Here is a 57,240-nt window from a genome sequence, read left to right on the forward strand (position 1 = left end):
CCGACGTACTTCGTCTGCAGGAAGGTCTCGAAGGCCTCCGCCGCGTTCAGGCGGCGCAGGATGCGCAGCTGTTCCTCGCGCTCCGGCTTGGAGTGCGGGCGCTCGATGCGGTCCTGGATCCACTTGCGCTGCTTGGGGTCCTGGATGTGCATGAACTCGATGCCGGTGGTGCGGCAGTACGAGTCGCGCAGCACGCCGAGGATGTCGCGCAGCTTCATGAGGGACTTGCCGGAGAAGCCGCCGACGGCGAACTCGCGCTCCAGGTCCCACAGGGTGAGGCCGTGCTCGGTGATGTCCAGGTCGGGGTGCTTGCGCTGGCGGTACTCCAGCGGGTCGGTGTCGGCCATGACGTGGCCGCGGACCCGGTAGGAGTGGATCAGCTCGAAGACGCGCGCGGCCTTGGTGACGTCGTCGTCGTGCGAGGCGTCGATGTCCTTGAGCCAGCGGACCGGCTCGTAGGGGATGCGCAGGGCCTCGAAGATCTCGTCGTAGAAGCCGTTCTCGCCGAGGAGGTAGTTCGCGACGACGCGCAGGAACTCGCCGGAGGCGGCGCCCTGGATGACCCGGTGGTCGTAGGTCGACGTGAGCGTCATGACCTTCGCGATGCCGAGCTTGTTCAGGGTGTCCTGGGAGGTGCCCTGGAACTCCGCCGGGTAGTCCATGGAGCCGACGCCCATGATGACCGACTGACCGGGCATCAGACGCGGGACCGAGTGGACGGTGCCGAGGCCGCCGGGGTTGGTCAGGGAGACCGTGACACCGGTGAAGTCGTCCATCGTCAGCTTGCCGTCGCGGGCGCGGCGGACGATGTCCTCGTAGGCCTGCCAGAACTCGAAGAAGTTCAGCGTCTCGGCCTTCTTGATGCCGGCGACGACTAGCTGGCGGTCGCCGTTGGGCTTCACCAGGTCGATGGCCAGGCCGAAGTTGACGTGCTGCGGCTTGACGAGGGTGGGCTTCCCGTCCTTCTCCGCGTAGTGCCAGTTCATCGACGGCATGGCCTTGATGGCCTGCACCATCGCGTAGCCGATCAGGTGCGTGAAGGAGATCTTCCCGCCCCGGGCACGCTTCAGGTGGTTGTTGATGACGATGCGGTTGTCGAACAGCAGCTTCACCGGGACCGCGCGCACGGACGTGGCCGTGGGCAGTTCCAGCGAGGCGTTCATGTTCTTCGCGACGGCGGCGGCGGGGCCGCGCAGCGTGACCAGCTCCGGGCCGTCGGGGGCCGCGGCCGCGGGCGCGGCCTTGGCCGCAGCAGGCTTGGCCGCGGCGGGCTTCGCCGGAGCCGGAGCAGGGGCCGCGGCGGCCGGCTTCGCGGGAGCGGGCGCCGGAGCGGCGGCCGCGGGCTTCGCGGCGGCCGGGGCGGGCGCGGGAACCGCGGGGGCGGCCGGAGCCTGCGCAGCCGGGGCGGGTGCCGGGGTGGTGGTCTCTGCGGCCCCCGCGGCCGCAGTACCCGCCGGAGCCGGGGCGGCGGCCGCCCCGGGCTTGTAGTCGGCGAAGAAGTCCCACCAGGCTCGGTCTACCGAATTCGGGTCCTGGAGGTACTGCTGATAGATCTCGTCGACGAGCCACTCGTTGGGGCCGAACGCCGCAGCGGGGTTCTTGCCCGCTTGGTCTGCGTCGGTCGAAATGCTCGAGTTACTGGGGGACTGTGGCGACACGGCGGCAACCGCCCTCTTCCGCTTCACAAGGTGATGGACAGCGGAAATAAAGGCTACGCCCCCGAGACCCCGAAGGTCAGGCCGGGCCGGTTCATCGTCGTGTAAGTCACACCGGAAAGTGTGTTTCGGGCCTGGAAATGGCGGGAAACAAACGCGGTTTCGCTACAGATCAGAGGTGCTGGGAAACGCAGACGCAGGCCCTGTACGCGCGGCGTACGGGCATCGGCCTGATCACACGTGTCCGGCAGCGCGGACGTCGGTGGATCTTGAGGCTCCGGTTCGGACTTTACGTCAACTTGGAACGGATGTCTCTCCCGGGAGAGTGACGAGGATCCGGCAGCCACGCTCGGATTCGGCCACTCCGATCCCGCCTCCGTGGAGGTCGACGGCCCAGCGGGCGATCGCGAGCCCGAGGCCCGTACCGCCGTCGCCGCCCTGCCCGTTGGACGCGCCCGCGCCACCCCGGTTGAAGCGCTCGAAGACCCGGTGCCACTCCGAGCGCGGAATGCCGGGGCCCTCGTCCAGCACCTCCAGCTCCAGCGACTCCGACTGCAGCCCGCGCCGCGCCTTCACGGTCACGCGCCCGTGCGGCGGACTGTGCTTGACCGCGTTGTCGATGAGGTTCGCCACCACCTGGTGGATGCGCTCGGGGTCCGCGTGCGCGGTCAGCTCCGGCGGGGACACGTCGAGGTGCAGATGGACGTCCGTACGGGTGTGGCTGCCGGAGCCCGAGGCGATGCCCGCGCGCGCGGGCACGGCCATGTTGGCCTCCTTCAGCACGCCCGACAGATACGGCCAGACCTCGAAACGCCGCTGGCGCAGCGGTACGACGCCGTTGTCCAGCCGGGACAGGTCCAGCAGCGTCTCCACCAGCCGGCCGAGGCGCTCCGTCTGCTTCAGGGCCGTACGCATGGTCTCGGGGTCGGCGGTGGTGACGCCGTCGACGATGTTCTCCAGCACCGCCCGCAAGCCCGCGATGGGGGTGCGCAGCTCGTGCGAGACGTTCGCGACGAGCTCCTTGCGCTGCCGTTCCTGGGCCTCCAGGTCGTCGGCCATGCGGTTGATCGTCTGTGCGAGGTCGCCGAGTTCGTCGCGGCGGTTCTCGCGCACCCTGCGGGTGTAGTCGCCGTGCGAGATGGCGCCGGCGACCGCGTTCATGTCGTCCAGGGGCGCGGTGAGCGAATGGGCCACGAACTGCGTGATCAGCAGTGTGGCGACCATCGAGAAGACCGTGATGAAGCGCAGCTCCGTCGCCGTGCGCATCGCGATCATCATCAGCCCGGTGGTGATGAGGACGGCGATGACGACCAGTGCGCCCAGCTTGGTCTTGATCGAGAACGGGCGGACGCCGCCCCAGGGCTCCTCCCCGGGGCTTCTCCGTGCGGGCGGCCCGCCACTCATGGCGTCGGGGTCTCCAGTGCGTAGCCCACGCCGTGCACCGTGCGGATCCGCTCGGCGCCGATCTTCCGGCGCAGCGCCTTGATGTGGCTGTCGACGGTCCGGGTGCCGGACGCGTCGGCCCAGTCCCACACCTCGGCCAGCAGCTGCTCACGGGAGAGCACCGCGCGCGGGGTGTTCGCCAGGCAGACCAGGAGGTCGAACTCGGTGGGCGTGAGATGCACGTCCTCCGAGTGCACGCGCACCCGTCGCTGGGCGTGGTCGATCTCCAGCTCGCCGAGCCGGAGGATGCCGCTTCTGGGCGTCGCGGCGGCCAGCGCGGCACGCTCCACCCGGCGCAGCAGCACGTGCACGCGGGCGGCCAGCTCGCGCATGGAGAACGGCTTGGTCATGTAGTCGTCGGCGCCGACGCCGAGCCCGACCAGCATGTCGGTCTCGTCGTCGCGCGCGGTGAGCATCATCACCGGCACCGGGCGCTGGGCCTGCACGCGGCGGCAGACCTCCAGGCCGTCGAAGCCGGGCAGCATGATGTCGAGGATCAGCAGGTCGGGCTGCCAGGCCTCGGCGGTGTCGACGGCCGCCGGGCCGTCACCCGCGGTCTGCACGAGGAATCCCTCTGCGCGCAGGCGGGCCGCGATGGCATCGACGATGGTCGCGTCGTCCTCGACCACCAGGACCCGGCGCTGCGCGCCCGGGGTCGCCGTCGTGCCGTTGTGGGATGTGTGGGTCTGCTCCATCGCCCGCCCCTGAGTTGCTTTCCGGAATCTGTGGGGTGATCCGTATTTACTGGCACAGGCATGCGCATGCCTGTGCACGCTTGCGATTGACGCTTGAATGATCTGCGCCAGGCAAGCAGGGTACGGGGAGTCACCGCGCTGCGGCTATCCAGGTCGGACGGCGATGTGCACGACGTCGGGAACGCCCCGGGCAACCGGGATCTCTTCGGTACGCACCTGTTGGAACCCGGCATTCCACAAGGTTTCTTCGAATTCCGGAGAGGGCTGGGCGGACCATACCGCCAGTACCCCGCCCGGCTTCAACACCCTTGTGCAGCTTGTCAGTCCGTCCGGCGAGTAGAGATCGTCGTTGCCCTCGGTGACCGTCCAGCCGGGGCCGTTGTCGATGTCCAGGCAGAGGGCGTCGTACGTGTCGGATGTCTCATTGACGTAAGTGATCAGGTCCGCCTCGACGATCTCCGTGCGCGGGTCGGCGACGGCCTGCGCCGAGAGGGCGGCGAGGGGGCCGTCGCGATGCCAGTCGATGATGGCGCGCTCGCGCTCCACGACGGTGATCGCGCCCCAGTACGGGTCGGCCGCCGCGTGCGCGAGGGAGAACCCCACACCCAGGCCTCCGATCAGTACGTCCGGTTCCGTGCGCCGGCCCAGGGCGTCGCGTGCGACGTCCACGAGCCGCCGCTCCGAACGGCCGTCGGAGGTGTCCATCAGGAAGCAGCCGTTGGCGATGATCTGCAGCAACGCGCCGTGCCGGCGCAGCACGACCTCGCCGTACGGGCCCTCGCGCCGGTCCAGGACTAAAGGGGTGTCGCAGCTGGCGGTCATGGCCCCATCCTGCATGAGCTGCGGGGCGCGCCGCGGGCCTCACGCCGCGAGTGCCGTGAGAAAGAGGAGCGCGGGCGAGCCGTGGGGTGGCGGCCGCAGGGCTCCGGCAGGGGCGTGGTGCGAGACGGTGGGAGGACGAGCGGAGCGGCAGGTAGTGCTGCAGTGAACCGATGCGCGCGGGCCTCCGCGACGACGCCATCAGCGACGCCTCCGTCCACCGCACCGGCGACCGGGACCCGGCGACCCGGGCGGCGCACGCCGGCACGGCCGATGGCGAGGAACTGCCCCCGGACGCGTAAGAAGCCTGAGAGGTTGCTGTGAATCGCCTCTCGCGTGGCGTCGGTCACAGACAGGGACCCCTGCGGTTGTCGAGGGTGGAGCGCAACAGAAGGAGCGCCTCACCGTGGAACACACCGCGACGGCCGAGAACGAGCCCTCGGTCGCGCCCCCGCCCGGCGTGTCCGGGCTCCTGGACGGCATGCCCCGCCAGCGCGGCCCGGCGAGCATCGTGGCGCCCAGCCTGCCGGTGCCCGTCCGCACGGCCCGCGCCCTCCGCCCCTGGCGCCTCCTGCCGACCCCCACCGGCACCCCGTTCACCTTCGCCTACGCGGCAGTCCTGGTCCTCACCTCACTGATCACCGCGTACGCCTCCCCCTCTCTCGTCTACACCCTCTACCAGGCGTCCAGCACCGACGTGGCGCACCTCGTGCAGACGCCCGTCCTGGTGCTGCTCGCCAGCGCCCTGTGGGTGGCGGGCGGGATCGCCTCGCCGTACATGTTCGCGTTCCTGCTCGTCATGACCGCGCTGGAGCGGCGGATGGGCGGGGGGCGGGCGGCCGTCGTCTTCCTGCTCGGGCACGTCCTGGCCACCCTCGCGACCGAGGGCACGGTGGGTCTCGCGGTCCTGGTGGGCCATCTCCCCGACAGTTCCCTGCACCGCCTGGACTACGGCATCAGCTTCGGCGTGGCGGCGGGCGTCGGCGCCCTGGCCGGACTGCTCACGCCGTGGCTGCGCTGGCCGTTGCTGGCGCTGTTCGGCGGAATGCTGGTCCAGGACCTGATCGAGTTCACGGACCCGATGACCAACTGGGGGCACCTGATCTCGCTGGCGATAGGCATCGCGACCTGGCCGATGATCAGGCGCTGGCACCGGGCGGGGCCGCCCGGCGCGGCCCGCTAGCGGCCCTGGTAGTCCCGCGGTTCCTGGGAGTCCTGGGGTTCCTGGGAGCCCTCGGGCTTTTGGGGGTCGCAGCCTGTGAACGGGTTCGGGAAGCTGCAACGCCGTTCCTGTGAACGGCGTTGCAGGTTCTTGGCGTTGGCCCTGCAAGCCCGAGGCCGACATGCCCCGCTCAGGGCCGGCCCGCCGGGCCCACGAACTTCGCGCTCGTCAGCGGGGCCACAGTGCGCCAGCCCAGCGCCTCGTACAGCGCCCGCCCCGCCGGAGTCCCCGCCAGCACGCCCGTCTCGGCGCCCTGCTCGGCCGCCGTGCGCTGCAAGGTCCGCATGACCACGCTCCCGAGCCCCCGTCGCCGATGTGCCGGCGCGGTCTCGATCCGGTCGGCGACCGCCGTCGCGCCGTTCGTCGCGATCTGGCCGCGGGCCGCGAGTGACCCGTCCGGCGCCGCGACCAGCACCGTGGTGACACCGCCCCGCGTCCAGGACCGCAACCGGTGGCCGTACGGAACCTCCGTCTCCTCGGCTCCCGTCAGCGGAATCGTCATCAGATACCCCGGTTCCGGATCCACCCACCAGCCCGCGCCCACCCACTCCCGCGCCACCGACGGATCCCGGAACACCTTCAGCCAGACACCGGCCCCGGTCACCGCACCGGCCACCTTCCGCACGGTGTCCTCGTCGACGTCGTCGTTCGTCGCGCCGAAGACATGGCGCGAGACCTGGTCCACCAGCCCCACGTCGACCGTCCAGCCCCATGGTTCCTCCATCGGGGGACCGGCCCGGCGCGAGACGACCCACCCGTGCACCCATGCCCGTACGACCTCGTCCACGACACCCCTCCTGTAATGACTGAGTTCCACCTTCGTCTATTACTGAACCGAAGATATGTGCAGCTCACGCTCCATCGACAGAGGTGATCGCTCACGGCGAACACGACCTCGGGAACATTCATGGCGTCCCGTGCATTGAGTCGGCATAACTCAACTTGACTGCCGGAGGGTAGATCATGGCTTCGACGTCCACACCGCTCACCCTGCCCGTGCTGCCACTCGACGACGAGGTCGTGCTGCCCGGCATGGTGGTGCCGCTGGACCTGAACGACCCCGATGTACGCGCCGCGGTGGAGGCCGCCCAGGCCGCCGCCCGGTCCGAACCGGGGAAGCCGAAGGTCCTGCTGGTGCCACGTGTCGACGGCGCATACCCGGGCACCGGCGTGCTCGGCACCGTCGAGCAGGTCGGCCGGCTGGCCGACGGCGACCCGGGCGCCCTGATCCGCGGCCGCGGCCGAGTGAAGATCGGCGCCGGCACCACCGGCCCGGGCGCCGCGCTGTGGGTCGAGGGGACGAGGATCGACGAGAGCGTGCCGGAGCCGCTGCCCGGCCACGTCACCGAACTGGTCAAGGAGTACAAGGCCCTCGCCACCGCCTGGCTGCGCAAGCGCGCCGCCTGGCAGGTCGTGGACCGCGTCCAGGCCATCGACGACGTGTCCCAGCTCGCCGACAACTCCGGATACTCGCCCTTCCTGACCACCGACCAGAAGATCGAACTGCTGGAGACCGCCGACCCGATCGCCCGTCTCAAGCTCGCCACCCAGCAGCTGCGCGACCACCTCGCCGAGCAGGACGTCGCCGAGACCATCGCCAAGGACGTCCAGGAAGGCGTCGACAAGCAGCAGCGGGAGTTCCTGCTCCGGCGCCAGCTGGAAGCCGTCCGCAAGGAACTGCGCGAGCTGAACGGCGAACAGGACGGCGAGGAGTCCGACGACTACCGCGCCCGCGTGGAGGCCGCCGACCTCCCGGAGCACGTGCGGGAAGCGGCGCTGAAGGAGGTCGACAAGCTGGAGCGGTCCAGCGACCAGTCCCCCGAGGGCTCCTGGATCCGCACCTGGCTGGACACCGTCCTGGAACTCCCGTGGACCACGCGGACCGAGGACGCGTACGACATCCAGGGCGCCAAGGCGATCCTCGACGCCGAGCACGCGGGCCTGGAGGACGTGAAGGAGCGGATCACCGAGTACCTGGCGGTGCGCAAGCGTCGCAGCGACCGCGGCCTCGGCGTCATCGGCGGCCGGCGCGGCGGTGCCGTCCTGGCCCTCGTCGGCCCGCCCGGCGTCGGCAAGACGTCTCTCGGCGAGTCGGTGGCACACGCCATGGGCCGGAAGTTCGTCCGCGTCGCCCTCGGCGGAGTGCGCGACGAGGCCGAGATCCGCGGCCACCGCCGTACCTACGTCGGTGCCCTGCCCGGCCGGGTCGTCCGCGCCATCAAGGAAGCCGGTTCGATGAACCCGGTCGTCCTGCTCGACGAGATCGACAAGGTCGGCTCGGACTTCCGCGGCGACCCCGCGGCGGCACTGCTGGAGGTCCTGGACCCGGCGCAGAACCACACGTTCCGCGACCACTACCTGGAGGTCGAACTCGACCTCAGCGACGTCGTCTTCCTCGCCACGGCGAACGTCCTGGAGGCCATCCCGGAGGCCCTGCTCGACCGTATGGAGCTGGTCCGCCTGGACGGCTACACCGAGGACGAGAAGGTCGTCATCGCCCGCGACCACCTGCTCCCGCGCCAGCTGGAGCGGGCGGGCCTGGACACGGACGAGGTGACTCTCGACGAGAGCGCCCTGCGCAAGCTCGCCGGCGAGTACACGCGCGAGGCGGGCGTCCGCACCCTGGAGCGGTCCATCGCCAGGCTGCTGCGCAAGGTCGCGGCCGAGCACGAACTGGGCGGGCGCGAGCTGCCGTTCACCATCACGGACGGTGACCTGCGTGCCCTGATCGGACGCCCGCACCATGTCCCGGAGTCCGCCCAGGACCCGGCGGAGCGCCGTACCGCGGTCCCCGGTGTCGCCACCGGCCTGGCGGTCACCGGCGCGGGCGGAGACGTCCTGTTCGTGGAGGCGTCCCTGGCCGACCCGGAGACGGGCGCCGCGGGCCTGACCCTCACCGGCCAGCTCGGTGACGTGATGAAGGAGTCGGCGCAGATCGCGCTGAGCTTCCTGCGCAGTCACGGCGCCGAACTCGAACTGCCGGTGGCCGACCTGAAGGACCGGGGTGCCCACATCCACTTCCCGGCGGGCGCGGTCCCGAAGGACGGCCCGAGCGCGGGCGTCACGATGACGACGGCGCTGGCGTCCCTCCTGTCCGGCCGCCTGGTCCGCACGGACGTGGCGATGACGGGAGAGGTCTCACTGACCGGCCGGGTCCTGCCGATCGGCGGCGTGAAGCAGAAGCTGCTCGCGGCGCACCGCGCGGGCGTCACCACCGTCATCATCCCCAAGCGCAACGAGGCCGACCTGGACGACGTCCCCGCGGAGGTGCTGGAAAAGCTCGACGTCCACACCGTCACGGACGTCCGCCAGGTCCTGGAACTGGCACTCGCGCCCGCCACGAGCGACGCGACGCCGAAGGTTCCCGTGGCGGCGTGACGGACGCCGCGGGATGAGGGAAGGCCCGGGCCCCGTGAGGGTGGCCCGGGCCTTCGCCATGTGCGTGCGGAGGGATCAGCCGTTGGCGAGGGCGACGACCCGGTCCAACGCCCCGTTGAACTTGTCGTGGTCGCCGACGGTCGGCCCGGACGAGGTGTACTGCCACATCGTGTAGACACTCCAGCCGGCCGGCAGCGTTCCCGGATCGGAGGCGTACCGCGCGATCCACAGCGGGTTGGCCGACGCGAAGCCCGCGTGGTTGCCCGTGCAGTCGGTCCACCAGCTGGTGGCCGTGTAGATGACGGCGTCCCGGCCCGTGCGTGCCCTGTACGTGTTCAGGAAGTCGGCGATCCAGCCGACCATCGCGCTCGCCGACTTGCCGTAGCACTCGGCGCCGTAGGGGTTCCACTCGATGTCGAGGGCCCCGGGGAGGGTCCTGCCGTCCTTGGACCAGCCGCCGCCGTGGTCGACGAAGTAGTTGGCCTGGGTCGCGCCGCTGGTGGTGTCGGGGGTGGCGAAGTGGTAGGCGCCGCGGATCATGCCGACGTTGTAGGAGCCGTTGTACTGCTGGGCGAAATAGGGGTTCGTGTAGTACGTCCCCTCGGTCGCCTTCGTGTACGCCCATCTGACCCCGCTGCTCCACAGGGTCGACCAGGCGACGTTGCCCTGGTGGCCGGAGACGTCCACGCCCTCGGTCTGGGCGGCGCCGACGGCGTACGGGGTGCCGTCGTGTCCGTCGTGGGCTAGGACGCCCATGCCCATGTGGGCCGAACCGCGGGCCGGGGTGTCCGCCGCGGAGGACGGCGGGGCGCTGAGGGCGAGGGAGAGGGCGGCGAGCAGCAGTCCGGCGAGGAAGAGGCGCCGGGGGCGGGGCGGTCCAGGTCTGTGCGCAGGCATGGCGTGCCTCCGAGGGCTCGGTGATGCTCGGTGGGGAAGCGCTGAGGTGCCGATGTGCTGCTGGCGTGGGCATGCCAGACATTGCCTGCTGAAGAAGCTACGCACGTAGAGGAGAGGGTGGGAAGAGGGGCCGGATGCTGCCGTTGGTCTAGCCCTGCGAAATACTTGGAGAGCTGCGGCAACGACGGGGTCTGGCGGAAACTTTCAGGATCGGGAAACCGAGGCAGGGGCTGACGTGCACGAAGGCGATAACGGGGACGAGCGCCGCCTCCCGGCGCAGGCGTCACCGAGTGGCGCAGACCATGAGTACCTGTCGCTGGAGCGTGAACTCACGGTCCTCTTCCGGCGCGCCCGCGCCAATCAGGGAGAGATGGCGCGCGAGGTCCACCCCGACCTGGAGACGGCGGCGTACGGGCTGCTCATCCGGCTGGACGAGTGCGGCCGGCAGCGTGCGACGGAACTCGCGGCCTACATCGGCGTCGGCAAGGCGACCATGTCCCGTCAGCTGCGCGCCCTGGAGGACCTCGGGCTGGTCGCCCGCGAACCCGACCCCGCCGACGGTCGCGCCTGGCTCGTCCACCTCACGGACGAGGGCCACCAGCGGGTGAGCAAGGTCCGCGACGCCCGACGGGCGCGGTACGTCAGCCAGCTGTCCCACTGGGATCGGCGCGAGGTGGCCGAACTGGCGCGGCTGCTCGGGCAGTTGAACCGGGGAATGGAGAGGTAGGGGCGGGGGAGCGGAGGGGGCCCGCGCCCGTCGCGGGGAGCGTCACAGCTCCACGTGGACCACCGTCGCGTCGTCGTGCGTCTTGCTCCGCCGCAGGAACACCCGTTCCGTGTCCGCGGTTTCGAGCGTCCGCACCCGCTCGACCAGCGCCCCCGCTCCCTCCTTCCGTACGAACCGGAGGCAGTCCGCCCAGTCGCCCTCGCGGAACTTCTCCACCCACCGCGTCGCCCCGTCGGTCAGCGCGGCCAGCGCACGTACCTCCCCGCGGGGGAGGGCCCCCGTCACGGCCCGCTCCGCAACCGACGGATCCGCGGCCGCCGTGAAGAAGCCGCCCTCCTTGTTCCGGATGGTGGAGTCCACCAGTGCGTCCGTCGCCAGGGCCGTGCGCGGCAGCCGGGACAGGCGGTCGTCCAGTACGGCCGTCACCGAGCCCTCCGACGACTCCAGAAGCAGGGCGGAGTCGGACAGGACCAGGTACTCGACGGTCTCAAGGCCCCAGCGCGCCACGACGACCGTTGCCTGTGGGGTGCGTGGGTGAGAAAGGTCACAGGTGTCCGCATGCGCCTCGGCCGTGCGGGCGATGGCCCGGGAAAGGGTCTGGGGCAGCGGAACATCCGGGAGGGAAACAGTCAGTTCGGTCAGGGCGCCGCCGAGGCGGGCGACGTACCAGGGGACCGAATGCAGACAGCCCGTCTCGTCACGCGGAGGCGTCACTCCGTCCAGGACGACGAGGGCGCCGCCCTGGCCGGAAGCGGGCAGGGCCACCGCGGCGAAGTCCTCGTTGGGGCGGGTGGAATCCCCGGGCTCCGAGACAAGTTCCGTACGCATTCAGCGAGTCTGCACGACGTCTTCACGGGGTTCGCCGAAAGGTGTCACTGGTTACCCAATCCACGCACTCGCGCAGGTCAGGCGCCTGGTTTGGGGTGGAATCCGTTGTTCCGGGAACGCGTGTCGGCGAATACTGCCACCGCCGGGCGCAGACGTCCAACCGGCCTGCCGTGCAAGGCCGCTGCACCCCTCCGAGGAACTTGCTCGCCAACTCCCCTCCGATGTTCACTCCTTCGGGTGGCGGGTCAGGTGATGCTCGGCCACTGCCCACCGGCACTGGGAGGGTCGGGGACCGTACCGGCGGTACGCACGGTCGGCATCAGTTGACGGAGCGTCACCCGGGCCCATGAGTATCACGAGTCAGGAATGCGAGCACCGGTGCAGAAGACGCGGCCTCGTCGCACAGGCAAGCAGACGGACCCCGCAGCGGGCGCGGAGCGCACGCCCGGCAGCACCGGCACCACCACCGGCAAGGGCCGGCCCACCCACGTACGCAACCGGCTCGTCGTCGCCGTGGCCGTCGTGGCCGCCGCCATCGCCGGCGCCGGTGCCCCCTCCGTCCTCGCCGCCTCCGGGCAACTCAAGGACTCCCAGGACCTGGTGACGCTCGCCGGGCAGACCCAGGACGCCCTCAATCTCGCCCACTCGCTCGCCGACGAGCGCGACGAGGTGACGTCCTACATCGCCGTCGGCCGGGCCAAGTCCAAGGCGCCCACCGAGCAGGCGAGCGCCCGTGTCGACCGGCAGGTCGAGGACCTGCGGGAGAACACCGACACGTCCGCCTCCCTGCGCGGCGACCTCGACGACATCGCAGCCCTGCGCCGCTCCGCGCTCACCGGCAAGAGCAGCGCCCTTGAGGCGCACGACGCCTACTCCGCCGCCATCACCGAACTGCACGGCCTCGCCGAGCAGCTGGCCCAGCAGATGCCGCCCCGGGCCGGTTCGGGCGCGTACGCTCTCGCCGAGCTGGACTCCGCCGTGCAGCAGTCCGCCGCCGCCCGCGGGCTGCTCCTCGCGGCGCTGAGCGTGCCGACGTCCCAGCAGTCGGTCATCAGCCCCACCACCGGCCTGCCGACCACGACCACCACCTCCTCGGCCGCCGACACCAAACAGCGCAATGCGCTGACCGCCGCCGCCCAGCAGGCCCGGCTGCGCTCCGACGCGGCCCTCGCCGACTTCCACGACACCGCGCCCAAGGCCGCCCGGACGTCGTACGACTCGACGGTCACCGGTGCCGAGGTCAACTCCGCCGAGCAGTACCTCGCCGCCCTCACCGACCAGCCGACGCTCTCCCCGTCCGAACTCGGCACCAGGGCCACGAAGGTCGACGCCGCGCTCTCCGCCCGGATCGACGCCATGCGCGGCGCGGAGTCCGCCCTCTACGACCGCCGCACCAAGGACCTCGCCCAGCTGCGCGACGACGACGTCAGCACGCTGGAGATCCGCATCGCCGTCCTCGGCGCCCTCATGCTGCTCGCGGTCGGTGTCGCCACGGCGATGGCCCGCAGCCTCACGCGCCCGCTCTCCGTCCTGCGCCGCGGCTCGGCCCGGCTCGCCGAGGCGGAGGACCCGGCCGCCCAGGAACCGGTCACCTTCACCGGCCGCAACGACGAGTTCGCCCAGGTCGTCCGCTCCGTCAACACCCTGCACGCGCATGCCGCCGCCCTGCACGAGCGCATCGCCACCCTGGAGGCCGACCGCAAGCACCTGGTCGGCCAGCGGCAGAAGATGGCCGACGCCCGCGAGGAGCTGCGCACCGATCTCGCCGACTCCGCAGCCCAGTTGGAGCGTCTGCGCGAGAGCATCGGCGGCAGGTTCGTGAACCTGGCGCTGCGCACCCTCGGCCTGGTAGAGCGTCAACTCGCCGTCATCGAGGGCCTGGAGGAGCGGGAACACGACCCGGACCGCCTCGCCACCCTCTTCAAGCTCGACCATTTCGCCACGGTGATGCGCCGGCACAGCGAGAACCTCCTCGTCCTCGCCGGCACCGAGCACGTGCAGCAGAGCGCGCATCCCGTGCCGCTCGTCGACGTCGTGCGTGCCGCGGTCAGCGAGATCGAGCGGTACGAGCGTGTCCGCATAGCCGTGCTGCCGCCGCACGCGTACGTCGCGGGCTTCGCCGCGGACGACCTCTCGCACCTGCTGGCCGAACTGCTGGAGAACGCCACCACGTTCTCCCCGCCCGACCTGCCCGTCGAGATCTCCGGCTGGCTGCTGGAGAACGGCGAGGTCATGCTCTCCGTGCAGGACGAGGGCATCGGCATGGCCGGCGAGCAGATGACGCGCCTGAACGCCCGCCTCGCCGAGTTCGACCCGGAGACCTCCTACAACCACGAGGGCGACGAGGGCCTCGGCCTCGGCCTCTACGTCGTCGCGCGCCTGGCCCACCGCCACGGCGTCCGCGTCCAGTTGCGCGAGCAGAAGCAGGGCGGCGTCGCGGCGGTCGTGGTCGTGCCGGGGGGCTTGCTCGCCTCGGCCCAGCCGTCCGCCGTCCCGTCGGCCACCGCGCCCACCACGGGCGCCACCCCCGCCTTCTCCCTCCCCGGCGCCGACGCCGAGGCCAATTCCAACATCCTCTACGGCCGCTCGACCTCCACCGACCCCCTGGTCGCACTGGCGGAGAACGCGATACGCGAGCGGCCGGAGCCGACACCGGAGCCCGTACCGGCACCGGCCGCACCGACAGCACCGGAGCCCACGGCCACCGAGCCACAGCCGACCTCCGACGACGTGCCGCCGACCGCAGGCTCGCAGCCGGGGCTTGAGACGTCGGCGGCCGCCGGTTCGCAGCCGGGGCTCGACGGAGCGGCGGACGTCGAGCCGCAGCCTGCATTCGACGCTGCACCGGCCACAGGCCCACAGCCGGGCTCCGACGTACCGGCGGATGCTGAGCCGCAGTCGGAAGCCGATGTACCGGCGGACGTCGAGCCGCAGTCGGAAGCCGATGTACCGGCGGACGCTGAGCCGCAGTCGGCACTCGGTGCACCGGTAGATGCCGGGCAGCAGTCAGGGTCCGACGCACCGGCGGCATCCGAGCCGCAGCCGGAGTTCGGCGCACCGGCGGGCGGCGAGCCGCAGCCTGGCTTGGCCGTTGCACCGGCCGCAGGCCAGCAGTCGACCTTCGATGTACCGGCAGATGCCGGGCAGCAGTCGGAATCCGACGTAACGGCGGAATCCGAGCCGCAGCCGGAACTCGGCGCACCGGCGGACGCCGAACCGCAGTCGGAGTCCCCTGTGCCCGACGTGCCGGCCGCCGAGATCACGATGGAACTTCTGATCCCGTCATTCGTGCCCGAGGCTCAGGACGAGCCGGTGGCCGAGACGCCCGAGAGCCATGACCGGCCCGCGCATGAGACGGCCGAGGCGCACCCGCAGCCGGCGGCCGGGACGATCCCGCTTCCGGCTCAACGTGCGGCCGCCGACGCCGAGTTCGCCCCGCAGGGACCACCCGCACCCGACGGCCAGGTCGGTACGAGTGGTGCCGGTGGGTACACAGCCGGCGAAGGCGATGCCGAGGCGGAGCACACCCGTACCCCGGACGAGGAGCCCGTCACCGCCAAGGGCCTCCCCAAGCGCACCCCCAAGATCACCGCCCCCACCCAGTCCGCGCCCCCACGCCGACGCTCCGTAGACGCGGAAGCCCTCCGCAGGAGACTCGGCGGCTTCCGCCAGGGCGCCCAGGCCGGCTACCGCGACGTAGAGACGGAGATCGCCGAACGGACGGCCCAGACCCAGGTACCGGCTCAGGCACCGACCCGGGTACCGACCACCGAACATGCCGTATCCGAAGAAGCCACGGGGGGCACTGTCGAGGAGGCAAGCAGTTGACCGCGCCCAGTACCTTCGGACTGAGCAGTGAAGCCCGCAACCTGCACTGGCTGCTGACGAACCTGGTCGAGGAGGTGCCGGGCATCCAGTCAGTAGCGGTGGTCTCCTCCGACGGCCTGCTCCTGCTCTCCTCCGACCCTGGTCGAAACTCCGCAGCCCGCGAGGCTCGCGGAAGCAGGCCCACCGGCCCCAGGGGCTCCTCGGCCGACCTCGCCGCGATCGTCTCCGGCATCGGCAGCCTCACCATCGGCGCGGCCAAGCTGATGGGCTCCGGCAACGTGAAGCACACGATGGTCGCGATGGACGAGGGAAGCCTGTTCGTGATGTCGATCAGCGACGGCTCGCTGCTCGGCGTGCACGGCTCCGCGGACTGCGACATGAGCGTGGTCGCGTACCACATGGCCCTGTTCGTCGGCCGTGCCGGCCATGTGCTCACCCCCGAACTCCGCAGCGAGCTACGGAAATCCCTGGAATCGCAGTCCACGGGGAGCACCCGATGAGCGGTACGCCCAAGAAGCTGCCCGTGCGTCGCGGCGACCGCAAGCCGGCCCGCGTGCGCCCCTACTCGCTCACCGGCGGCCGTACCCGTTTCGGCCACGTCCTCCTCGTGGAGACGTTCGTGGCGGCGCTGGAGGCCCCCGAGGAGCGCAAGGAGCTGACTGGGGGCGCCGCCCACGCCATTGGCAGTGGGGGAGGGTCCCTCAGCACCCGCGTCATGCCGGAGATGCTCGCCATAGTCGAACTGTGCCGCCGCATGCGCACGGTGGCCGAGATCGCCGCGCTGCTGAAGATGCCGCTCGGTGTGGTCCGCGTGCTGCTCAGCGACCTCGCGGACCAGGGAAGAATCCGCGTGTACGGAACCGGTACCGGTCACGGCACCGGCCGTCCGGACCGCGCGCTGCTGGAAAGGGTGCTGAGTGGACTCCGTCGTCTCTGACGCCGCTCGCGGCGTCCTTCCGCTCCTCGAGGAAGAGGGGCCCGTACAGCCCTGGCAGACGGATCGCACCCGCGCCCCCATCGCCACGAAGATAGTCGTGGCGGGTGGCTTCGGCGTCGGCAAGACCACTCTGGTCGGCGCCGTCTCGGAGATCACGCCCCTGCAGACCGAGGCGCTGATGACCGAGGCGAGCGAGGGCACAGACGACCTCACCGACACGCCCGGCAAGCTGACCACCACCGTGGCCATGGACTTCGGCCGCCTCACGCTCGACGACGACCTGGTGCTCTACATGTTCGGCACGCCGGGCCAGCAGCGGTTCTGGTTCATGTGGGACGACCTGGTGCGCGGCGCGATAGGCGCCGTCGTCATGGCCGACACCCGGCGTCTGAAGGACTCCTTCCCGGCACTGGACTACTTCGAGAGCTGCGGACTGCCGTACGTCGTCGCCGTCAACCACTTCGACGGCACCGAGCTGTTCGAACCGGCGGACGTGCGGGAGGCGTTGACGATCCCCGCGCACATACCCGTAATGATCATGGATGCACGGCGGAGGATCTCGGTGATCGAGACTCTCCTGTCCCTCGTCGGCCACGCGCTCGACGAGACCCCCGAGTAGTAGAGCCCCCTTAGGAGTAGTCACCCGCATGCGGAAGATACTCGTCGTAGGAGCCGGTCAGTCCGGTCTCCAGCTCGCCCTCGGCCTTCAGTCGCAGGGGTACGAGGTCACCCTGATGTCGAACCGGACGGCGGACGAGATCCGTTCCGGCCGGGTCATGTCGACGCAGTGCATGTTCCACACGGCACTGCAGCACGAGCGCGATCTCCAGCTGAACTTCTGGGAGTCCCAGGCCCCGAAGATCGAAGGACTCGGCGTCTCGGTCGCGGCCCCCGGCTCGCACGACCCGGGCCCGACACAGCGTGCGATCGACTGGGTGGGCAGGCTCGACGGGTACGCGCAGTCGGTCGACCAGCGGGTGAAGATGGCCGGCTGGATGGAGACGTTCGCGCAGCGCGGCGGCCAGCTGGTCATCCACGGCGCGGCGGTCTCCGACCTCGACTACTTCTCCCGTACGTACGACCTGGTGGTGGTGTCGGCGGGCAAGGGCGAGCTGGTGTCCATGTTCGGCCGGGACGCGTCCCGTTCGCCGTACGGCGAGCCGCAGCGCGCCCTCGCGGTGGCGTACGTCCATGGGCTCGGCCCGCGCCCGGAGCACCCGGAGTTCGACGCGGTCCGCTGCAACCTGGTCCCGGGCGTGGGCGAGCTGTTCGTCATGCCGACGCTCACCACCTCCGGCCGCGCCGACATCCTCTTCTGGGAGGGCATACCCGGCGGCCCGCTCGACGTCTTCAACGGCGTCAAGGACCCGGCGGAGCACCTCTCCCTGACCCTGGAACTCATGGAGCGGTTCACGCCCTGGGAGTACGCGCGGGCCACCAAGGTCGAACTGACCGACGCGGGCGGCGTTTTGGCCGGCCGCTACGCCCCCACCGTGCGCAACCCGGTCGGCCGGCTGCCCGGCGGCGGCCTGGTCCTCGGTGTCGCGGACGTCGTCGTCGCCAACGACCCGATCACCGGCCAGGGCTCCAACTCGGCCTCCAAGTGCGCCGCTTCCTACCTCTCCTCGATCGTCGAGAACGGCGAGAAGGAGTTCGACGAGGCCTGGATGCGGGCGACGTTCGACCGCTACTGGGACACCGCCCAGCACGTCACCAAGTGGACCAACGCCATGCTGGCCCCGCCGCCGGAGCACATCCTCAACCTCATCGGCGCCGCGGGCCGGCTCCAGCCGGTCGCCGACCGCTTCGCCAACGGCTTCAACGACCCGGCCGACTTCGAGAACTTCTTCTACGAGCCGGCCAAGACGGAGGCCTACCTCGCCTCGGTCGCCGGAGCCTGATCGCCGCCCGCCTGATCATCGTCCGGCCGGCCACCGTCCGGCCGGCCACCGTCCGGCCGGACGGCTCCCAGGACCGGATAGGTCGCGAGCGGCGAGACCTTCACCTTCTCGCCGGTGCGTGGGGCCTGGATCACCATGCCCCGGCCCACGTACATCGCGACATGAGTTGCCTCGGGGAAGTAGACCACCAGGTCACCGGGGCGCAGCTGGTCGAGAGGGACGCGCGGCAGCTGCGCCCACTGCTCCTGGCTGGTCCGCGGGATCGGCTTGCCCGCGTGGTCCCAGGCCACGGACGTCAGCCCCGAGCAGTCGTACGACTTCGGGCCCTGGGCACCCCACTGGTACGGCTTGCCCAGCTGCCGCACGGCGTACCGCAGCGCGCGGTCGCCGTTCTTTGACGCCGTGTGCTCCTCGCTCAGCGCGCCGGACGTCACCAGCCGCTGCTGCGCCTTGTCGACTCCGCTCTTCTCCAACTCGTTGAGCGCGGCCAGCTGTTCGGGAGTGAGGGAGACGAGGAGTTCCTCGACGGCCTTCAACCGCCCCTGCACGTCGTCCCGGTCCTTCTTCTGCTGTTCGGCGAGGGAGAGCTGGTCGTCGAGGCCCTTGCGCGCCTTGCGGGCCAGGATGCCGGCCTTCTTCTCGGTGCCGGTCAGCCGGCCGACCGTCTCGGCCCGCTCCCGCGCCAACTGGCCGATCACATGGCCCTGGTCGAGCGCCTGCTGCGGGTTGCGGGCCAGCAGCAGGCGTACGTACGAGGAGATGTCGGTGCTGCCCTGGTACTGCTGCCGGGCCAGGCGGCCCGCCGCGCCCCGGCTGTCCTGCAGCGAGAGGCGGGTCCGGGCCAGGGCGCGGTCCAGACGGGCCACCTCGGCGCGCTGCTTCTTCAGCTTCTCCGCGGTGGCGTTGTAGGTCTCGGTGGACCGCTCGGCCTCGCGGTACAGCCGCTGAAGGTCCGTCAGCTGCTGGGCGACGGTGCGTTCGCCGCCGGGCCCGGGCTCGGGCACGGCTGCGGCGGGCAGCGGTGCGAGGACGGCGCCGGCGGCCATCGCCGCCGTACACACCAGACGCAGAAGCCTTCCTGACACGTCATCACCTCCCGTGCGGGGCGGTCTCTCCGCTCCGTACAGTCAGCTCTTGACGTCCGTGGCACGTAATCGCACCGGGTGTGGGCGGTTCGGCGCAATCAGGTCACCCGTCGGTGTCGTCCGGCTTGCCGCCCGGCGTGGCGTCCGGACCGGTGTCCGGCTTCGACCACGGCCACTTCAGCCTGTCGATCCTGCCCGTGGGGTCGTACTCGTACTTCCATCCCTGCGGCAGTCCGAGCCGCTTGCTGTGGCCGCGTGGGACGCGCCGGTAGACGAGCACGGTGGGCGGGCCCCCGGCGGCGTCCGGGAGCGGGATGCGGTACGTCTTGGGCGGGTGCCCGGTGGGACCCACGAGGACCGGCAGCACACGGCCGTCCATCGGGCCGCCCTCGAAGGGGGTGTGTTCGCTCTTCACGGCACCAGTGTCAGACATCCTCCGCCAGCGCCCGCACCAGCGCGGCGGTCTGCGGGTCCCGGCCGGCGGTCACCGAGAGGACGGCCATGAACTGCTCGACCAGCCAGTCCCGCAGCTCGGCGACCGGCGGCTGCTTGTCCTCGTCGAGCCAGATCAGGGAGGCCGCCTCGACCGCGGTGATCCACATCCGTACGGTCATGCGCAGCAGCAGCCCGGGATCCGTGACCTCCAGATGGCTCAGGATGTGCTCCGCGGCGGCCCGGCGTACGCCGTCCACGATGGCGGTCGTCCGGGACGTCTCGACCACACTGCCGCCCTGCAGCAGCGCGCTGAAGCCGGCGTCGTGCTGGTCGACGAAGGCGAGGTAGCGGTCGAGGGCACGGGCCAGACGGCCGAGGAGGGGGCCTTCGCGAGCCTCGTCGAAGCACTGCTGCAGCTCGTCGGCGGCGGACCGGAGCGCGGCCTCGTACAGCTGCTGCTTGCCGCCGGGGAAATACCGGTACACCAGCGGCCGCGACACCCCGGCCGCCTCCGCCACGTCGTCGAGGGAGACCTCCTCGGGGGCGCGGTGTGCGAAGAGACCGAGGGCGGCTTCGAGGAGCTGACTGCGGCGCTCCTCGACGCTCAGGCGGCGGTAGGCGGGCGCGGCAGGGCTCATGGGTGCAGCGTAGTCGGGCCGCTGCGCGCGCGTCGTGGCTGGTCGCGTGGGCGTCTGTCGGTTCGTGACGGCCGCCCACCGGTTCGCGCTGGGCGTCTGTCGGTTCGTGACGGCCGCCCACCGGTTCGCGCTGGGCGTCTGTCGGCTTGCGCCGGCCGTCCACCGGTTCGCACGCGGCGCCTGTCGGTTCGCGCCGCGGGTCTGTCTGCCTGTACACGGCGCCTGTCGGCTCGCGCTGGCCGCCCAGCGGGCCCGCAGTCGGCGCCTTCCGGCCCTTATCGACCCGCCTCGGCCCTCGTCGACCCGCACCGGCCCCCGCCGGCAGCCCGCCGGCACCCCGCATCAGGCCAGCAGCCCCGACGACCTCCACAGCCGCCGCCCGACCCCCCGCAGCACGCCGATGTCATCCAGGAAGTCGGTCAGCTTCTTCGCTCCGCTCTGCATGACCTCCCGCCGATGGCCACTGGCCTTCACCTGTGCCATCGCCTCCCGCTGGTCCAGCCCCACGTTCGTGTAGACCTCGGGATTGACGAAGGCGACCGAGAACACCCGCGCGAACTCGCCGGAGGTGACCCGGGTGAACTCCTGCGACCACCTCGGCGCCGTCACCATCTGCCGCCGCAGCTCCTCACGGGCGTACCGGACATGCCGGGCCTCCTCGACCACGTGGATGCGCGTGACGCCACGGATCAGCGGCTGCACCCGCTCGTCCGGGAACGTCAGTCGCTGCATCCAGTCGAGGACCTCCTCGCCGAGCAGGGTGGCCGTGAAGGAGCCCGGCGTGGTCGAGATCGTCTTGAACAGCCGGCCCAGGTTCTGGTGCACGCGGGCCACCGGGTACCAGGGCGCGTCCCCGCGCTCGATCAGCCGGGCGAACATCTTCGAGTGCCGGCATTCGTCCTCGATCTCGGTGAGCGCGTACCGCACGTGCGCGCTCGTGGCCGCCTTGTCGTAGATGTGCCGGACCAGCAGCTGCATGAGGATGAGCTCGAACCAGATGCCCAGCGAGGCGAGCGCCGCCGCCTCGTGCTGGGAGAGCAGGATCCGCTGCTCCTCGCTCATCCGCTTCCACATCGGCGTCTCGTACAGCGACACCAGTTCCGGCGGCCAGAACCACTTGCCCTCCTCGAAGGGCGCGTCCCAGTCCAGCTCCTTGTCCGGGTCGAAGGAGTGCTTGGCGGAGGAGGCGAGAAGCCGCTCGGCCACCTGCTCGCGGTCCTTGAGCAGCCCGAGCGCATCGCGCAGACCGTCCAGCGCGTCGGCTTCCGTCAGGGTCGTCATCGTTCTCCCACCTTGTTACCCGGGGTCACATCCTCCACGGGTTATGAGACTGCTTGTCAGCAAGCTCGTCAATCCCCTGCGCGCGACTTGTTGACCCCGCGTCTACCACGTGTGAGCCTGCGAGACATGCCGACTTACGACCTGTACGCCATGGACGCGGGAGAGCCCCACTGGCAGGTACCGGCGACCGGCGCGGCGCGTTTCGCCTGGGAGTACGACGACGGCCGTGACCGCCTGCTCGCCCTGTACCAGAAGGGCAAGGACAAGCAGTGGGACGGGCAGCGGCGGATCGACTGGGATCTGGAGGTCGATCCGTACGATCCGCTCGGCACCCCGGACGAGTCGATGTCCCTGTACGGCACCAAGCACTGGGCCAAGCTCACCGACAAGGACAAGGGCGAACTGCGCAGGCACTACGCCTCCTGGCAGTTCAGCCAGTTCCTGCACGGCGAGCAGGGCGCGATGATCTGCGCCGCGAGGATCGTCGAATCGGTCCCCGATCTCGACGCCAAGTTCTACTCGGCGACCCAGACGATGGACGAGGCGCGGCACGCGGAGATCTACGGCCGCTTCCTGCACGAGAAGGTCGGGATGCTGTACCCGATCAACGACAACCTCCAGTCCCTGCTGGGCGACACCCTCCGGGACTCGCGCTGGGACATGCCCTACCTCGGTATGCAGGTCCTGATCGAGGGACTGGCGCTGGCCGCCTTCGGCATGATCAGGGACACCACCGACAAGCCCCTCCCCAAGCAGATCCTCGCCTACGTCATGCAGGACGAGGCCCGGCACGTGGCCTTCGGGCGCATGGCGCTGCGCGACTACTACAAGCAGCTCAGCGACGCGGAACTGCGCGAACGCGAGGAGTTCGTCATCGAGGGCTGCTACCTGATGCGCGACCGGCTGCGGGGCGTGGAGGTGCTGGAGAACTTCGGTATCCCGACCGAGGAGGCCGAGGAGTACAGCGAGCAGTCCGAATTCCTGGCGCTGTTCCGGCAGTTGCTGTTCTCCCGCATCGTCCCCTGCGTCAAGGACATCGGGCTGTGGGGCAAGCGGCTGCAGCAGGCGTATCTGGACATGGGTGTGTTCGAGATGGGCGACTCGAACCTTGACCTGCTGATGGCCCAGGACGAGGAGATCGCGGAGCAGTTGGACGCGGAACGGTTCGCGGCGGAGGAGCAGGAGCGGGTGGCCGAGGTGACGGGGGCGATCGAGGAGGGCGCGGCCGAGGGATGACGGTCACCCGTATGCAGTAGCGTGCTGACGTGTCCACGCCTCCGCCGCCCCAGGGTCCCTACGGGCCGCCGCAGAATCCCTACGACCGGCAGTCGCCGCCCCAAGGCCCTCTCGCCCCCGGTCCGTACGGGCAGCCGCCCGCGCAGCCGTACGGCCAGGCTCCGGTCCCGCCGTACGGGCAGCCGTACCCCCAACAGCCCTTCCCGCAGCAGCCCTTCCCGCAGCAGCCCTACGGCTGGGGTCCGCCGCCGAAGAAGCGGCGGGTCGGGCTGGTCCTCGGCATTGTGGGCGGGGTCGTCGGAGTGATCGTGGCGGTCCTGGTGGGGCTCGCGATGCTCGGGTCGAAGGTCGAAAGCGGCTTTCCCGACGCCGACTTCGCCCTGACGCTGCCCAGGACACTTCTCGACGGGCGCTACGAACTCACCGAGGACCTCTCCGACACCCAAGGACAGAAGATCGAGGAGGAGATGGACGGTGCCTGGGACGCCAAGGTCACCGACGCCAAGGTCGGGCAGTACAGCCTGAGCGGCGGCGACGCCAAGGGCGAACTCGTGATCTCGGGCATGTACGGGCGGTTCCAGCACGTCGACAAGGGCCGCGACAGCATGCTGAAGGGCGTCGCCGAGACCGACGGCATGACGGTGGCCGTGCCGCCGAAGGACTTCCGGCCCGGTGGCTCCGGCATCACGGTCACCTGTGAGGTGGTCACCCAGAAGCAGCTCGGTTCGACGCTGACCTACCCGGTCTGCGCCTGGGCGGACGGCAACACGGCGGCGGTCGTCGCCGAGGTGACCGCGAAGACGATCACCCAGTCCCCGTCCGACGTCGACCTGGAGGCCGCCGCTGACACGACCCGCCAGGTCCGTTCGGAGACGGTGAGGGCGATCCACTGACGGCCGCCGCTAGACCGAGCACCCCAGACCGTCCGGCACCTCCAGCGGCACCGGCCCCGCCCCCTGTGCCGGGAACGACGTGCGCAGGGTGAAGGCGTACGGCGTCGGGCCGTTGGTACGCAGATGCAGCACGCGGGACTCCGCCTCGGCGACCGTGGGGCGGTGTCCGGCCGGCACCCACCACAGGGCCACCATCGCCTCCTGGACCCGCTCGAACCACTCCCTGCGGCGGGCGAGCATCTCGCGGTGGCGGCCCCGGTACATGTACGCCGTCAGCGCGTCGGCGTCGCGCCAGACCGACATGTTGATGATCAGCCACTCGTCTCCGAAGACGGCCAGGCCCGTCGCGTCGCCGTTCCCGTCCTGCAGCCGCCACACGAAACCGTCGGCTGCGTCCGCGTCGGCGTTCACGGGGTCGAGGTTGTCGACGAAGTCCTTCAACTGCTCCGACTCCAGCGGGGCCTTGAGGCGGCCGATGTTCACCTGGGCGAGTTCGTACGCGAAGGCAGAAGTCATGTACCGAACGTTAGGTTGGTCGGGCCGGGTTCATAACCCCCGTCTCATTCCTTGGAGTTGAGCACCGACTCCATCACCGCGCGGGCGATCGGAGCCGCCACCCCGCCCCCGGTGATCTCCCCGCGGTCCGCCGAGCCGTCCTCCACCACCACGGCGACCGCGACCTTCGGTTCCAGGTCGCGGTCGTCCTGCGCCCACGACACGAACCAGGCGTACGGCACGCCGGCGTTGCCGATGCCGTGCTGGGCGGTACCGGTCTTGCCGCCCACGATCGCGCCGGGGATCGCGGCGTTCGTACCGGTGCCCTCCCTGACGACGCCCTCCATCAGCTCCTTCATCCGGTCGGCGGTCTCCGGGCGCATCGCCTCGCGCGTGGGGCGCGAGCCCGCCGTGGCCACCGTGGCACCGTTGCGCGTCGTCGTCCGCTCCACCAGATACGGCGTCCGCACCTGCCCGCCGTCGGCCACCGCCGCCGCGACCATCGCCATCTGCAGCGGGGTGGCCCGCGTGTTGTACTGCCCGATCGACGACAGTGCCAGCTGCGCCCTGTCGACCCTGGTGTCGAAGGTGCTCGGCGCCACGGAGAAGGGGATCCGCAGACCCGCGTTGTTGAAGCCGAAGGCCTGCGCCGTCCGCGCCATGTCCGCCACGCCCACGTCGACACCCAGCTTCGCGAACACGGTGTTGCAGGACCACTCGAAGGCGTCCCGCAGCGGGGCGTCCTCGCAGCCTTCCCCCTCGTTCATCAGCGAGGTCGTGGTGCCCGGCAGCCGGTACGGGTCCGGCGAGTCGGTCGCCCTGTCGAGGTCCGTGACCACACCCGCGTCCAGCGCGGCCGCCGCCGTGACCACCTTGAACGTCGAGCCCGGCGGGTACGTCTGCCGCACCGCCCGGTTGAGCATCGGCTTGTCCGGATCGGAGTTCAGCCGGTACCAGGACCGCGCTGTCGCCGCGGCGTTCCCCGACAGCACGGCGGGGTCGTACGAAGGACTCGACACCAGTGCCAGCACCCGCCCCGTCGACGGCTCGATCGCCGCCACCGCACCCTTGCGCCCGTCCAGCCCTTCGTACGCCGCCTGCTGTGCCGCCGCGTTGAGGGTCGTGACGACGTTGCCGCCCCGGCCCTGGGCCCGCGTGAGGCCGTTCACCAGGGGGAACGGCGAGAGCATCGGGTCGGTGCCGGACAGCACGGCGTCCCCGCTGTGCTCCAGGAGCGTCGTGCCGTACACCTGGGAGGCGAAGCCGGTCACGGGCGCGTACAACGGGCCGTCCGTGTACGTCCGTTCGTAGCGGAGCTGCTCGTGGGAGTCCCGGGAGCCGGTCACGCTCTCGCCGCCGACCAGGATGTCGCCGCGCGGCTGGTGGTAACGGGCGATGGCGGAACGGCGGTTGGCGATGTTGCCGTCGTAGGACGCGGCCTTGAAGATCTGGACGCGGGCGGCGTTGGCGAGGAGCGCGGCGAGCAGAAGGACGCAGAAGAAGCCGGCGTGCCGGATGTGCTTCGTCATCACGCCGCCACCTCCCCGTCGTACGGGCTTCGTACGTCGTACTGGCTTCGTGCCGCATGGCTCACCCGGATCAGCAGCGCCACGATCGCCCAGTTGGTCACCACGGACGAGCCGCCCTGCGCGAGGAACGGCATCGCCATGCCCGTCAGCGGGATCAGCCCGGTCACCCCACCCGCGATCACGAACACCTGGAGCGCCACGATCGAGGCCAGCCCGACCGCCAGCAGCCGGCCGAAGGGGTCGCGCAGGGCGAGGCCGGTCCGGTAGCCGCGCTCCACGAGCAGCCCGTAGAGGAGGAAGATCGCGGACAGGCCCGCCAGGCCCAGCTCCTCCCCGGCGGTGGCGAGGATGAAGTCGGACTTCGCCGCGAAGCCGATGAGGATCGCGTGGCCCACGCCCAGGCCCGTCCCGAGCGTGCCGCCGGCCGCGAAGGCGAACAGGGACTGGGCGACCTGGCCCGGGCCCTGGCCGGCGTCGATCGACGCGAAGGGGTGCAGCCAGTCCTGGACGCGGCTGTGCACGTGCGGCTCCAGCCAGCCGACGGCCACGGCGCCCAGGGCGGCCAGCAGCAGGCCGACGGCGATCCAGCCGGTGCGGCCGGTGGCGACGTACAGCAGGACGACGAACAGCCCGAAGAACAGCAGCGAGGTGCCGAGATCGCGCTCCAGCACCAGAACGCCCACGCTCAGCAGCCAGATGGCGAGGATCGGGCCCAGCACCCGCCCGGTGGGAAGCTGGACCCGCCTGAACCGCCACACCTGACGTCCGGTGTACGCCAGCGCGTTACGGTTGCCCGCGAGATACGCGGCGAAGAAGACGGCCAGCAGCACCTTCGCGAACTCGCCCGGCTGGATGGAGAATCCGGCGACGTGGATCCAGATGCGCGCGCCGTTCACGGCCGGGAAGAGGATCGGGAGCAGCAGCAGGACGAGCGCCCCGACGACGCAGACATAGGCGTAGCGCTGCAGCACCCGGTAGTCGCGGAGCATCAGCACGACCACGGTGAACAGGGTCACCCCCAGCGTGGACCACACGAGTTGGGTGGGGGCCGCGTGGTCGTGCGGGGTCTCCAGGTCGAGCCGGTAGATCAGGACCAGACCGAGGCCGTTGAGCAGGACGCCGATGGGCAGCAGCAGCGGGTCGGCGTAGGGGGCGCGCAGCCGCACCGCGAGGTGGGCGAGGAGCGCGAGCACGCCGAGCCCGGCGCCGTAACCTGCGGCGCCGGGCGGGACGGTGCCGTTCCTGGCGAGGCCGACGGCGCAGTAGCCGTACACGGACAGCAGTACGGCGATGACGATGAGGGCGAGTTCGACACCACGGCGCCGCCGCGGGCGTACCGCGCGAGCGGGGACGTCCGCCTGTACCACGGTGGTTCCGGTGGTTCCGGCCTTGATCATGTCCGGAACCTACCCAAATCGTGCATCTCGTGATCTCTTGGTCTCAGCACCAGCGTGGCGGGGTTCCGATGGTGTCGATGAAGCGGGCCGAGCCCCAGGCCCAGGTGCCGTCCGTGAGGAGGTACCACTGGCGGTTGCCGTCCACGCTCTGGCCGTTGGTCCTGCAGAAGATCGAGACGCGCTCGCCCCGGTGGGCCACGCGGATCACCTGGCTGCCGCGGTTCGGCGCGCTGCGCAGCAGCAGCTCGCTCGCGGTCACGACGCCCCGGGAGAGCCGTTGGTCGTCGTGGTGATCGTCCCCCTGGTTCCAGTCGCCCTGCTGGCCTTCCTGACCGCCTTGGCCGCCTTGGCCTTCCTGGCCGCCTTGGCCACCCTGGCCTTCTTGGTCGCCTTGGCCGCCCTGGCTGAAGCCGGGGTCGCCGCCGTCTCCGCCGCCCCAGTCGTCGTCCGCGAGGGCGGGAGTGACGGCCACGGAGGTGATGAGAGCGCCGGCGGCGGTGGTTATGGCGAGGCGGGTGAGGGTGGATCGCAGGGACATGGGAGTACCTCCACGAAATGGGGCGATGCTGATGAAGCTGACTAATCGCCACATTAGGAGCAGTCAAAGGGGGCCGCCCGTCACGCTGGTCCATAGGAGCGTCCCGCGCCTCGCACCCTGCGGTCCGCGTCCCGCGCAGGGCTCCGGCTCCGGGGGCCCGTTGCGAAAGTGGCGTCTGCCGCGCGACGCCCGGCATGCTCCGCCACTGCCTCAAGGTCGTGGGAGGTGCCCCCTCCGGCCGGGGCCTCCGGAGCACGCACCGGCCGCCGCGGGGCCGCACTTCGGGCGGCGACGCCGCTTTCGCAACCGGCCCTAGCGGAGCGTCAGCGTGGCCACCGCCCCGCCGTCCACCGCGTTCGTGAACTCCAGCCGCGCCCCCAGCATCTCCGCCTGCCCGGCGGCGATGGTCAGCCCGAGCCCGTGCCCCTTGGCGCCGCCCTCGGTGCGGAAGCGCTGCGGCCCGTGCTCCACGAGATAGTCCGGGTACCCGGGCCCGTGGTCCCGCACGGTCACCACCGGCCCGTCCACGGTCAGCGACGCCGGCGTCCGCCCGTGCTTGTGCGCGTTCGCGACGAGATTGCCCAGCACCCGCTCCAGCCGCCGCCGGTCGGTCTCCACCAGGGTGTCCCGCAGGACGACGACCGAGGTGTCGGTGCCGGACGACCGCACCACCCGCGCCGCCAGCGCGCCCAGTTCCTCCGTGTCGAGCTCCAGCCGCTCCCGCCCGGTGTCGAGCCGGGAGATCTCCAGCAGGTCCTCGGTGAGCGTGCGCAACGCGGCCACCCGGTCGCGCACCAACTCCGTCGGCCGCCCGGGCGGCAGCAGCTCGGCCGCCGCGTGCAGCCCGGTCAGCGGGGTGCGCAGCTCGTGCGCCACGTCCGCCGTGAACCGCTGCTCGCTCAGCAGCTTGCCCTGCAGCGAGGCCGCCATGGAGTCCAGCGCGGCGGCCACGGCTGCCACCTCGTCCTGGGGATGCGTCGGATCGTTCGTACGGGGATCGTCGACGCGCGCGTCCAGGTCGCCACCGCTGATCCGGCGGGCCACCTGCGACGTGGCGTGCAGCCGCCGCGTCACCCGGGTCACCGCGAAAGCACCCATCAGCAGCGTCACCCCGATCGCAAGCCCCGACGACCACAGGATCGAGCGGTCGAGCCCGGCGATCGTGCGGGACTGCTGCGCGTAGTCGACCTCGACGGCCAGCGCCCGGTTCCGGTCCGCGGGACCCGCAGCCCACATCGTGGGATGCCCTTGGTGATCGGAGACCATCGTGCCGCGATCCCCGTCCACCGCCAGCGCCCGCAGTGCCGTCGGCAGCCCCGGGGGATCGACACCCGCACCCGGCAGCAGCGTCTCCCCGGCCTGGTACGCCTTCGTCACGTCCGCGAGCCGGGACAGCGCGAGTTTGCGGGCCTGGCCGACGGTCTGGTTGGTCACCGACACGTGCACGAGCACGCCGAGCATCGCGGCGAGCGCACAGCACATCACCGTGATGAAGAGGGCGGCCTTCACGGCGAGCGTCCCGGCCCACTGGGGGAGCACGAGCCTCGTCATGGGGTCGCCGAGGGGGACAGGGACGGGGAGGCGGACGAGGAGGCGGAGGGGGTCGACAGACGCTCGCGCCTGCCGAGGTGCAGCATCTCGTCGTGGGTGAGCAGCATGACCCGCTGCTCCGGGTCCCAGGTCCACTGGAAGCGGTACTCGTAGTCGGCGAGGTCGGAGGGCGCGTGGATGATCACGGAGTGTCCGGCCAGCTCGACACCGCTCACGGCGTCGTTGTTGGACATGACCTGGATCACCCGGCCGCTCTCGACGGTGTAGACGCGCACGGCCGTCTGATTGCCGGGCAGTAGCCGGAAACCCAGGGTCAGATCGGCGTGCCCGTCACCGGTGATGTCCCGATAGTAGGCCTTGAGCAGGGGGCATCTGGCATTCACCGGCTTCTTGCCGCAGTACGCCATCCGACGGGCCGTCTCGCGGTACGGCGCTTTCGAGCCGTCGTAGTCGTCCGGGTGCTGGGCGATCTCCGCCTTCACCACGGTCACCGGATCCACCTTGCGAATGTCGCCGCCGGGTGCCGTGACGCCCTTCATGGCCTCGGCCTCGCCGTTGTCGTAGTTCCAGGCGGGACTGGAGGCGGGAGTCAGGCTCGGCCACAGCTTGGCCGGGCTGGTCGCGGTCGAGGTCGCGCCCGCACCCTGCAGTCCGCCCGCGTCACCACAGCCCGCCGCCGACAGGGCGAGCAGGGCAGTGACGAGCGCTGTGCGTGCGGCGCGAGTGCGGAGCACTGTACTCCTGTGGCTGAGAACGATCGGTGACCTGCTCCACCCTATTCGTCCGGCGAAACGATTAACCCGCTACTCGGCTACACGGGTGCACCGGTGCACGGGTGCACGGCTACTCCGCCAGTTCCTCCAGCAGCCGGGCCGTCGGCAGCCCGGCCCGCAGATAGTCGACGAACAGATCGTTGTGCAGCGCCCACGGCGAGCGATGGGAGCGGATCAGCCGGATCGCCTGCTCGGCGGAGTACCCCCGGTGGACCAGGGCGTGCGCCACTACCAGCCCCGAGCGGTTGTACCCGTGGTAACAGCGGACGAGGACCTTGCGGCCCCCGTCCAGTGCCTCGCTCGCGGCCTGTGCCAGGCGCATCACGCCCGCGAGCTGCGTGCCGTCCAGCGGCCCGTCCGGTATCGCCCACACATGGTGCTCGACGCCGGGGTCGGGCCCGTGCCCCGGCAGTCTCAGCAGGGTCTGCACGAGATCGAACTCGCCCCGCACGACAGCGAACTCCAGTTGCCCGGTGTGACCCCTGAACTCGTGCCCGCCCATCCACAGGCCGGGCACTATCTCGCTCCATGGACTGCCCGGAGCCGGTACGTCGGGTTGCTTCCTGCGGGTACGCAACAAGGCCTCCCCAAGTGCCCCTCCCAACTCCTCTCAAAGGTAGCCGGGTTCTTGCCCGAGGAGCACCCCGCCTGTTCCCATGGTCAAGGGGTGATGGTGCATGACCGGACTGCGTGTCATACCGTCCTGGCGGCACGGCCAGGAGCGGCTCTACGTCTGCCACCCGGACGGGCGGAACATCGCCTGGTACGACCGTGAGGCCGCCCGGGTCAATTTGCTCAGCGAGGACGAGAGGGAACCGGTGCTGCAGGCCCTGGGCCCCTTCCTCACCGGCCCGGTCGCGGTCGGTCCGCCGCCGGTCCCGACCCCGGCCGAGCTGGCCAGGCTCTCCCTCCACCCGGACGACGACCTGGCGCCCAACCGCCCCGGCGAGGCGCTGCTCATCGCCCTGGACCGGGACCCCGGGCCCAACCACCGTCTGCGTCCGGACCCGCGCCGCCGGGCCCTGGCCGCCGAACAGGCGATCGGCGACGCCCTGGACCGCCTCGAAGGCGCGGGCTGGCACGTCCTGCACTCCGTCCCGCTGCCCGGCGGCGACCGAGTCCACCACCTGGCGATCGGTCCCGGTGGCCTCTTCGCCGTCCACAGCCTCTACGCCCGCAAGCAGCGGGTGACGGTCGCGGACCCCATGGTCACCCTGGGCCGCCGCGAACCCCAGTCCCTCCTGCGCCGCGTCCGCGCCGACGCAGACCGGGCCTCGTACGCCCTGACGGCCGAGGTCCACCCGGTTCTGGCCCTGGCGGAACCCGCGGACGTCTCCGTCCCGGCCCCGCTCCGCGAGGTCCGCGTCCTGAAGGACACGGAGATCGAGAACCTGGCCCGCCTCGGCGGCGTCCTCAAGCCGGCGGACGTGGAGGCCCTGCACGCGATGGCACGGGACCGGCAGACGTGGACACGGGTGTGAGGCGGCCCGGCAGGGGGCCGGCAGTTCCTTGAGGGGGCGCCCCGCCGGCCCGCTGCGCCGCCTCTGTGTCCGCCGGTACGGCTCAGGGCAGCGATCCCGCGCCGTCCGGATCGAGCAGCGGTGCCAGCAGGTCGCCGTAGTCCTGCACGCGGGGCGCGATGCCGGTTGCGAGGAAGGTCAGTTGGGTGGGCGCCCCGCACTCCTCGATCTCGCTCCAGGTCACCGGTGCGGACACGGTGGGCTCGCTACGGGCCCGTAGCGTGTAGGGAGTGGCGGTCGTCTTCCGGGCGGCGTTCTGGCTCCAGTCGACGAACACCTTCCCGGGCCGCAGACTGCGCGTCATCCGATGCAGGACGAGCCGCGGCATGGCCCGCTCGGCCTCCACGGCCAGCCCTTTGGCGTACTCGCTGACCTGGTCGGACGGGGTCGGCCGCACGGCGGCGAGCAGATGCAGCCCCTTGGACCCGGAGGTCTTGGCGCAGGCGTCGATCCCGTCCTGCGCGAGCCGCTCCCGCAGCCACAGCGCGACCTCGCAGCAGTCCACGACGGTGGCGGGCGAACCGGGGTCGAGATCGAAGACGATGCGGTCGGCGACCCCGGGGTCCCCGATGACCCACTGGGGCGTGTGGAACTCGGTGACGAGATTGGCCGCCCACATCAGACTCGCCAGATCCTGTACGAGCACCATCCGCGCCGGCCCCTCCACCCGCGGCACCTCGGCGGTGGTGACCCAGTCGGGCGTACCGGGAGGCACGTTCTTGGTGAAGAAGACCTGCCCGTCGTGCCCGTCGGGATACCGCAGAAACGAAACGGGCCGATCCCGCAGGTGGGGCAGCAGGACGTCGGCGGTGGTGGCGTAGTAATGCAGCACCTCGGCCTTGGTGAACCCGCTCCCGGCATACAGCACCTTCTCCAGGTTGCTGAGCGCGAGCCGTCTCCCCTCCACCTCTGTGATCGGCGTCATACGATGAGAATCTCACGCAAACTCCGCAAACTTTAGTCAAACGGTGCAAGCCGACCGAAAGGGTGCTGCACGTGCGATCCATATGGAACGGCGCCATCTCGTTCGGCCTGGTCAGCATCCCGATCAAGCTGGTGAACGCCACCGAGAGCCACTCGATCTCCTTCCGTCAGATCCACCTGGAGGACGGCGGCCGCATCCGCTACCGAAAGGTCTGCGAACTGGAGGAGAAGGAGGTCAGCGGGGCGGAGATCGGCAAGGGCTACGAGGACGCGGACGGCACGATCATCCCGATCACGGACGAGGACCTGTCCCACCTGCCGCTTCCCACGGCCAAGACGATCGAGATCGTGGCCTTCGTACCGGCGGACCGCATCGACCCACTCCAGATGGACGCGGCGTACTACTTGGCAGCGGGAGGCGCCCCGGCCGCCAAGCCGTACACGCTGCTCCGCGAGGCTCTGAAGCGCAGCAACAAGGTGGCGATCGCGAAGTACGCGCTGAGAGGGCGGGAGCGGCTGGGCATGCTGCGGGTGGTGGACGACGCGATCGCCATGCACGGACTGCTGTGGCCCGACGAGGTCCGCGCCCCCGAGGGCGTCGCCCCCGACACGAACGTCAACGTCAACGACAAGGAACTCGACCTGGCAGACGCCCTGATGGACACCCTGGGCGAGATCGACCTCGACGAACTGCACGACGAGTACCGCGATGCTCTGGAGGAGGTCGTCGCCGCGAAAGCGGCCGGCGAGGCACCCCCTGAGTCACCGGAACCGGCCAGGGGCGGCAAGGTCCTGGACCTCATGGCGGCCCTGGAAAAGAGCGTGAGGGAAGCCAAGGAGTCGCGCGGCGAGGAGCCGCCACCCTCGGAGGAAAAAGCAGAGGTCAAACGCCTCCCCGCCCGCAAGTCGGCCCGCACGACCCCAAAACAGACCACGGGCAAGAAGTCGACGTCGACGGCGGGGAAGACGGCCGCGAAGAAAACCACCGCATCGACGTCGGCGTCGGCGAAGAAGTCGACAACAAAGGCGACACAGGGCACAAAGAAGACGACGGCAAAGAAGACCACCGCAAAGAAAACACCGGCAAAGAAGACGGCATCCCGCAAGCGCACGGCTTGATCGCGGGGGTGGACGCCTCGGCAGCCTGGCGTCGCCGTCACTTGATGCTTGACAGTTCGGTCCTCGGCTCGCTGTCTGCGACGGCTGTCGTGGAGGCGGGGCGAAGCCATGTCGGTGGAGCTGAGCGTGGTCGAGCGTTTGTGAGAGGGCACACGAGGTCCCGGGGTGGTACGCCTGTCCCTTGGGTCCCAGGATGCTCGTATGAAGGTGCCGATCGGTCGCCCGAGCATGCGGCCCTACCTGCCGTACCAGCAGCGCACCGCGACGCAGCGTGAAGGGCTGAGCGCTCACTTCTTGGGCACGAGTTCAGTGCTGCTGTCGGACGGGCAGACCTCGGTGCTCAGCGACGGGTTCGTCACTCGCCCCGGGATGCTGCGCGTGGGCATGGGCAGGATCACCCCGGACCGTGCGTTGGTCCGTGCCGCCATCGAACGGCTGCGGGTGGGAAACCTCGCCGCTGTGGTGTGCGCGCACTCCCATTACGACCACGCCCTCGACGCGCCGGTGTGGGCGCTGGAGACCGGCGCCGAACTGGTCGGGTCGGAGTCCACCGCCAACATCGGCCGCGGCTTGGGGGTCCCCGAGTCGTCCTTGCGGGTGGTCGGCGACGGCGACACCGCGACCTTCGGCAGCTTCACGCTGACCTTCCTGGACTCCGTGCACAGCCCGGGCGACCACTACCCAGGCACCGTTGATCAGCCGTTGGTCCCGCCGGCCCGCGCCGGTGCCTGGAAGACCGGCACCGCCTACTCCGTGCTCGTCACCCACCCCCAAGGCCGAGTGCTACTCCAGGCCAGCGCCAACTACCGGCCCGGCGCGCTGCGCGGTCACCACGCCGACGTCATCTACCTGGGCGTCGGCATGCTGGGCAAGCTGCCCGCCGAGTTCCTTCACACCTACTGGGACGAGGTGGTGGCCGCGACGGGGGCCAGGCGGGTCATCCTGGTGCACTGGGACGACTTCTTCCTGGGCCTGGATCGGCCGCTGCGCCCCATGCCCTATCTGCTCGACGACCTCGGCACCACCATGAACCGACTGTTGCCCCTGGCCCGTCGTGACGGCGTCGACGTCGTCCTGCCCGTCTCCTGGCAACCCAGTGCCCCCCTCACAGGTCTCGCGTGAACTTAGTCGCGTAACCCTGGAATGGGCGTACTTTGAGCAGTTGGCCGATTGGTATCGAGGCTTGTACCAGGTGGGGAGCTTTTCGGTGGCGCACACCTCACGGCGCATGAAGGCCTTGCGGCCGGCCTTGCGACGGAGTCGAGTGACACCACGACGGACGTGCCTCCGCCTCGTACTCCGCAAGCGCCTGCGGCTTGAACCGCTCGTCGGGTCGATCGGTCCTGCCGCTCGGCCGGGACCGGCGCCCCAGCGCCGCAGCCCGGACGAAGTGGTGGGGCAGCAATTTGGCGATTGAACGGCGCCGAATGGGACGGAAGCAGAGACGGCGGCCATCGTCGAATCTGAGCGGCGGAGCGGGCTCTCCCGTGGTGTGTTGAGCTGCATGGACGATGAGACGAACCCCTGCAACCCCCGGTGGGATTCCGGTGGGAGCCATCTAGGAGGGCTGCTCGTTCTATCCGGCCCTGTGCCATCTGGTTGATGCCCATCGCAGGCGGTGTGAGGGAATGCCGATGGCGGGGTGTCAGGACGGCTGGGGCGACCCATCGCTGGCCGGGCGGTGCTGGTGAGCCGAGCTGGCCGTGCCGATTGCGAACGTGGACGAATCCACAGTCCCGATGTGGACGCCGGGGGGCGGCTCCGGCCTTGTGAGGAAGTCCCGCAGGGTACGGCCCGCAGGAGCCACGTGCGGACCGATGCCTATCAGGAGAGCGACGCTGACCACGACTGCGGCCAGTTCTCCGATGTAGCCGAGCAAGGCGAACACGGGCGGCACAGTGAGCAACAGGAAAGCCAGCGTGAAGAAGGCTGGGACATGTTCCCGGTCCTCCATCCTGCGGGCAGCCGAGCGTTCATGGAACTCGACGTCCCCTTCCTCGTTGTGGGCCACGACTTTCCAACCTTCAATGTCCCCGGCGGAGACGGAAAGCCGTAGGGCCACAGTCTGGCCCCGTTCCAACTGGCCGATGGTGAAGACGGCTTCACCCGTGGACTGCTCTCGCTCCGGGCGCCTGGCCACGCCCATCTCGCGCTCGGGACCCGATGTGAGCACCGCTTCGATGATCTGGGCGCCCGGCGGGAAGCTGAAGCGCAGGTGCTCATCCTTGACGACCCGGTTGCCGGTGTTCTCGACTCGGAACTCGATCGAGCTCAAGCCCTCGATCGGGTGCCCGTTGTAGGTCAGCCGGAGCCGCCTGCGGATCGTTTCGTCCGTGGACACCATGGCGTTGTGGACGTCGGCGTCCCAGGAGAGCCGTTTTGTCGGTTCGCGCCGAAGCTTCACGCGCTCGATGGCGACGGTACCCAGCACACCAATGACCGCGCCCACGACGGCAACGATGATGTTCTGCTGAAACTCGGTCAGCCCGGCTTCAGCGACCACCAGCGCGACAGAGACCGACTCCATGACTGTCCCCCGAGTTCCCACGCCTTCCAACCAAGGTCACCTTAGGTCAGGGCGACGTGTCGGAGTAGGTGACCTGCCCAACTGCCGAGGGCCCTCACGGCATCTCCGCGGCTCAGTAGCAGTGGACGGCGGCGTCGCGTTCTGGGCGCTGAACGCCCCGATGAAATCGGATGCTTGGCTTCGTGGGCCGCGAGGACGGTGCCGAGCCAACCTCGAACTCGCGCTCTCAGCTTGGGAAGCTGCGATCACTTGCAGCCGGTGTGGGTGCTGACATGGGCGCAGCCCCCGCGGTTGCGGCTGTTGCTGTACTTCGCCGCTGTACGACACCCAACGGCCGACGCGTTCTCGTTAGCCTGAGAAGCCGGGCTGCTGTTCTCCCCCAACACCTGGTCGCGTAACTCACCTTGCGCGTGACGCGCTCTGCAGTCGCACGGGCGGGTGCTGGAGCGCCGCATGCCCCCGACGTTACCCACGAGGAGCTCGGCGGCGTCGTGGTCGAGAAAGTCCGACAGGCAGGGCAGTCGAACCTCCTTCCGTGCCCGTCTTTAAAGGGGAACGAGGGAGGGCGCTTTGAACGCCGACGAGGAACGCCAGTTCCGTGAGTTCGTGGCGGCGCGGTCGAGATCGCTGCTGCACACGGCATACCTGCTGACCGGGGACTGGGAGCAGGGCCGGGACCTGCTCCAGACCGCGCTTGCCTCCACCGCTCGGCGCTGGTCGAAGCTGCGCGACCGGGAGCAGCCGGAGATCTATGTGCGCCGGGCGCTCTACCACGCCCAGGTGGATCGCTTCCGACTCCTCAGCTGGGGGCGGGAGACGGTCACCGACACCCTGCCGGACCGGCCGTCCGGGCAGGTCACCGACTGGGCCGACACCGTGGTCCAGCGGCAGGACATCATGGCCGCGCTGCGGCGGCTGCCCAAGCGCCAGCGTGCGGTGATAGTGCTGCGTTACTTCGAGGACCGGCCGGACCATGAGATCGCCGCGATTCTGGGCGTTGCTCAGGGGACGGTCCGCAGCCAGACCCACAAGGCCCTCGCCTCTCTCCGCACCACCCTGGCCGAGGCAGGGCCGTCGGCCTCCTCTTCCACTGCCTCCGGAAGGGGCGTCATCGCATGAACGGCTCGACCGAACACCCGCTGCACGAAACGCTGCTGCACGATGCCCTGCACGCGCATGTCCGCGAGAGCGACGGTGACGCCGCCGGCGCCCATCTGGCCGGCCTGGCCGACGGCGCGTTGCGGGTCGCCCGGCGGCGGCAGCGGCTGGCCCGCACCGGGGTCGGCGTCGCCGCCGTCGCCGTGGTCGCCACCGCCTGGGTGGCCGTCGCGGACGGCGCGACCCCCCGCGCGCACGTGGTTCAGCCCGCGGCAGAGGGCGGCAACGGGAACACCGGGAAGGCGGCCCCGGTCTCCCTCCTGCCGGTCACCTCGTCCACGGAGCAGGCCTGCACCCATGGCAGCGGCGGCTACACCGTGCACGCCACCGCGACCCAACCGGCGCTCTGCGTCCGCGCCGACCGGGCCAGGGGCATGACCAACGTTCGTGTCACCTCCGCGAAGGCGGAGAAAAGCACCATCGACGGTACCTGGCAGGTCGAGGCGACCCTCAGCCCCGCCGACCGGACCCGCTTCGCCGCCCTCACCGGCTCCATCGCGGGGACTCCGCTCCCGCGCAACGAATTCGCCATCGTCATCGACGGCAAGCTCTGGGGCAGGCCCTCTGTGACCTCCTCGATCACCGGCGGCCGTTTCGAAATCGTCGGGGCCTACGTCGGAGACCTCACCAGCGCCACCGCCCACGACCTCGCCCACCGGCTGGATCCCGGCAGATGAGTAGTCAACTCCTGCTATGGCGTTGACAAACCGGTGAGGAGGAGCCGGGGGAGTCCTCCGAGCCCTGGTGGTGCGCCGGTGGTGCGGCACACCCTCTCGCCGGTCTGGACAACAAAGAACCCCCCGGCCACTGGCCTGAGGGTTTCACATGGAGTGGGTGACGAGAATCGAGCTCGCGCTCTCAGCATGCCGCATGCGCTCCCCCTTGTTCCCCGTGGCTTCCCGCACGACCTGGCACGGTTCTGGCACGTCCGCTGGGGCGCCGGCCACAGGCACAAGGGCGTTGTCAGTGTGGGCTGTTAGCTTCCGTGGCAGAGATGCGCCGGTTCGATGTTCTCTCGCGGAACACGGCGGCCAAGGGGGGTGGCCGGATAGGGGTCCCCGGACCACTGGGTCCCGGGACGCCGAATGGCTCCGCACCCACCCCCCCTCACAACCTTCTGATCCGTAGCTCCATGGAGCTGGCCATTCACTCGCCGACGGCTTCCGGACTTCCCTGAACATCCGTGAGCCGTGCTGAATGAGACGGAAATCGAGACGGGCGATGGAGCCGGATTCGATGGCATCCCTGCCGTTGAGGAGGCGCCATGGCACTGGGCCGTAAGGGGAGCACGCCGCATCGTCGTGGACGGCACGTCCTACCGGTGGCGATTGCGACGTAGGCCGACCTGCCTTCAGGCATTGGCCTGGACGCCGTGCACGTTCGGGGTCGATCAGGCAGACGCCCGGGGGACGACACTCGTGGTCACCACCAACCGGCCGCATCCGAGCAACTGGTTCGGGCAGGAGGCCAAGCCCGTGCTGCCGTCCGACGTCGCCCGCGCCATCGAGCTTGCCCTTCGCGAGGCGCCACGCGGGCGTCTCCCAGTGGCTCAACTCCGGCGTTCGCGCCCCGGACGTAGCGGCCCGCGCCGGCCACTCCGTGGACGTACACCGAAAGTATGAAACGGCCCCACACGGCCCTCACAGGAAAGCCCCGGAGCGATCCGGCGCTTTCGTCATGTTCGTAGCGCTGGGCTGCTCGGTTCCTTCGCGAACAACCCGTTGGTGGGTTCGGGAGAGCAGGGCCTAGGTTGCCGCTGTGCATCCCCTTGACTTCCAGGCCTCACGGACGCTGGGCATGAATGTCTATCGGTACATTCCCGGCACGGAGTCAGCAGTGACCCGGCACTGGCCGGGCCTGTTCCAGGAGTGGTCTTCCCACTGATCTCCAGTTGCGGATCGACGCTTTGGCGATCGACTACGCAACTCGGATCGAGGCCTATCAGAACAGCCTCGACGACCTGTCCGACATGACGGCGTTCCTTCGTGCCATCCGTGAGCTCGCAGGGATAACGCTGGACGCGGCGTGAACCATGGTGTCGGGCCGGTCGGGAAGCGGGGCCTGACCTGCGAAAAAGAGCTTCGTCATCATTACGTGGCCATTACGTGATCACTGTCATGGAGCTGCCTTCGACCGCATCCGCCTGCACACACGCGAAGACCCCGCACTCAGCATCTCTGCTGGTCACGGGGTCTTTAGGCACCTCATACAGGGTGCCCCCGGCAGGATTCGAACCTGCGCACACGGCTCCGGAGGCCGGACAGTTCCCACAGGTTTTGGCAGGTCAGTGGCCCATCTGAGTGGCCGTCAAGCCCCCGTCCCGCGCATGTCCCGCGAAAGTGAAATGCCCTGTTTGGTCGTCTTGTGGCGAACTTCATTCTGATGCTCGTCAGTTCCGCCGTATGGGGAGGCGTTTTGGGGCGCGCGGGCAGGTCCTGCGGCTTCTCGCCCTGATGGCTGGGGGCGTGTGCCCACACCGAGTTTCCGGCTTCCGGGGATCGATGACTCAAGGTCGGCCCGGCTGTATGTATGGCGTGGGCATCGTCATTGATCAGGCCGGCGGTATGCCCTCAGATCTTGATGACGGTGACGCGCTCTCGGCAGAGCGCGGCGAGGTCCTCGGGGTCAGAGGTGAGAACGGTGACGGGTCCGGGGGCGGCCAGCGCCGTGGCGCTGAGCATGGCGTCGATGGCGTACTTGTGGCCGTGCAGGCCGACGTCGGCGAGGAGGGCGGCGGCGTGACGAGCGATGGGCTCGGTGACCGGTTCGATGACGAGGCGGGACAGGGTCCATTCCAGCGCTGGGCGATTGATCCGTGGGTGAATCACTTCCACGAGGGTGGCTGCGGAAGTGATCACCCGCAGGTCGTCGGCGCGGGCGAGGGCGAGCCAGCCGGTGACGGTACGGTCGCGCAGGACGGCCTTGGCCAGCCCTTCGCTGTCGAGAACCAGGGTGCCGCCGGGGGAGGCGGGGGAGGGGGTCACGCGGCGTCCGCCCCGCCTTGGGTCTGCTGCTCTCGGGCTTGGTGGAGTTGGTCGCGCAGAGCCTGAATCTCTTCGTCGGTGATGGGGCCGTGTTCGGCCTCCGCCACCGTGATGAGTTCGTTCAGGTTGTCCCGCTCGATCTGGCGGGCGACGGCTGCGGCGACGTAAGCGGACAGCCCGGAGGGCCCGCTGCGGGCCTTGGCGGCTTCGGCGATGTCGCGCGGCATGGTGATCGAGTACTTGCCGGTAGGCTCGCTCATGCTACCCATCCTACCTTGCATCCTCCCCTGGCCGGATGGAGCTGGCAGAGACAGTCGCCGCGGGTCTGGTCCGACGCGAGCTCGAATCTGGGTTTGGGCGACGACGGGACTCCAGGGGGCGTTGTTCCTGCCGGGCTTGATACGGGCATCCGGGACGTTCACGTGGCAGAGAGGTGGTGGACGTCATGAGGATCTCGAAATCTCAGGCGCGCGGCGTCCCCGGCCGGAGACGTGGAGGAAGGGCTGTGGGTGGCTGGCGCACGATGGGCGCGACGGATGTCAGGGCGCTGGCCGATGGCCTGGGCGCCGTGCTCCTCCGTGCCGTTCGACAAGGCGTTGCGGATGAGTCCCCTGCGGAGATCGACGGCCGCCGGGCAGGGCGCGGTGACCGCCGGCCGGTCGTACGACGTACTCGGCCGTGCTGTGCGGGGCGAGGGTGGTGGGCCCGCTGGTGATGATCCACCCGTTGGAGGCGCCCTGGCCGACGCGGCTGGCAAAGTGCGGGGTGAGGGCGGTGCCGGTGGTGTTGACCGCCCCTACCGTCACGGCGGTGACGGCGGGGTGGGGAGGACGGGAGGTGGCCGTCAGTTCCCCAGGCCAGTCCTGCCCACACCCCCGGCTCCTGTGCGGGTCGCCTGGCCGCCGACCTTCGCGCCCATGGCGCCGGGATGCAGAAGCGCCAACGTGGTGATGGGGCTCACGTGACGAGGGGGCCGTCACTGGGCCAGGCGCGCGATGCAGACAACCAAGCGCGGGCCATGACTTGCCCTCCGCCAGTCCCGTCGTATTGAAATATTCAACAAAGGGATCCTCGGGATCGGCAAAGGGGTCTACCCGCATAGATGATTCCGGTGCTGTCATGCTCACGACCGCCCGGAATTCCTGCCGGGCACCGTTCCGGGAGATCCCCCCATGCCCCGAATATCCCGCTCCCTGGTCACCGCCCTCTCCTCCCTCGCCCTCGCCGCCGCCGGCCTCACGATCGCCGCCGGCACCGCGCACGCGCAGAGCTGCAGCCAGAGCTACCTCCCCCTCCCCGACCCCAGCTGCCAGCCCGGCGACTTCAACCCGGACGTCACCCAGTCCACCATCGACTCCACCATCTGCGTCTCCGGGTGGACCGCGACAGTCCGGCCGTCCAGCTCCTACACCACCGCGCTGAAGAAGAAGCAGATCGTCGAGTACGGCTACACCGACACCAGCACCTCGGACTACGAGGAGGACCACTTCGTCCCCCTCGAACTTGGCGGTGCCCCCAAGAGCGAGCTCAACCTCTGGCCCGAGCCGCAGTACGGCACCAAGACCGCCGCCAACAAGGACACCGTCGAGAACAAGCTCAAGAAGGCCGTCTGCGCCGGCACCGTCACCCTCGCCGACGCCCAGGACGCGATCGTCACGGACTGGACGACCGCGCTGTCGAACCTCGGCCTGAGCTGATACCGTCCGCTCGACGTAGGGGCCGCTCTCCTCCTCCCGGAGCGCCGGCCCCTCTCGGCTCCCTCCCGGCTTCCTCTCGGGAGGCAGACCAAGTGCCTGCAGGCCGCGAGCAGCGGCTACTTCCACGCCGCCCCCGACGGCCTCGGCTGGCCCCAGGCCGCCCTGCTCGCCGGGCTCGTCCACGCTCCCAGCGCCTACAACCCATATCTCCACCCGCAGTTGGTCCTCCAGCGCCGGGCCCGGGTCCTTGGGCGGCTCGTCGTCACCGGTCACCTCACCCACGCCCAGGCCAACGCCGCCACCGCAGCGCCGCCGGGCTCGCTGCACCAGGCGTTCATGCCCCGGGTTCCCTTCTGGCCGCATCAAGGGAGGACGGCGTGCGGGCCGTCATGAATCGAGTGCCCGTAGCCGTCGGCCGTGGAGTTCTTGCGCTGAGGCCGGAGTCGGTGATTGACGGCTACTGGCTGCTGCATGAGATCCGTTCACGCGGCAGTGAACTGATGGCCGCCGCACAGGGATCCGCCGGGCGGGAACTCAGCCGGCGCGCATTCGGAGCGACCCGGGTGCAGTGGCCCCCGCAAGAGTTCGGCACGGCCAAGGATGGGCGGCTCTTCACGAACGAGCGGGGTGGTCTCGTGGGCAGCAGCACCTATTGGCGTGTGTGGCGGGACGCTCGGGAGTACGCGCTCTCGCCGGACCGTCAAGCGTCCATCCTCGGAGGGCGGCCGTACGACCTACGGCACACCTGCATCACCACCTGGCTGAACGCCGGCGTGCCAGTAGCCGAGGTCGCGCGTCGGGTCGGCAACTCGCCCGAGGTGATCCACCGCGTCTACGAGGGGTGCATCTACGGCCAGGAGGAGGCCATGAACAAGAAGATCGAAAAGGAACTTGGCTGGCCGCCTGAAAGCTCCTAACCTACAGCGCTTGCCTGCGGCATAGCAGCCATCTGAGCTGCAACGACGCGGGCGAGCGCCCCAACTGTCAGAGGGTGGCGCTACGTTGCTGCTCCACGCTCAGACGGAGGGAAGGCCATGTCAGAGTCGAGTTCTCGCACCTACAGCAACGCCACGATCGTCGGGCTGATGACGCTTGCGCGGGGCTACTGTTACTGGCCGGAGTGTCAGACACCGACCATGCGAATGGTGAATGGATCTCCGGTTTTGAATGTCGATATCGGTGTCGCCGCTAGCAACGCCGCGCACGCCATGGCCAGCGCATCCGCTGTCAGGTTCGTGGGGACGGGCAGTGGCATAAGGCGGCTGACCTCATAGCGGAAGCCGTGCGGCACATGAGCGTGGCCGCCGGGCTGTCGCTCATGGACGGCAACTCCCGACGAAGGTGATCCCTGCGTCGAGAGTGCCGAGGGGCGGCGTGGACGGCCCTGGCGTCTATCGCAGGTCTATCGCGATCAGCGCGAAACAATGAGAAAGAGCGGGACCCAGTGAGACTGGTTCCCGCTCTTTCGTGTCGGCATCCGCCCTGGTCAGAGTTTGATTTCTGCTGATCCTCGGCGAGTGCCCCCGGCAGGATTCGAACCTGCGCACACGGCTCCGGAGGCCAGCAGAGACCGTTGCGGTCTTGGGGTGCTGACCTGCGGGGGAGGGGTCGTCGTGATCTTCGGTCATCAAGATCATTACGCCCCTATTACGTGGGCAGCCTGTCGGGCGATCGGTCCGGCCCGTATGGTCGAAGCATGATCTCGGGCAGCAGCGGGGAACCGGACGGCGGCGCGGAGTTCACGGCGGAGGGCCTGGAGCCGCTCCTTCGAGAGGCGTGCGCGACGGCCGAACTCGACTCCCGCGGGGCCGAGTTGCTGCGCCTCGGCTCGAACGCGGTCTACCGCCTGGCGTCGTTACCGGTGATCGTCCGCATCGCGCGCGATCGCTCGATGCTGGCGGAGATGGAACGGGCTGTGAACGTGACCCGGTGGCTTGAGACACAGGACTTCCCGGCCATGCGTGTGCCGGCGGAGGTCGCCCAACCGCTCGTCGTCGGCGGCCGGGTGGTCACCTTCTGGGAGAGCGTGCAGGAGCACGAGCAGTATGGGACGGTCGGCGAACTCGCCGATCTTCTTCGTCGCTTGCACTGGCTCGAAGAACCTGAGTCTTTGAAGCTGCCGTACTTCGACCCACTGGCCAAGGTGGCGGCATCCTTGGGGGGCCTGGAGGGCATCTCAGGGGAGGACCAGACCTTCCTGGAGGAGCGAGCGGCGAGCCTCGGCAAAGACTACGACCGGCTGGACTTCGTCCTCCCCTTCGGCATGATCCACGGGGATGCCAGCATCGGGAACATCCTCCGCCACCGGGACGGGCACGCCGTGCTCATCGACTTGGACGGTTTCGCTCTCGCGCCACGTGAGTGGGACCTGGTCCAGACGTCGATGTTCTACGAACGGTACGGCTGGCACACGCAGGCCGAGTACGCGGAGTTCGTGCACCGGTACGGCTTTGACCTGATGAACTGGCCCGGGTACGAAACCCTTGCGGACCTGCGTGAGCTGATGATGGTTGCCTGGCTCGGTCACCAGGTCACGAGGAACGACCGGGCTGCCGCCGAGTTTGCCCGGCGGGTCCGGTCACTTCGCACGGGGGAGGGCCGGGACGAATGGGGTCCGTTCTGAGCACCCGCTAAGCGGAGCTCTCAAGCACCAACGCGGTCGTACGACGCGAGCCACAGCCTGTGCTCTCGGACCTGATCGGTGAAGAGCTGTACGTCCTTGCTGGTGCCGACCCCCGCAAGGTTCTGCCGGAACTCGGCCAGGTAGCTGACACAGCGGGCCGACTTGAGCTGCTCGCCCAAGTCGAGGGCATCGAGCGCCACGCGGCAGGCTTCCTCGACGTCTCCGGCACGAAGGTGGGCGTCGGCCAGAACCATGGTCGCGAAGAAGTCGCTCCGCACGTGGCTGCCGCTCATGGCGTTCTCGGCGTGGAGTACGGCCTTTCGGGCGCTGTTGACGTCTCGGAAGCAGTGAGCGGCCTCAGCGGCAAGCTCAGCTTCGTCGAAGTAGCTGATCCATTCGGGCTCGTCGTCGTTGTTCCTGCTCGCCAGTGCGTTCGTGGCTGCGCCCAAGGCGGCTTCACAGGCCCGTACATCCCCTGTCCGGGCAAGCGCGCGGGCCTCCATGGCATGGAACTGAGCGCGGAGCGTCGGCGTGGCAACGGGGGAGATGCCCATGAGCGCCGCACGGGCGAGCGTGGCAGCCTGGGTGTAGCGACCGAGGAACGTCGCCTGATGACTCATCGCGGACAGGATGCTTCCCGCAAGCCGACGATCGTTCGCGTCCTGGGCCAATCGGAGAGCCTGAAGGAAGTATCGCTGTGCCAAGCCGTGACGGCAGGCGTCGTAAGACATCCAACCGGCGAGGAGCGTTGCCTCTGCCACGGTGGAGAACAATGCCCGTCCGACTTGCTCCGTGTACTGCCCTCGCAGGAGCGGCGTCACTTCGGTACTGAGGTACTGGACTGCTGCGTGCCGGGCATGGTCGCCACCGAAACGGTCGTCCAGTTCGGCGAACATGTCCGCGGTGGTCTTGACTGCTGCCACGTCTCCAAAGCCGACGCGCATTCCGTCCCGACGTTGCGGAGGAACGGCCGGCTCAGGCGCGACCAGCCACCGGAGCGAGGCTTCGTTCCACGCTGGTTCGGACGGCTCGGTCTGCAACAGGGGCTCGTACCTGTTGAGATCCGCGCGCCACAGCTGGCCGACCGTATCGATCGCTCCTTCGGGGCTCGCCGGATAACTGGCGTCCAGAAGGCCAGTGTCCCGCTCGCCTTCGTGGTTCAGTCCCAACTCACCGGCACTGAGGTCGTACACCTCACACAGCATCGGACCGTAGAAGTCGTCCGGCGTGCTGTGCCCGTTCTCCCAACTGGCGATGCGGCGCTTCACGCTGGCGTCAGAGGGAAGCTGGTGTCCACGGCGGAGCGCAATATGACGCAGCTCGCGCACCAACCGCGGCTGGCTCCAGCCCCGGCCCACACGAGCTTGCCGTAAGCGAACGCTGATCGGCTCCAGCGAAGGCGTGACCATTCCCTCCCCGCCTGTCTATAGATGCGACTTCTGCGGCGCACGACTCTTCGGCCTCACAACCGAATGTACGCGCTGTTCATCGCCGCGCGCTGCAAGTAACTGAAGATCCATGGACGTTGACTTGTGACGGGGGATGACGCGTCCACGCGCGACGCGTCATCCCCCGTCACCCCTCGTCATCTGCCCCGGCCGGGGCATCGCCCCTGAGTCTGGACGCAGGGCGGCATTGCGGCCGCAACTGAACCCGACCGAGGTGAGATGAAGTGCAGAGGATGACCAGGAGGGGCGTGGAGTGGCTGTCCGCAGCAGCGGACAACCCTGCGGAATGCCGACAAGTATGGGCGGACGATCCGCGGATGCCGTGCCTGCTGTCGACCGGCCGCTTCTTCGACGTGGTGAGCGTCGAACAGCGCCTCGGGACGGAGATGTTCGACCGCCTCCTACGAAGTGGGATGCCGTTCGGACCGACGGTCGTCGACCGCAAGGCGCAGCGCGTGGGGTTCTTCCTCGGCTCGGAGAGCCGCGAGACCTTCACGTACTACCTGGAACGCGAAACGTCATCGACACCGCCGTACCGGTACCTCGGCCGCGGCTGCGCCGTTGTTGTCCCCGGCCCCATCCCACTGTCCGATGACCGCTATCAGTGGCTTCGCGCCCCCACACGCCGGCCGGAGGCCAATCCGCTGCGCCCCGTCGCCCTCGCAACCGCGCTGGTTGCCTCCGTGGAACTCCTGGCGCGCATCGACCGCTTCGACGAGCAGTACCCGACGCCCTACGCGGCCGTCGCTGCCCTCCCCGAGGAGACGAACACGGATGCCGGATGAGCCGACCGACGGTCGAGACGCCGCCGCGTGGTCGCCTCTCGACAGCGACGGCTGGTACGCGGCCCGAAACGCGACTACCGCACTGCGGGACGTCCTCGTGCGCGCTGGCCTGGAGAAGGACTTCCCCTACCTGCGCGCGGACTTGAACGCCTTCGGGCACGGCCTCGTCGAACTGGGCCGAGTGTCCCCCGCCACGGCCGAGCGTCTCGCGGAGCTCCTGCGTCTGGCCCTGGCAAGCGGCTTCGGCCGAGACCATAGCGACGACGACCACGAGCCGATCATCACCGAAGAACACAAGGGAAGGGCCTGACGCCATGACCGACCGGCGCGGAGTGGTAGCCAAGCGAGCGGAGAACCTGTCGCCCGGCGTGCCCTACGTACGCGGCTGGAACCGCGCACGACGAAGCGCCGACGCCCTGGCTGATCAGCTCGTACTACTCGGGCTGGGCTCCGACTTTCCCAGCCTGGTGGCCGACGTGAACGTCTTCGGTGACGGGTTCGTGCAGCTAGGGACCGTTCGCCCGGAAGCGGCGGAGCTGCTGGCGGCACTGATAACGGCCGGACTGGCTGCGGAATCGCGTGAGGCGGTGACGGACGGCCCTCTGCTCCCTCCTCGTGAAGCACCTGCGGCTTGAACTGCTCCTCGGCGGTCAGTTGCCCTGCCGCTCGGCCGGGACCGGCGCCCCAGCGCCGCAGCCCGGACGAGCGGCAGGGCAACCGCCATCAGCTTGGGAAGCTAAGGGTGTCTAGAGCTTGCTCCAGGGCTGACCTGCGGTAGAGCGGTGTTGGCGCCTGGCGGGCTATCGACTCGTTCCCCGGTGTAACCCGCACGATCTGGTACGGGCCTGGCACGCCGCAGCTCGGCCCCTTGTCCGACCTGCGGCGTGCACCATGCTTCAAGCGTTGACGATCTTCTGGACCTCGCGAAGTTTCACTTCCGCGGTCAGTGACGAGTAGTCGCCACTCACCAATCCGTCCAAAGCGCTTCGTACGTTGTAGGACTGGGGGCGAAGAACGGCGTCCAGGACGCGGGCACGCTCACCCCCATCGCGCGTGTACACCCACACCTGCTGGTCCTTACGCGGCTCGGTGTTGCACCGAGGATCCAAGATGTCGAGCGGGAAGTATCCGAGGCCGACAGCTTCGAGTTCACGGGCGATGGAGCTGAGAACATGCTTGCCGAGTCTGTCGAATCCCAGTGCGCTCCGCAGACGCCCCAAGTTATCCGGCATCAGCCCGCCCTCGTCCTCACACGCCCCAGCGGTCTCCTGAAGATCAGCCACTTCACCCTCCCCTTGTGTGGTACTGAGCTGAAGAGCGTATAGGGATCAAGGAAATAAAACCTGTGATCTCCTAACAGGGCTGGCTGCTGGCCTGGTTCGTGGCCGTAGACGTCAACCCTCCGGCGCTGAGCGGGCCTCGTGCGCACGGCTCCGGAGGCCCCATGTGACTAACGTGTCTCGCCAGGTCAGGGCGACGGGTGTGTCTGCTTGTTGCCGATCGGTCCACGGATAGGCCGCGTCCAGGGTGGGTCGCCCATGAGCGATCAGCCTGGGCCGTGGATGGACTTGACGTGTGGCGAGCCCAATGTCCGCTCGACACAGGGCTGGTTGGACTGTCAGTGCGATGATCTAGGGTCCATTCATGACCGCTAGCGTTGAAGTGATCAACCCCGGTGACGTGCGTACGCGCGCTGAGATCCGGGCAGCGTTTGGGGGAAGCCCTCAGGGAGGGATTTGCCCCTCCGACGACAAGCGCACAGTCAACCTCTACTCGGACCCGGACGTGGGCGAGCAAGCCGGCTACTACGACGGCTGGTTGGCTGAGGAAGATGAGCTGGGGCCGGTCTTCGAGTACACCGGTGCAGGCAAGTCTGGCGACCAGACCTTCGATGGAGTCGCAGGCTCAGGGAACCGGGCGATCCTGCGACACGCAGAGCAAGACCGGGTACTTCGCGTGTTCACCCGCGTGGGCAAGGTGCCTGGGAGTGACATAAAGACGCACCGTTATCTGGGGATGTTCACGCTGGACGGCATGCAGCCGTACGTCTGGCGCCGAGTCCATGGTGAAGACGGCCAGGAACGCAGCGTCATCGTGTTCCGGTTGCGCCCCGAAGGCGCTGTCCAGCACGCTGCGCAAGACGTGATCCCTGCCGCTGGCGAGACCACGGCTGAGTTCGTACCATTCAAAGCCGTTACCGCGGCGATGATCCAGTCCGAACCGGCAACAACCGGTGCTCTGCCGCTTCCGAGGCAGCGCGTCCGCAAGCGGACCTCCGGACGGAAGGCCACTCCTAACGCGGAAACCAGCGGTACTTTCGTCGTTCCTGAGGCCTTCGGCACCAAGCTGAGCATCCGTGCCGCCACGGCCGCGACTGTCGCCGTCCGACATGAGGCCGAGCTGACGCAGGCCTACAAAGCTCACTTGGAGTCTGCTGGACACCAGACCGGTGCGTTCCAGATCAAGGTGAAGGGTCTCACCTCAACGCTTCGCACCGACCTGTACGACGCAACAGATCACGCGCTGTACGAGGCAAAGGGCTCGAACTCCCGAGAGGACGTTCGGATGGCTCTCGGGCAGATCCTGGACTACAGCCGCTACGTCAAGACGCCTGAACATGAGGGCGAGCCTAAGCGCGTAATCCTGTTGCCGTCAGCTCCCACGCCCGACATGTACACGCTACTCGATCGCTATGACGTCGAGGTGGTGTATCGATCCAACGATGGCCATTTCGTTGGATCGGTCGTTCCCTAGGTATAGCCACGAGTGCAAACTGCCACTCAGGCGCCACGCTCCTAGCGACGGAGAGGCAGTTTGCGCGCTCCCTCGCCTAAATTTTCCAATGGTTGGAAATGCGCCCGAACGGCGCAGCTCCTGCATAGGGGACGAGGTCGAGCGGATTCATCCAGGCGTCAGAAAAGTGAATGTTGAGGTGAAGCGCCAGCGCGAGCAGGATGTCTTGCTCGGGTTCGGCATCGATCTGGATTAGCGAAGCGCCCGCCACCGGAGACCTCAAGAGTGAACCCGTGCGGGGGTCGCCCCATTGTAGATGCCCCTTACCCGCGACCCACACGCTGTCCGGCCACTCAATGGGGTTGCGGGTCCGACACCAGTCCACAAGGTGAGCCCCGATTGTTTCCAGCTTGAGACTGTCAAATGCCACAATCATGCCTGATGTCGGGAAGAAGTTGTGTGTCTCGCCGTATGCCTTGGTGGAGCGAGCGATGATCCCGGAAATCGGTCGGTATGCCGTCTTGGGCATCCTGCGCATCCGGCTGATCTTGCCGCAGGAGTCCAGAAGCTGCGCACGATCCAGCTTAGTCTTGACCTCGACAACGCCGTATACGCATTCGTTGGGGATGATGCGGAATCCTTGAAGGGTAGTAAACGGCGGCGTCCCGCGGTCAATAAGAACAATGTCAGACTGTGGTGATACATCGCCATTCGTTGCGATGACCTCTACGTTGTGTACTGCTTCAACGTGAGTTGGCAGGTATCCCGAAAAGAACTGTTGGATGAGTACCTCGCGTGAGGTCCCGGCCTCACCGTTATGATTGAAGTTTTTTGACTGCTCGAAGTCGGCGCGCATCCTTTTCGCTACAGAGCTGAGGATCTTTCCTAATTTTGCTGTAGTCACCTATCGATCATACGTTGCGCTCGCCACGTCAGCCCTGGATTCGGTGCCGGCAAACAGGGATGGGGAGCGTTCGATTCCTGGGGTCCGCAGGCTGCCGGGGGTCTGTTGACGGTCCGCGAGGCGTCTACGGCGGCGCGCAGGCCGTCATCGCACGTTGGTCACAGGCTTTTGACACCGTACTGGCAGCATGCGAGAGCCACCGGCGACAACTACATCGAAGGTTCTGACCCTCGCGACGGCGTCCTGTCGGCGACGAGCAGCGCGGCCACGGCCGGGAAGGGAGGCCTCAGATCTTGGGAACGCCCAAATCAGCGAAGAGCTGGCGGGAGGCCGGATCTACTGAGTACAGCACGGTGCCGCGAATGGAGCGGGTCATGAGAACCCCGTACGCGTTGCGCACCCGCTCCGCCAACTCGTCGTCGGAGCGGACCCGGCTGGCCTTGCTGTGCACATGCTGGCGGTTCAAAGCCCAGGAGTCTGAAGTCCAGGTGAGATCGGGTCCCATGATGACGCCGCCCCACTCGTACTCGAGGCCTTGTGCCGTGTGGACACAGCCGATCTGTCCGAAGCCCCCCGGATCCGTGGCCCAGAACCGGCGCTTGGGCACACCGGGCGTCCTGTGGTTGTCGCCGGCATTCCATGGCCTTGCCCAGCCCTCCTCCGGCGCGACATCCGGTGCGGTGCCCGTGTCATCGGTCCACTTCCAGCACATCCCCGCAGACATCCGGGCACTCAACCCCGCATCCAGCTTTGACTGCAGGAACTTTTCCATCTGAGCAGCGCTGTCGGTGTAGTACAGCTCGAACGGTTCCCGATCCGCTCCTGCATCGGGATTCCACGGCAGAGGGTCGCCGAGGATGAGACGCTGAACCCATGTGTCGTAGGTGGAACTCCCGACCGCGCGCAGGGCGCGATCGAGATGGATCGGCACGATCTCTGCCCTCAACTCATGGATGGCCTCGATGAGTTCTTTCTCGGACCAGATCTCCTCCGCGAACAGCCGCTGGTCGCCGTCGATGAAGAAGACGGGAACCTTGGCCCGGCTCACGATCACGGACACGGAGGATTCCCCGGGCCGCATGGAGAACGAGCCCGTCATCGGGCGTTCGGTAAGCCGGTGCGCTTCATCGCACAGCAACAGGTCGAGCTCGTTGGGGCCCAGCCTGTCCGCGGCCTGGTTCAAGGTCGTAAAGGCCTTGCCCTTGCCCCGGACGCCGCGTTTGAAGTTCTCCCGGGAGGCCACGCCCCCTGACACGAAGCGGGCGTTGGCCCCCTCGTTGAGGGCCTGGCCCAGCACAGTCAGTGCCACAAGCGACTTCCCGGTGCCTGCTCGGCCGCTGACGACGTACACCTTCTTCGCGCCGGGTGACGGGGTCCGGACCGCGGCCATGATGCCGTCCACAGCTTCGCGCTGCTTCTCCAGCAAGCTGAACTTCGTGTAGCCGTTGACGATCGCCCCGACTTCGGACGTCAGCAGCGAAGTCGAGCGGCGCCTGGCCAGGAGCTCCTGCGCTGCTGTTGCGTCCGACGTAGGACTGAAGTGGCTCTTCAGGAACTTGCGAAGGTCTGCCGGCTGGCGGGCGGTGAACGTCGGAATGCCTGCAGCAGGCCGGACTCTACTGATCCACTGGGACTGTGAGTCCTTGAGGTTGTGCAGGTATGCGGCCCCGACAAGGTGTACGTATCGGTCGTCGAACATGCTGTGATGGCGCCTGAGTGCGTCCAGGTTGTCCTTGACCTGTATGGCAGGGTGTTTCTTGTGACGTCCGTAGAAGGGTGCAAAGACGCGCTCTACGGCACAGTCGTCGCACAGCGATCCCGTGATGGCTTTCCTGCATTGGGCGCATAGCCCGTCCTTCGCCTTGGACGGGTCGGGACGTTCGACCCCGCTCCACTGCTTCAGTTCGATCGCGGCAAAGCTGAGCCCACCGTCCGGATGACCGCCGGCGAGCACCACGTCGATCGGGTTCATGCTCGGATGGACGCGGTACTCCACGAAGACGTACACCTGCCCGAGTCCGAGATCGGACAGTGCAGTGGCCAACTCGTAGACGCTTTCCCGCCACGAATCCTTATCGCTCTCTGAGGGCTCCTTCCCCTGGGGGTGTGCGGCCTCGTAGCAGGCCACAATCTTGGGGATGAGGCGGTCCCGGTCCCGCACCAGCTCCTCAGCCGGCCAGAACGCCTCCAGCTCCGACCACGTACCCCCGCCAGCCATTACGCCTACCTGCTTCCGATGCCACCGTCTGCCCCGCCCCCCACGCTCTTTGCAGCAGCGAGCTAGGGACCAAGAGGTGGACCAGTATCTCAGTGGCCCAAAGTGAGGACAGCGATAACCGGCCGAACAGCGGCCTGCTACGGTCGCGTTACGGTGGCGCGGATATGCGACCGAGCGCAAGCTCACCGACTCGCTTCCGTGCCGCCGGCACCGCAGAGCTGCCCAGGGCGCAGCACGGCAAAGCCCACACTCGATCGCTTGCGACCTGCAAGGGCCGTCAAGAAGGACCACGCGGACGAGTTCAAGGCCGATGCCGTAGCCCTGTACGAGTTCACACCCGGGCAACGTACAAGAGCATCGCCGCCGATCTGTGCATCAACCGGGCCACCTTGCGCGAGTGGGTCCTGCGGGACCGCGAACGCCGCGGCGTCACTGCTGGCCCGGCGGCGGCAGCTCGACGTCCGGCCCTATCCCGTTTTGGCCCTGCCCCGGGTGGCGGCAGGTGGCCGCCAGGTGCGTAGATCGTCATCGGTGAGGCCGTGCTCGGCCTGCTTCTGCTGGCGGTAACTGGCGAAGAAGTCCCCCGGGGAGCCGCTGTAGAGCATGTCGAACTCGTTGTGCCACTGGTAGAGCCACGGCTGCAGTTCCAGCAGGCCGGCGAGGAAGGGCGTGATTTCCTCGGCGGTCAGCGCGGTGTTGGTGAAGTACGTCGCCAGGGCCTGTGCCTGTTCGCGGTGGTCCCAGCCGGCCCAGCCGTACAGCTCGGGGGTGGCGGCGTTGGTTTGCCCGAAGGAGATGAACCGCTCCTTGGGTAGGTCGAGTTTGCCGCGTGCTCGCCAGCAGGAGGGGCGAAGGAAGTCGGCGGAGGTGTACTTCGGCGGTACGGGGATGGAGTCCCGGACCTTCCGCTTGGCCTGCTCGTCGGGCGCGGCGTCCTCCTTGCGCTGGAGGTCCCACACCGCCTCCCAGTCCGCGCGCTTCTTCAGCCCGGAGGGCTTGTAGCGCAGGGCGGCGAGGAAGGGCACGTGCTCGTCGGTGATCAGCTCGGCGACGACCTTGGGGAGGTCCTTGCGGGGCGCGTAGAGCTTGGCCACGGAGACGAAGTCCTCGTCGTGGGAGAGGGCGTCGGCGAGGCGGGAGAGGGTGAGGATGGTCGGCTGACTGTTTTCGTCGAACCAGAGATCGCGGTTCTCCATGCGGTCGAGCAGCCAGGACCGCAGGGCCCTCTCCTGGAGAGCGTCCCAGCCCTCGGTGGCCCAGCGGCGCTTGTATTCGGGGCGCTCCACCATGCCGATGGCACGGTTCGACTCGATGGCGTCGATCCGCTTCTGGACGATCTCCCGGTAGGGGGTGGGCCAGTGGGCGGGGATCTCCGTGATGGGCGTGGAGTTGTGCCGCTTGAACCACTCGTCGCTGGCCTCGCCTGCGGCGACGCAGCGGGCGAGGACGATTTCGAAGGCCCGCTCGCCGAGGGCGAGTTCGGGAATGTTTGGGTCGTCGGGATCCTCGGAGACGCGGAGGTCTTCGGGATGGAGGTTGTAGAGGGAATAGACCTGCCAGTCCAGCTCTTCCTGCAGGGCAATCATTCGGGCACGGATGGAGTCCCAGCGGACTTTAGCCTCGCGGAGAGCGCCGGCGACCGGGGCGGCCTCGACTGCCACGGCTGCGGGGCTGGCGGCGGTGAGTTGCTGGGCAAGCGCATCAAGGGTGGTAGCGAGGGTGGTGGGGTGCTTGGTTGGGAGAGGGAACTCCTGGAGCTTGGTGCCAGTGAACTCAAAGAATCGCTCCCAGTCGTCGCTGGTAAAGCCGCCACCCTCTCCACGGATCCCCTTGTCGTGGCTGACCTGCTTCAGCCAAAACCCAGCCGTAGAACTATTAAGTAGCCCAAGCAGCCGAAGATGTTCCTCCTCGCTCGCCCCCTCCCGCAACTTGATCACCGGTGCGGTTCGAATGAATCCGCTTTGGTCACGACGCAAAGTGAACTGGTTGTGCGTGGCAACGAAGGAGAAGGCGATCAGGGAGGGGGACCAATAACGCTTATGGTTGAAGCTAGAAAACTCGAACCACGTCAAGCCCTGCTCTTCTTGTGTGCCAGAAAGGGCTTTGCGTCGCCGAAGAAGCACTCGATTGCGCCAGAGTAGCCGCTCAGTGACATCATCAATCTGTGCAGACTGCGTCGCGTCGTCATAGGGAAACAGTGTGCCGATGCCATCTTGAACACTCCAATCCCTGACAGACGCGCCACCGTAGAATGATCGAATATTTTTAGACGGGACACCCAGTCGCTGCGCAGCAGTTTCCCCGATCATGTAGGCATCATCTTCTCGGGTTACAGCACAGAATCCAATGCTCTCTGCCTCGGATGAAAGTTTAGCCGCTTGCGCGCTCTCAATTTGAGCGTTCAGCTCTAGGCCGCCGTCAGTCAAGATCCAGGGTTGCCGCGCGAAGTGGCGCATTCGGTCAAGATCGTCCACGGATACCCATTGGCTGGTTGAACCGGGCCTGTCGATCTGTTCAACGATGGCATTCCAGACCAATCCCTTTTCGGCGTTCTCCGGCGCCGACGGCTCCCCTTGCACACTGCGAACCGTGCGGATCGCAGTCGACCGACTGCTCCCGGCACGACGCTTGCCAATCAGGATGACCGTCGGTGTGCCGTGCCCGGGGATGTAGGCGCCAGAGGTGTCGATGACCTCGGTGAGCTCTACCTCGTGGGCGAAGTATTTCTCGATAAGTTTGGTGCCGAACTCTCGTTTCATGAATGAGTTCGCTGTAATCTGACCGACCATGCCGTACCCATTGCCATCGACGTCACCGCTCTTGGCCAATTCGAAGAACCGTTGAGCGAACGGCACCGACAGCGCGTACTGCATGGCACAGGCATTGTACAGATCCTTGTACAATGCATTAAGCTGCTTGTCCTTCACCGTAATATACGGTGGATTGCCTACTACTACGTGGTACTGGCCCTGCTGAAGAATCCCGGAATGCTCATGAACGTCCTCCGTGATGTAGGTGAACGTGGCCAACTCATTCGCGTCCTGGCTCTCTAGGTAATCGAACAGCCCCAACTGCCGGGACTTGATCAGCGAATCCCCAACGGCAAGATGCATCGGCCACTCGTACTTCGCTGCTTCTTGAAGGGTCCGCACCCCGCTCGCTGCCATAGCCGCAACCAGCAGCCGGAATCGGGCGATGGCCACCGCAAACGGGTTGATGTCCACGCCGTGCACCGAGTCCAGCGCTTCCCGTACCCGCTCATGCACATCCCTCCCCGGCTGCCCCTCCGCCCACAGCCGGACCAGCCGCCGGAAAGCGCCCAGCACGAAGTGTCCGGACCCGCACGTGGGGTCGATCATCTTCAGACCCTCGTGGCCGAACTCCCGCACCGCCGGATTCATCGTCCGGTCGAGGATGAACTCCTCCACGAACTCAGGTGTCTGGAGCAGCGCGTACGTTTTCCGGGCGGCCTCGCTCAGGTCCTGGTACAGGTCACCCAGGAACCGCGTGTCCCACCCCTTCGTGCCGTCCTGGTTCAACGGGTCGGTGAAGTCGTGGACCAACACACCCGCCTCGTCCCGCTGCCGCCAGAACTCCACCAGCTCCCGCGCACCGTCATGCGACAGCGGGATCTGATACAGCGGGTTGTGCCGTTTGTCGAACAGGAGCCGGCCCGCCTGGCCCGCACCCAGTTCCTCGAACGCTTTCTGCAGCCAACCGCGGTAGGTCGGGTCCTCCTCCGTCTCCACATACGCGTCGTACCGCGCCTCCGCCAGCTCACGCCGGTCCCCGTCCGCGCCCGTCAGATACGGCTCCGGAATCAGCCGGTTGTCCTCGCAGAAGCGGACGAAGACCGTGCCCAGCACCCACGCCACCGCGACCTGCGTGATCCGCTCATCGAGCCACGAGTTCCACGTTGCCGCCGTACGCCCGAGCTTGCGCGCCTGGTCGTACTCGGCCCGCAACCGCGCACCCACGTCATCGAGCGCCTTCACCTGCTTGCCCAGGTCAGCCTCGACCGCCTTGACCTGCTGTTTTAGATCGTTCAACAGAGCCTTGCGGTCGATCACAGCACCCCTCCCTGGTTACCTTCACAAGAGCTCTGAATGTTACTGCTCGTCTCAGGAGCGGCTTGTTGCGGAACGGGTCCCGTCAAGGTTGGCGCAGTCCCTGTCGCTGATGGTCAACACCTGCCGTCGTCGGCCCTCATGGGCCCACACACGGGGGCCGCGGTCCCGCAAGCCTGACGCGGCCACGACCTGCTGGCAAGTCACGATGCGTACAATCTGGGTTGCGCGGAGAGATATCGTGTGGGGCCTGAGAGACGGCGATGCGCCGCAGGGTTTTCACGAGACGCACCCGAGCGGGGGGAACTTGTTCGAGACTGTTGCAATTTCTGTGGAGCAAGCCGCAACACTC

At 68.6% G+C, this 57,240-nt stretch carries 52 protein-coding genes, 1 tRNA gene and 1 pseudogene (2 of these 54 cut by a window edge); 26 read left to right on the forward strand and 28 right to left on the reverse strand.

The features are described from left to right. The 4 genes from OG870_RS31040 to OG870_RS31055 all read right to left on the reverse strand — a co-directional run. Positions 1–1,658, reverse strand: the 5' portion of a protein-coding gene (locus tag OG870_RS31040) for a multifunctional oxoglutarate decarboxylase/oxoglutarate dehydrogenase thiamine pyrophosphate-binding subunit/dihydrolipoyllysine-residue succinyltransferase subunit (RefSeq protein WP_266521442.1). It extends 2,152 nt beyond the left edge of the window; only the first 1,658 of its 3,810 coding nucleotides appear in the window; its start codon is at positions 1,656–1,658; its stop codon lies beyond the left edge, outside the window. 291 nt (positions 1,659–1,949) lie between these two features. Beyond that, a complete protein-coding gene (locus OG870_RS31045) occupies positions 1,950–3,059 on the reverse strand; it encodes a HAMP domain-containing sensor histidine kinase (RefSeq protein ID WP_266521444.1) in 1,110 nt (369 codons plus the stop codon). After that, positions 3,056–3,793: a response regulator transcription factor gene (locus OG870_RS31050; RefSeq protein ID WP_266521446.1), complete on the reverse strand. Its 738-nt coding sequence runs from the start codon at positions 3,791–3,793 to the stop codon at positions 3,056–3,058. Before OG870_RS31050 ends, OG870_RS31045 begins: the two co-directional genes overlap by 4 nt. Before the next feature lie 144 nt (positions 3,794–3,937). Then, positions 3,938–4,615: a spermidine synthase gene (locus OG870_RS31055; protein ID WP_266521449.1), complete on the reverse strand. Its 678-nt coding sequence runs from the start codon at positions 4,613–4,615 to the stop codon at positions 3,938–3,940. A 170-nt stretch (positions 4,616–4,785) separates the two neighbouring features. Here OG870_RS31055 and OG870_RS31060 point away from each other — a divergent pair, with 170 nt between their 5' ends. Together OG870_RS31060 and OG870_RS31065 are read left to right on the forward strand one after the other, a co-directional pair. Beyond that, the gene (locus OG870_RS31060) at positions 4,786–4,914 is read left to right on the forward strand and encodes a hypothetical protein (RefSeq protein WP_266521451.1); all 129 of its coding nucleotides are present in this window, start codon (positions 4,786–4,788) and stop codon (positions 4,912–4,914) included. A gap of 104 nt (positions 4,915–5,018) precedes the next feature. Then, the gene (locus OG870_RS31065) at positions 5,019–5,795 is read left to right on the forward strand and encodes a rhomboid-like protein (protein ID WP_266521453.1); all 777 of its coding nucleotides are present in this window, start codon (positions 5,019–5,021) and stop codon (positions 5,793–5,795) included. Between the two features lie 169 nt (positions 5,796–5,964). Here OG870_RS31065 and OG870_RS31070 read toward each other — a convergent pair whose 3' ends face one another. Further along, complete coding sequence (locus OG870_RS31070) at positions 5,965–6,621, reverse strand: GNAT family N-acetyltransferase (RefSeq protein ID WP_266521455.1); 657 nt, start codon at positions 6,619–6,621, stop codon at positions 5,965–5,967. 176 nt (positions 6,622–6,797) lie between these two features. Between OG870_RS31070 and lon the strand changes: the two genes are divergently transcribed. Continuing rightward, a complete protein-coding gene (gene lon, locus OG870_RS31075; protein WP_266521457.1) occupies positions 6,798–9,212 on the forward strand; it encodes an endopeptidase La in 2,415 nt (804 codons plus the stop codon). 75 nt (positions 9,213–9,287) lie between these two features. On the opposite strand, the gene OG870_RS31080 is transcribed toward lon, so the two are convergent. Then, positions 9,288–10,109: a lysozyme gene (locus OG870_RS31080; RefSeq protein WP_266589888.1), complete on the reverse strand. Its 822-nt coding sequence runs from the start codon at positions 10,107–10,109 to the stop codon at positions 9,288–9,290. A 235-nt stretch (positions 10,110–10,344) separates the two neighbouring features. On the opposite strand from OG870_RS31080, the gene OG870_RS31085 reads away from it, so the two are divergent. Then, complete coding sequence (locus OG870_RS31085; protein ID WP_266521459.1) at positions 10,345–10,836, forward strand: MarR family winged helix-turn-helix transcriptional regulator; 492 nt, start codon at positions 10,345–10,347, stop codon at positions 10,834–10,836. A gap of 42 nt (positions 10,837–10,878) precedes the next feature. Here OG870_RS31085 and OG870_RS31090 read toward each other — a convergent pair whose 3' ends face one another. After that, entirely contained in the window at positions 10,879–11,664 is a 786-nt protein-coding gene (locus tag OG870_RS31090) for a hypothetical protein (protein ID WP_327691716.1), read from the reverse strand. A gap of 378 nt (positions 11,665–12,042) precedes the next feature. Between OG870_RS31090 and OG870_RS31095 the strand changes: the two genes are divergently transcribed. From OG870_RS31095 to OG870_RS31115, 5 genes are read left to right on the forward strand one after another with little or no spacing between them, the layout of a single operon-like run. After that, positions 12,043–15,492 (forward strand): sensor histidine kinase, encoded by a 3,450-nt coding sequence (locus tag OG870_RS31095; protein WP_327691717.1) that lies wholly within the window; start codon positions 12,043–12,045, stop codon positions 15,490–15,492. Further along, positions 15,489–15,992 (forward strand): roadblock/LC7 domain-containing protein, encoded by a 504-nt coding sequence (locus tag OG870_RS31100; protein WP_266521466.1) that lies wholly within the window; start codon positions 15,489–15,491, stop codon positions 15,990–15,992. Before OG870_RS31095 ends, OG870_RS31100 begins: the two co-directional genes overlap by 4 nt. Continuing rightward, complete coding sequence (locus tag OG870_RS31105; protein ID WP_327691718.1) at positions 15,989–16,429, forward strand: DUF742 domain-containing protein; 441 nt, start codon at positions 15,989–15,991, stop codon at positions 16,427–16,429. The genes OG870_RS31100 and OG870_RS31105 overlap by 4 nt, the downstream gene beginning before the upstream one ends. Beyond that, on the forward strand, positions 16,410–17,048 hold the full coding sequence (locus OG870_RS31110) for a GTP-binding protein (RefSeq protein ID WP_327691719.1): 639 nt from the start codon (positions 16,410–16,412) through the stop codon (positions 17,046–17,048). The genes OG870_RS31105 and OG870_RS31110 overlap by 20 nt, the downstream gene beginning before the upstream one ends. 28 nt (positions 17,049–17,076) lie before the next feature. Continuing rightward, positions 17,077–18,330: a styrene monooxygenase/indole monooxygenase family protein gene (locus tag OG870_RS31115; protein WP_266589897.1), complete on the forward strand. Its 1,254-nt coding sequence runs from the start codon at positions 17,077–17,079 to the stop codon at positions 18,328–18,330. Here the strand turns inward: OG870_RS31115 and OG870_RS31120 are convergent. The 4 genes from OG870_RS31120 to OG870_RS31135 form a co-directional block, all read right to left on the reverse strand. Then, positions 18,303–19,376, reverse strand: a complete 1,074-nt coding sequence (locus OG870_RS31120; protein WP_443063470.1) for an NlpC/P60 family protein — start codon at positions 19,374–19,376, stop codon at positions 18,303–18,305. The two genes, OG870_RS31115 and OG870_RS31120, sit on opposite strands and share 28 nt — an antisense overlap. A gap of 142 nt (positions 19,377–19,518) precedes the next feature. Continuing rightward, entirely contained in the window at positions 19,519–19,830 is a 312-nt protein-coding gene (locus OG870_RS31125; protein WP_266521479.1) for a hypothetical protein, read from the reverse strand. A 10-nt stretch (positions 19,831–19,840) separates the two neighbouring features. After that, complete coding sequence (locus OG870_RS31130; RefSeq protein WP_266521481.1) at positions 19,841–20,488, reverse strand: TetR/AcrR family transcriptional regulator; 648 nt, start codon at positions 20,486–20,488, stop codon at positions 19,841–19,843. Between the two features lie 342 nt (positions 20,489–20,830). Then, positions 20,831–21,769: an AurF N-oxygenase family protein gene (locus OG870_RS31135; RefSeq protein ID WP_266521484.1), complete on the reverse strand. Its 939-nt coding sequence runs from the start codon at positions 21,767–21,769 to the stop codon at positions 20,831–20,833. Positions 21,770–21,895: 126 nt separating this feature from the next. Between OG870_RS31135 and OG870_RS31140 the strand changes: the two genes are divergently transcribed. Continuing rightward, positions 21,896–23,005, forward strand: a complete 1,110-nt coding sequence (locus OG870_RS31140; protein ID WP_266589901.1) for a ferritin-like domain-containing protein — start codon at positions 21,896–21,898, stop codon at positions 23,003–23,005. 29 nt (positions 23,006–23,034) lie between these two features. Next, positions 23,035–23,898, forward strand: a complete 864-nt coding sequence (locus OG870_RS31145) for a hypothetical protein (protein WP_266589903.1) — start codon at positions 23,035–23,037, stop codon at positions 23,896–23,898. A gap of 9 nt (positions 23,899–23,907) precedes the next feature. Here OG870_RS31145 and OG870_RS31150 read toward each other — a convergent pair whose 3' ends face one another. The 7 genes from OG870_RS31150 to OG870_RS31180 all read right to left on the reverse strand — a co-directional run bounded on the left by OG870_RS31150 (position 23,908) and on the right by OG870_RS31180 (position 30,758). Continuing rightward, entirely contained in the window at positions 23,908–24,414 is a 507-nt protein-coding gene (locus OG870_RS31150) for a DUF3291 domain-containing protein (RefSeq protein WP_266521490.1), read from the reverse strand. Positions 24,415–24,458: 44 nt separating this feature from the next. Then, positions 24,459–25,922 (reverse strand): peptidoglycan D,D-transpeptidase FtsI family protein, encoded by a 1,464-nt coding sequence (locus tag OG870_RS31155; RefSeq protein ID WP_266521492.1) that lies wholly within the window; start codon positions 25,920–25,922, stop codon positions 24,459–24,461. Beyond that, positions 25,922–27,319, reverse strand: coding sequence for an FtsW/RodA/SpoVE family cell cycle protein (locus OG870_RS31160; RefSeq protein WP_266589905.1), 1,398 nt, complete (start codon positions 27,317–27,319; stop codon positions 25,922–25,924). The genes OG870_RS31155 and OG870_RS31160 overlap by 1 nt, the downstream gene beginning before the upstream one ends. Positions 27,320–27,362: 43 nt before the next feature. Beyond that, positions 27,363–27,857, reverse strand: a complete 495-nt coding sequence (locus OG870_RS31165; RefSeq protein WP_266589907.1) for an SH3 domain-containing protein — start codon at positions 27,855–27,857, stop codon at positions 27,363–27,365. Between the two features lie 312 nt (positions 27,858–28,169). Next, the gene (locus OG870_RS31170) at positions 28,170–29,408 is read right to left on the reverse strand and encodes a HAMP domain-containing sensor histidine kinase (protein ID WP_327691721.1); all 1,239 of its coding nucleotides are present in this window, start codon (positions 29,406–29,408) and stop codon (positions 28,170–28,172) included. Beyond that, entirely contained in the window at positions 29,405–30,142 is a 738-nt protein-coding gene (locus tag OG870_RS31175; protein ID WP_327691722.1) for a hypothetical protein, read from the reverse strand. The genes OG870_RS31170 and OG870_RS31175 overlap by 4 nt, the downstream gene beginning before the upstream one ends. Before the next feature lie 109 nt (positions 30,143–30,251). Continuing rightward, positions 30,252–30,758, reverse strand: coding sequence for a protein-tyrosine phosphatase family protein (locus OG870_RS31180; RefSeq protein WP_266521502.1), 507 nt, complete (start codon positions 30,756–30,758; stop codon positions 30,252–30,254). Between the two features lie 100 nt (positions 30,759–30,858). Here OG870_RS31180 and OG870_RS31185 point away from each other — a divergent pair, with 100 nt between their 5' ends. Further along, positions 30,859–31,662, forward strand: coding sequence for a nuclease-related domain-containing protein (locus OG870_RS31185; protein ID WP_266521504.1), 804 nt, complete (start codon positions 30,859–30,861; stop codon positions 31,660–31,662). Between the two features lie 82 nt (positions 31,663–31,744). Here the strand turns inward: OG870_RS31185 and ligD are convergent, their stop codons facing one another. After that, a complete protein-coding gene (gene ligD, locus OG870_RS31190; protein WP_266843949.1) occupies positions 31,745–32,626 on the reverse strand; it encodes a non-homologous end-joining DNA ligase in 882 nt (293 codons plus the stop codon). A gap of 71 nt (positions 32,627–32,697) precedes the next feature. Between ligD and ku the strand changes: the two genes are divergently transcribed. After that, positions 32,698–33,744 (forward strand): non-homologous end joining protein Ku, encoded by a 1,047-nt coding sequence (ku, locus tag OG870_RS31195; protein ID WP_443063444.1) that lies wholly within the window; start codon positions 32,698–32,700, stop codon positions 33,742–33,744. 201 nt (positions 33,745–33,945) lie between these two features. Continuing rightward, positions 33,946–34,866, forward strand: a complete 921-nt coding sequence (locus tag OG870_RS31200) for an MBL fold metallo-hydrolase (protein ID WP_266843945.1) — start codon at positions 33,946–33,948, stop codon at positions 34,864–34,866. Between the two features lie 523 nt (positions 34,867–35,389). Here the strand turns inward: OG870_RS31200 and OG870_RS31205 are convergent. Further along, positions 35,390–36,271: a hypothetical protein gene (locus tag OG870_RS31205; RefSeq protein WP_266521512.1), complete on the reverse strand. Its 882-nt coding sequence runs from the start codon at positions 36,269–36,271 to the stop codon at positions 35,390–35,392. A 570-nt stretch (positions 36,272–36,841) separates the two neighbouring features. On the opposite strand from OG870_RS31205, the gene OG870_RS31210 reads away from it, so the two are divergent. The 3 genes from OG870_RS31210 to OG870_RS31220 all read left to right on the forward strand — a co-directional run bounded on the left by OG870_RS31210 (position 36,842) and on the right by OG870_RS31220 (position 39,458). Next, positions 36,842–37,390, forward strand: a complete 549-nt coding sequence (locus OG870_RS31210) for a SigE family RNA polymerase sigma factor (RefSeq protein WP_266843943.1) — start codon at positions 36,842–36,844, stop codon at positions 37,388–37,390. Further along, complete coding sequence (locus tag OG870_RS31215) at positions 37,387–38,106, forward strand: SecDF P1 head subdomain-containing protein (protein WP_266843941.1); 720 nt, start codon at positions 37,387–37,389, stop codon at positions 38,104–38,106. The genes OG870_RS31210 and OG870_RS31215 overlap by 4 nt, the downstream gene beginning before the upstream one ends. 1,229 nt (positions 38,107–39,335) lie before the next feature. Continuing rightward, a complete protein-coding gene (locus OG870_RS31220; protein ID WP_266843939.1) occupies positions 39,336–39,458 on the forward strand; it encodes a hypothetical protein in 123 nt (40 codons plus the stop codon). Between the two features lie 185 nt (positions 39,459–39,643). Here OG870_RS31220 and OG870_RS31225 read toward each other — a convergent pair. The 3 genes from OG870_RS31225 to OG870_RS31235 form a co-directional block, all read right to left on the reverse strand. Further along, positions 39,644–39,721 (reverse strand) — tRNA-Arg (locus OG870_RS31225). 278 nt (positions 39,722–39,999) lie between these two features. Then, the gene (locus tag OG870_RS31230; protein WP_327667291.1) at positions 40,000–40,413 is read right to left on the reverse strand and encodes a type II toxin-antitoxin system VapC family toxin; all 414 of its coding nucleotides are present in this window, start codon (positions 40,411–40,413) and stop codon (positions 40,000–40,002) included. After that, positions 40,410–40,673, reverse strand: coding sequence for a CopG family transcriptional regulator (locus tag OG870_RS31235; RefSeq protein ID WP_266589924.1), 264 nt, complete (start codon positions 40,671–40,673; stop codon positions 40,410–40,412). Before OG870_RS31235 ends, OG870_RS31230 begins: the two co-directional genes overlap by 4 nt. Positions 40,674–41,585: 912 nt before the next feature. Here OG870_RS31235 and OG870_RS31240 point away from each other — a divergent pair. From OG870_RS31240 to OG870_RS31250, 4 genes and pseudogenes are all read left to right on the forward strand, one after another. Beyond that, positions 41,586–42,110, forward strand: coding sequence for a hypothetical protein (locus OG870_RS31240; RefSeq protein WP_266589926.1), 525 nt, complete (start codon positions 41,586–41,588; stop codon positions 42,108–42,110). An 81-nt stretch (positions 42,111–42,191) separates the two neighbouring features. Continuing rightward, positions 42,192–42,503 (forward strand): annotated as a pseudogene (locus tag OG870_RS48250) (transglycosylase domain-containing protein); the annotation flags it as partial. Continuing rightward, positions 42,488–43,027: a hypothetical protein gene (locus tag OG870_RS48255; protein ID WP_405624821.1), complete on the forward strand. Its 540-nt coding sequence runs from the start codon at positions 42,488–42,490 to the stop codon at positions 43,025–43,027. The pseudogene OG870_RS48250 and the gene OG870_RS48255, both read left to right, overlap by 16 nt. A 779-nt stretch (positions 43,028–43,806) precedes the next feature. Beyond that, positions 43,807–44,733: an aminoglycoside phosphotransferase family protein gene (locus tag OG870_RS31250; protein ID WP_327691723.1), complete on the forward strand. Its 927-nt coding sequence runs from the start codon at positions 43,807–43,809 to the stop codon at positions 44,731–44,733. A 20-nt stretch (positions 44,734–44,753) separates the two neighbouring features. Here OG870_RS31250 and OG870_RS31255 read toward each other — a convergent pair whose 3' ends face one another. Continuing rightward, the gene (locus OG870_RS31255; protein ID WP_327691724.1) at positions 44,754–46,001 is read right to left on the reverse strand and encodes a hypothetical protein; all 1,248 of its coding nucleotides are present in this window, start codon (positions 45,999–46,001) and stop codon (positions 44,754–44,756) included. A 404-nt stretch (positions 46,002–46,405) separates the two neighbouring features. On the opposite strand from OG870_RS31255, the gene OG870_RS31260 reads away from it, so the two are divergent. Genes OG870_RS31260 through OG870_RS31270 form a run of 3 tightly spaced genes read left to right on the forward strand, consistent with a single transcriptional unit; the run spans position 46,406 to position 47,601 of the window. Beyond that, on the forward strand, positions 46,406–46,966 hold the full coding sequence (locus tag OG870_RS31260) for a bifunctional DNA primase/polymerase (protein WP_327691725.1): 561 nt from the start codon (positions 46,406–46,408) through the stop codon (positions 46,964–46,966). After that, a complete protein-coding gene (locus OG870_RS31265; RefSeq protein WP_327691726.1) occupies positions 46,956–47,276 on the forward strand; it encodes a hypothetical protein in 321 nt (106 codons plus the stop codon). The genes OG870_RS31260 and OG870_RS31265 overlap by 11 nt, the downstream gene beginning before the upstream one ends. A 4-nt stretch (positions 47,277–47,280) precedes the next feature. Continuing rightward, complete coding sequence (locus tag OG870_RS31270) at positions 47,281–47,601, forward strand: hypothetical protein (RefSeq protein ID WP_327691727.1); 321 nt, start codon at positions 47,281–47,283, stop codon at positions 47,599–47,601. 261 nt (positions 47,602–47,862) lie between these two features. On the opposite strand, the gene OG870_RS31275 is transcribed toward OG870_RS31270, so the two are convergent. After that, the gene (locus OG870_RS31275) at positions 47,863–48,249 is read right to left on the reverse strand and encodes a hypothetical protein (protein ID WP_327691728.1); all 387 of its coding nucleotides are present in this window, start codon (positions 48,247–48,249) and stop codon (positions 47,863–47,865) included. Positions 48,250–48,610: 361 nt separating this feature from the next. Between OG870_RS31275 and OG870_RS31280 the strand changes: the two genes are divergently transcribed. Next, positions 48,611–49,720, forward strand: a complete 1,110-nt coding sequence (locus OG870_RS31280; protein ID WP_327691729.1) for a hypothetical protein — start codon at positions 48,611–48,613, stop codon at positions 49,718–49,720. Positions 49,721–49,796: 76 nt separating this feature from the next. On the opposite strand, the gene OG870_RS31285 is transcribed toward OG870_RS31280, so the two are convergent. The 3 genes from OG870_RS31285 to pglX all read right to left on the reverse strand — a co-directional run bounded on the left by OG870_RS31285 (position 49,797) and on the right by pglX (position 56,891). Continuing rightward, positions 49,797–50,603, reverse strand: coding sequence for a DUF6602 domain-containing protein (locus OG870_RS31285; protein ID WP_327691730.1), 807 nt, complete (start codon positions 50,601–50,603; stop codon positions 49,797–49,799). 286 nt (positions 50,604–50,889) lie between these two features. Then, positions 50,890–52,647: a DNA/RNA helicase domain-containing protein gene (locus tag OG870_RS31290; protein WP_327691731.1), complete on the reverse strand. Its 1,758-nt coding sequence runs from the start codon at positions 52,645–52,647 to the stop codon at positions 50,890–50,892. 641 nt (positions 52,648–53,288) lie between these two features. Further along, on the reverse strand, positions 53,289–56,891 hold the full coding sequence (gene pglX / locus OG870_RS31295; protein ID WP_327691732.1) for a BREX-2 system adenine-specific DNA-methyltransferase PglX: 3,603 nt from the start codon (positions 56,889–56,891) through the stop codon (positions 53,289–53,291). Between the two features lie 238 nt (positions 56,892–57,129). Here pglX and OG870_RS31300 point away from each other — a divergent pair, with 238 nt between their 5' ends. Further along, on the forward strand, positions 57,130–57,240 hold the 5' end (the start) of the coding sequence (locus OG870_RS31300; protein ID WP_327691733.1) for an ATP-binding protein. Its footprint extends 1,338 nt past the window's final position; the window shows 111 of its 1,449 coding nt (coding positions 1–111); its start codon is at positions 57,130–57,132; its stop codon lies beyond the right edge, outside the window.

It is taken from the genome of Streptomyces sp. NBC_00461 (assembly GCF_036013935.1).
Taxonomy (GTDB): Bacteria; Actinomycetota; Actinomycetes; order Streptomycetales; family Streptomycetaceae; genus Streptomyces.

Bases quoted from the DNA above. Each gene is read 5' to 3' on its own strand.
- OG870_RS31205 (WP_266521512.1), bottom strand. From the start codon at position 36,271: ATGGAGTCGGTCTCTGTCGCGCTGGTGGTCGCTGAAGCCGGGCTGACC.
- OG870_RS31080 (WP_266589888.1), bottom strand. From the start codon at position 10,109: ATGCCTGCGCACAGACCTGGACCGCCCCGCCCCCGGCGCCTCTTCCTC.
- OG870_RS31155 (WP_266521492.1), bottom strand. From the start codon at position 25,922: ATGACGAAGCACATCCGGCACGCCGGCTTCTTCTGCGTCCTTCTGCTC.
- ligD (WP_266843949.1), bottom strand. From the start codon at position 32,626: ATGACGCCGATCACAGAGGTGGAGGGGAGACGGCTCGCGCTCAGCAAC.
- OG870_RS31215 (WP_266843941.1), top strand. From the start codon at position 37,387: ATGAACGGCTCGACCGAACACCCGCTGCACGAAACGCTGCTGCACGAT.
- OG870_RS31150 (WP_266521490.1), bottom strand. From the start codon at position 24,414: ATGACTTCTGCCTTCGCGTACGAACTCGCCCAGGTGAACATCGGCCGC.
- OG870_RS31235 (WP_266589924.1), bottom strand. From the start codon at position 40,673: ATGAGCGAGCCTACCGGCAAGTACTCGATCACCATGCCGCGCGACATC.
- OG870_RS31045 (WP_266521444.1), bottom strand. From the start codon at position 3,059: ATGAGTGGCGGGCCGCCCGCACGGAGAAGCCCCGGGGAGGAGCCCTGG.
- OG870_RS31160 (WP_266589905.1), bottom strand. From the start codon at position 27,319: ATGATCAAGGCCGGAACCACCGGAACCACCGTGGTACAGGCGGACGTC.
- OG870_RS31090 (WP_327691716.1), bottom strand. From the start codon at position 11,664: ATGCGTACGGAACTTGTCTCGGAGCCCGGGGATTCCACCCGCCCCAAC.
- OG870_RS31200 (WP_266843945.1), top strand. From the start codon at position 33,946: ATGAAGGTGCCGATCGGTCGCCCGAGCATGCGGCCCTACCTGCCGTAC.
- OG870_RS31050 (WP_266521446.1), bottom strand. From the start codon at position 3,793: ATGGAGCAGACCCACACATCCCACAACGGCACGACGGCGACCCCGGGC.
- OG870_RS31265 (WP_327691726.1), top strand. From the start codon at position 46,956: ATGCCGGATGAGCCGACCGACGGTCGAGACGCCGCCGCGTGGTCGCCT.
- OG870_RS31165 (WP_266589907.1), bottom strand. From the start codon at position 27,857: ATGTCCCTGCGATCCACCCTCACCCGCCTCGCCATAACCACCGCCGCC.
- OG870_RS31135 (WP_266521484.1), bottom strand. From the start codon at position 21,769: ATGACGACCCTGACGGAAGCCGACGCGCTGGACGGTCTGCGCGATGCG.
- OG870_RS31105 (WP_327691718.1), top strand. From the start codon at position 15,989: ATGAGCGGTACGCCCAAGAAGCTGCCCGTGCGTCGCGGCGACCGCAAG.
- OG870_RS31115 (WP_266589897.1), top strand. From the start codon at position 17,077: ATGCGGAAGATACTCGTCGTAGGAGCCGGTCAGTCCGGTCTCCAGCTC.
- OG870_RS31270 (WP_327691727.1), top strand. From the start codon at position 47,281: ATGACCGACCGGCGCGGAGTGGTAGCCAAGCGAGCGGAGAACCTGTCG.
- OG870_RS31250 (WP_327691723.1), top strand. From the start codon at position 43,807: ATGATCTCGGGCAGCAGCGGGGAACCGGACGGCGGCGCGGAGTTCACG.
- OG870_RS31280 (WP_327691729.1), top strand. From the start codon at position 48,611: ATGACCGCTAGCGTTGAAGTGATCAACCCCGGTGACGTGCGTACGCGC.
- OG870_RS31140 (WP_266589901.1), top strand. From the start codon at position 21,896: ATGCCGACTTACGACCTGTACGCCATGGACGCGGGAGAGCCCCACTGG.
- OG870_RS31055 (WP_266521449.1), bottom strand. From the start codon at position 4,615: ATGACCGCCAGCTGCGACACCCCTTTAGTCCTGGACCGGCGCGAGGGC.
- OG870_RS31185 (WP_266521504.1), top strand. From the start codon at position 30,859: ATGACCGGACTGCGTGTCATACCGTCCTGGCGGCACGGCCAGGAGCGG.
- OG870_RS31130 (WP_266521481.1), bottom strand. From the start codon at position 20,488: ATGAGCCCTGCCGCGCCCGCCTACCGCCGCCTGAGCGTCGAGGAGCGC.
- OG870_RS31170 (WP_327691721.1), bottom strand. From the start codon at position 29,408: ATGACGAGGCTCGTGCTCCCCCAGTGGGCCGGGACGCTCGCCGTGAAG.
- OG870_RS31120 (WP_443063470.1), bottom strand. From the start codon at position 19,376: ATGGCCGCCGGCGCCGTCCTCGCACCGCTGCCCGCCGCAGCCGTGCCC.
- lon (WP_266521457.1), top strand. From the start codon at position 6,798: ATGGCTTCGACGTCCACACCGCTCACCCTGCCCGTGCTGCCACTCGAC.
- OG870_RS31060 (WP_266521451.1), top strand. From the start codon at position 4,786: ATGCGCGCGGGCCTCCGCGACGACGCCATCAGCGACGCCTCCGTCCAC.
- OG870_RS31240 (WP_266589926.1), top strand. From the start codon at position 41,586: ATGCCCCGAATATCCCGCTCCCTGGTCACCGCCCTCTCCTCCCTCGCC.